The sequence below is a fragment of the Eggerthella hominis genome, from assembly GCF_014287365.1.
Lineage (GTDB): Bacteria > Actinomycetota > Coriobacteriia > Coriobacteriales > Eggerthellaceae > Eggerthella > Eggerthella guodeyinii.
This window is the reverse complement of the sequence record NZ_JACOOA010000005.1, coordinates 1-56,839: the sequence shown is the minus strand read 5'-3', so window position 1 is coordinate 56,839 and position 56,839 is coordinate 1. Positions and strand designations below refer to the sequence as shown.

The 56,839-nt window shown below is 68.5% G+C and carries 50 protein-coding genes, 2 tRNA genes, 1 other RNA gene and 1 riboswitch (1 of these 54 cut by a window edge); of the genes, 40 read left to right on the top strand and 13 right to left on the bottom strand.

Annotation, left to right across the window (positions count from 1 at the left end; all coding sequences use genetic code 11):
* From H8S61_RS11460 to H8S61_RS11450, 3 genes are all read left to right on the top strand, one after another.
* Window positions 1-387, top strand: partial view of a flagellar protein FliS gene (locus tag H8S61_RS11460; protein ID WP_160942795.1) — the 3' portion only. It extends 354 nt beyond the left edge of the window; only the last 387 of its 741 coding nucleotides appear in the window; its start codon lies beyond the left edge, outside the window; it ends in the stop codon at window positions 385-387.
* A 70-nt stretch (window positions 388-457) separates the two neighbouring features.
* Window positions 458-1,033, top strand: coding sequence for a hypothetical protein (locus H8S61_RS11455; RefSeq protein WP_186939085.1), 576 nt, complete (start codon window positions 458-460; stop codon window positions 1,031-1,033).
* Window positions 1,034-1,158: 125 nt separating this feature from the next.
* Complete coding sequence (locus H8S61_RS11450) at window positions 1,159-2,472, top strand: hypothetical protein (protein ID WP_366458394.1); 1,314 nt, start codon at window positions 1,159-1,161, stop codon at window positions 2,470-2,472.
* A gap of 302 nt (window positions 2,473-2,774) precedes the next feature.
* Here H8S61_RS11450 and H8S61_RS11445 read toward each other — a convergent pair whose 3' ends face one another.
* The 4 genes from H8S61_RS11445 to H8S61_RS11430 all read right to left on the bottom strand — a co-directional run bounded on the left by H8S61_RS11445 (window position 2,775) and on the right by H8S61_RS11430 (window position 7,764).
* Window positions 2,775-4,256, bottom strand: a complete 1,482-nt coding sequence (locus H8S61_RS11445; protein ID WP_160942797.1) for a DUF1846 domain-containing protein — start codon at window positions 4,254-4,256, stop codon at window positions 2,775-2,777.
* Window positions 4,257-4,341: 85 nt separating this feature from the next.
* The gene (locus H8S61_RS11440) at window positions 4,342-5,118 is read right to left on the bottom strand and encodes a GltB/FmdC/FwdC-like GXGXG domain-containing protein (protein WP_255466590.1); all 777 of its coding nucleotides are present in this window, start codon (window positions 5,116-5,118) and stop codon (window positions 4,342-4,344) included.
* Window positions 5,119-5,144: 26 nt separating this feature from the next.
* Window positions 5,145-6,650: a glutamate synthase-related protein gene (locus H8S61_RS11435; protein WP_186939083.1), complete on the bottom strand. Its 1,506-nt coding sequence runs from the start codon at window positions 6,648-6,650 to the stop codon at window positions 5,145-5,147.
* A gap of 4 nt (window positions 6,651-6,654) precedes the next feature.
* On the bottom strand, window positions 6,655-7,764 hold the full coding sequence (locus H8S61_RS11430) for a class II glutamine amidotransferase (RefSeq protein WP_186939082.1): 1,110 nt from the start codon (window positions 7,762-7,764) through the stop codon (window positions 6,655-6,657).
* A 340-nt stretch (window positions 7,765-8,104) separates the two neighbouring features.
* Between H8S61_RS11430 and dapF the strand changes: the two genes are divergently transcribed.
* The 28 genes from dapF (at window position 8,105) to H8S61_RS11290 (ending at window position 39,176) form a co-directional block, all read left to right on the top strand.
* On the top strand, window positions 8,105-9,028 hold the full coding sequence (gene dapF, locus H8S61_RS11425; RefSeq protein WP_186939081.1) for a diaminopimelate epimerase: 924 nt from the start codon (window positions 8,105-8,107) through the stop codon (window positions 9,026-9,028).
* The gene (locus H8S61_RS11420) at window positions 9,025-10,182 is read left to right on the top strand and encodes an LL-diaminopimelate aminotransferase (protein ID WP_186939080.1); all 1,158 of its coding nucleotides are present in this window, start codon (window positions 9,025-9,027) and stop codon (window positions 10,180-10,182) included. The genes dapF and H8S61_RS11420 overlap by 4 nt, the downstream gene beginning before the upstream one ends.
* 243 nt (window positions 10,183-10,425) lie before the next feature.
* A complete protein-coding gene (gene pyrG, locus H8S61_RS11415; protein WP_186939079.1) occupies window positions 10,426-12,027 on the top strand; it encodes a CTP synthase in 1,602 nt (533 codons plus the stop codon).
* 132 nt (window positions 12,028-12,159) lie between these two features.
* Window positions 12,160-13,053: a site-specific tyrosine recombinase gene (locus H8S61_RS11410; protein ID WP_154333853.1), complete on the top strand. Its 894-nt coding sequence runs from the start codon at window positions 12,160-12,162 to the stop codon at window positions 13,051-13,053.
* A gap of 549 nt (window positions 13,054-13,602) precedes the next feature.
* A complete protein-coding gene (locus tag H8S61_RS11405) occupies window positions 13,603-14,052 on the top strand; it encodes a division/cell wall cluster transcriptional repressor MraZ (protein WP_154333854.1) in 450 nt (149 codons plus the stop codon).
* Window positions 14,053-14,070: 18 nt separating this feature from the next.
* Window positions 14,071-15,027, top strand: coding sequence for a 16S rRNA (cytosine(1402)-N(4))-methyltransferase RsmH (gene rsmH, locus H8S61_RS11400; protein WP_154333855.1), 957 nt, complete (start codon window positions 14,071-14,073; stop codon window positions 15,025-15,027).
* Between the two features lie 84 nt (window positions 15,028-15,111).
* A complete protein-coding gene (locus tag H8S61_RS11395; RefSeq protein WP_154333856.1) occupies window positions 15,112-15,576 on the top strand; it encodes a cell division protein FtsL in 465 nt (154 codons plus the stop codon).
* A gap of 5 nt (window positions 15,577-15,581) precedes the next feature.
* The gene (locus H8S61_RS11390; RefSeq protein ID WP_186939078.1) at window positions 15,582-17,456 is read left to right on the top strand and encodes a peptidoglycan D,D-transpeptidase FtsI family protein; all 1,875 of its coding nucleotides are present in this window, start codon (window positions 15,582-15,584) and stop codon (window positions 17,454-17,456) included.
* A gap of 7 nt (window positions 17,457-17,463) precedes the next feature.
* The gene (locus tag H8S61_RS11385; protein ID WP_186939077.1) at window positions 17,464-18,960 is read left to right on the top strand and encodes a UDP-N-acetylmuramoyl-L-alanyl-D-glutamate--2,6-diaminopimelate ligase; all 1,497 of its coding nucleotides are present in this window, start codon (window positions 17,464-17,466) and stop codon (window positions 18,958-18,960) included.
* A gap of 9 nt (window positions 18,961-18,969) precedes the next feature.
* Window positions 18,970-20,448 (top strand): UDP-N-acetylmuramoyl-tripeptide--D-alanyl-D-alanine ligase, encoded by a 1,479-nt coding sequence (locus H8S61_RS11380; RefSeq protein WP_186939076.1) that lies wholly within the window; start codon window positions 18,970-18,972, stop codon window positions 20,446-20,448.
* Between the two features lie 2 nt (window positions 20,449-20,450).
* A complete protein-coding gene (mraY, locus tag H8S61_RS11375; protein WP_154333860.1) occupies window positions 20,451-21,497 on the top strand; it encodes a phospho-N-acetylmuramoyl-pentapeptide-transferase in 1,047 nt (348 codons plus the stop codon).
* Between the two features lie 3 nt (window positions 21,498-21,500).
* Window positions 21,501-23,018 (top strand): UDP-N-acetylmuramoyl-L-alanine--D-glutamate ligase, encoded by a 1,518-nt coding sequence (gene murD / locus H8S61_RS11370; RefSeq protein WP_186939075.1) that lies wholly within the window; start codon window positions 21,501-21,503, stop codon window positions 23,016-23,018.
* 9 nt (window positions 23,019-23,027) lie between these two features.
* Window positions 23,028-24,293 carry an FtsW/RodA/SpoVE family cell cycle protein gene (locus H8S61_RS11365; RefSeq protein WP_160942807.1) on the top strand — a complete coding sequence of 422 codons (1,266 nt, stop codon included), beginning with the start codon at window positions 23,028-23,030 and terminating at the stop codon, window positions 24,291-24,293.
* Window positions 24,294-24,297: 4 nt separating this feature from the next.
* Complete coding sequence (gene murG, locus H8S61_RS11360; protein ID WP_186939074.1) at window positions 24,298-25,401, top strand: undecaprenyldiphospho-muramoylpentapeptide beta-N-acetylglucosaminyltransferase; 1,104 nt, start codon at window positions 24,298-24,300, stop codon at window positions 25,399-25,401.
* Between the two features lie 61 nt (window positions 25,402-25,462).
* Window positions 25,463-26,911 carry a UDP-N-acetylmuramate--L-alanine ligase gene (murC, locus tag H8S61_RS11355; protein WP_186939073.1) on the top strand — a complete coding sequence of 483 codons (1,449 nt, stop codon included), beginning with the start codon at window positions 25,463-25,465 and terminating at the stop codon, window positions 26,909-26,911.
* A gap of 7 nt (window positions 26,912-26,918) precedes the next feature.
* A complete protein-coding gene (gene murB, locus H8S61_RS11350; protein ID WP_186939072.1) occupies window positions 26,919-27,845 on the top strand; it encodes a UDP-N-acetylmuramate dehydrogenase in 927 nt (308 codons plus the stop codon).
* Window positions 27,799-28,872: a cell division protein FtsQ/DivIB gene (locus H8S61_RS11345; protein WP_160942811.1), complete on the top strand. Its 1,074-nt coding sequence runs from the start codon at window positions 27,799-27,801 to the stop codon at window positions 28,870-28,872. The genes murB and H8S61_RS11345 overlap by 47 nt, the downstream gene beginning before the upstream one ends.
* 362 nt (window positions 28,873-29,234) lie before the next feature.
* A complete protein-coding gene (gene ftsZ, locus H8S61_RS11340; protein ID WP_160942814.1) occupies window positions 29,235-30,356 on the top strand; it encodes a cell division protein FtsZ in 1,122 nt (373 codons plus the stop codon).
* A 14-nt stretch (window positions 30,357-30,370) separates the two neighbouring features.
* A complete protein-coding gene (locus H8S61_RS11335; protein WP_186939249.1) occupies window positions 30,371-31,219 on the top strand; it encodes a purine nucleoside phosphorylase YfiH/LACC1 family protein in 849 nt (282 codons plus the stop codon).
* 5 nt (window positions 31,220-31,224) lie between these two features.
* Window positions 31,225-31,929: a YggS family pyridoxal phosphate-dependent enzyme gene (locus H8S61_RS11330; RefSeq protein WP_160942815.1), complete on the top strand. Its 705-nt coding sequence runs from the start codon at window positions 31,225-31,227 to the stop codon at window positions 31,927-31,929.
* A 74-nt stretch (window positions 31,930-32,003) separates the two neighbouring features.
* Window positions 32,004-32,948, top strand: a complete 945-nt coding sequence (locus tag H8S61_RS11325; protein WP_160942816.1) for a cell division protein SepF — start codon at window positions 32,004-32,006, stop codon at window positions 32,946-32,948.
* 61 nt (window positions 32,949-33,009) lie between these two features.
* Window positions 33,010-33,270 carry a YggT family protein gene (locus H8S61_RS11320; RefSeq protein WP_154333874.1) on the top strand — a complete coding sequence of 87 codons (261 nt, stop codon included), beginning with the start codon at window positions 33,010-33,012 and terminating at the stop codon, window positions 33,268-33,270.
* A 45-nt stretch (window positions 33,271-33,315) separates the two neighbouring features.
* A complete protein-coding gene (locus H8S61_RS11315) occupies window positions 33,316-34,122 on the top strand; it encodes a DivIVA domain-containing protein (protein ID WP_160942817.1) in 807 nt (268 codons plus the stop codon).
* A gap of 278 nt (window positions 34,123-34,400) precedes the next feature.
* Window positions 34,401-35,171 (top strand): MerR family transcriptional regulator, encoded by a 771-nt coding sequence (locus H8S61_RS11310; RefSeq protein ID WP_160942818.1) that lies wholly within the window; start codon window positions 34,401-34,403, stop codon window positions 35,169-35,171.
* 152 nt (window positions 35,172-35,323) lie between these two features.
* Window positions 35,324-36,322: a putative heme d1 biosynthesis radical SAM protein NirJ2 gene (gene nirJ2 / locus H8S61_RS11305; protein WP_186939071.1), complete on the top strand. Its 999-nt coding sequence runs from the start codon at window positions 35,324-35,326 to the stop codon at window positions 36,320-36,322.
* Between the two features lie 36 nt (window positions 36,323-36,358).
* On the top strand, window positions 36,359-37,366 hold the full coding sequence (locus H8S61_RS11300; RefSeq protein WP_186939070.1) for an ABC transporter substrate-binding protein: 1,008 nt from the start codon (window positions 36,359-36,361) through the stop codon (window positions 37,364-37,366).
* Window positions 37,367-37,381: 15 nt separating this feature from the next.
* Entirely contained in the window at window positions 37,382-38,389 is a 1,008-nt protein-coding gene (locus H8S61_RS11295; RefSeq protein ID WP_186939069.1) for a FecCD family ABC transporter permease, read from the top strand.
* Window positions 38,382-39,176, top strand: coding sequence for an ABC transporter ATP-binding protein (locus tag H8S61_RS11290; RefSeq protein WP_222617687.1), 795 nt, complete (start codon window positions 38,382-38,384; stop codon window positions 39,174-39,176). The genes H8S61_RS11295 and H8S61_RS11290 overlap by 8 nt, the downstream gene beginning before the upstream one ends.
* Before the next feature lie 119 nt (window positions 39,177-39,295).
* Here H8S61_RS11290 and H8S61_RS11285 read toward each other — a convergent pair whose 3' ends face one another.
* The 3 genes from H8S61_RS11285 to rnpB all read right to left on the bottom strand — a co-directional run bounded on the left by H8S61_RS11285 (window position 39,296) and on the right by rnpB (window position 41,291).
* A complete protein-coding gene (locus H8S61_RS11285) occupies window positions 39,296-39,982 on the bottom strand; it encodes a DUF2461 domain-containing protein (protein ID WP_255466589.1) in 687 nt (228 codons plus the stop codon).
* Window positions 39,975-40,847 carry an RNA polymerase sigma factor gene (locus H8S61_RS11280; protein WP_186939068.1) on the bottom strand — a complete coding sequence of 291 codons (873 nt, stop codon included), beginning with the start codon at window positions 40,845-40,847 and terminating at the stop codon, window positions 39,975-39,977. The genes H8S61_RS11285 and H8S61_RS11280 overlap by 8 nt, the downstream gene beginning before the upstream one ends.
* A 98-nt stretch (window positions 40,848-40,945) precedes the next feature.
* An RNA gene (gene rnpB / locus H8S61_RS11275) (RNase P RNA component class A) lies at window positions 40,946-41,291 on the bottom strand.
* Between the two features lie 56 nt (window positions 41,292-41,347).
* Here rnpB and H8S61_RS11270 point away from each other — a divergent pair.
* The 9 genes from H8S61_RS11270 (at window position 41,348) to H8S61_RS11230 (ending at window position 50,988) form a co-directional block, all read left to right on the top strand.
* Window positions 41,348-41,842 carry a GNAT family N-acetyltransferase gene (locus tag H8S61_RS11270; protein WP_186939067.1) on the top strand — a complete coding sequence of 165 codons (495 nt, stop codon included), beginning with the start codon at window positions 41,348-41,350 and terminating at the stop codon, window positions 41,840-41,842.
* Window positions 41,839-42,468 (top strand): thiamine diphosphokinase, encoded by a 630-nt coding sequence (locus H8S61_RS11265; RefSeq protein WP_186939066.1) that lies wholly within the window; start codon window positions 41,839-41,841, stop codon window positions 42,466-42,468. The genes H8S61_RS11270 and H8S61_RS11265 overlap by 4 nt, the downstream gene beginning before the upstream one ends.
* Window positions 42,469-42,864: 396 nt before the next feature.
* Window positions 42,865-42,991: riboswitch (TPP riboswitch) on the top strand.
* Window positions 42,980-44,278 (top strand): phosphomethylpyrimidine synthase ThiC, encoded by a 1,299-nt coding sequence (gene thiC / locus H8S61_RS11260; protein ID WP_255466588.1) that lies wholly within the window; start codon window positions 42,980-42,982, stop codon window positions 44,276-44,278. Its footprint overlaps the riboswitch before it by 12 nt.
* A gap of 3 nt (window positions 44,279-44,281) precedes the next feature.
* Window positions 44,282-45,118, top strand: coding sequence for a hydroxyethylthiazole kinase (thiM, locus tag H8S61_RS11255; protein WP_186939064.1), 837 nt, complete (start codon window positions 44,282-44,284; stop codon window positions 45,116-45,118).
* Window positions 45,119-45,142: 24 nt separating this feature from the next.
* Window positions 45,143-45,793 carry a thiamine phosphate synthase gene (thiE, locus tag H8S61_RS11250; protein ID WP_186939063.1) on the top strand — a complete coding sequence of 217 codons (651 nt, stop codon included), beginning with the start codon at window positions 45,143-45,145 and terminating at the stop codon, window positions 45,791-45,793.
* Between the two features lie 31 nt (window positions 45,794-45,824).
* Window positions 45,825-46,616 (top strand): bifunctional hydroxymethylpyrimidine kinase/phosphomethylpyrimidine kinase, encoded by a 792-nt coding sequence (gene thiD / locus H8S61_RS11245; RefSeq protein WP_186939062.1) that lies wholly within the window; start codon window positions 45,825-45,827, stop codon window positions 46,614-46,616.
* Between the two features lie 46 nt (window positions 46,617-46,662).
* A complete protein-coding gene (locus tag H8S61_RS11240) occupies window positions 46,663-48,459 on the top strand; it encodes a sensor histidine kinase (protein WP_186939061.1) in 1,797 nt (598 codons plus the stop codon).
* Window positions 48,456-49,247, top strand: a complete 792-nt coding sequence (locus H8S61_RS11235; RefSeq protein WP_186939060.1) for a response regulator — start codon at window positions 48,456-48,458, stop codon at window positions 49,245-49,247. Before H8S61_RS11240 ends, H8S61_RS11235 begins: the two co-directional genes overlap by 4 nt.
* Before the next feature lie 46 nt (window positions 49,248-49,293).
* Window positions 49,294-50,988 (top strand): sensor domain-containing diguanylate cyclase, encoded by a 1,695-nt coding sequence (locus H8S61_RS11230; RefSeq protein WP_186939059.1) that lies wholly within the window; start codon window positions 49,294-49,296, stop codon window positions 50,986-50,988.
* Between the two features lie 27 nt (window positions 50,989-51,015).
* Here the strand turns inward: H8S61_RS11230 and H8S61_RS11225 are convergent, their stop codons facing one another.
* The 6 genes from H8S61_RS11225 to H8S61_RS11200 all read right to left on the bottom strand — a co-directional run bounded on the left by H8S61_RS11225 (window position 51,016) and on the right by H8S61_RS11200 (window position 56,476).
* A complete protein-coding gene (locus H8S61_RS11225) occupies window positions 51,016-52,659 on the bottom strand; it encodes an amidohydrolase (RefSeq protein WP_186939058.1) in 1,644 nt (547 codons plus the stop codon).
* 28 nt (window positions 52,660-52,687) lie between these two features.
* Window positions 52,688-53,740, bottom strand: coding sequence for an MBL fold metallo-hydrolase (locus H8S61_RS11220; protein WP_186939057.1), 1,053 nt, complete (start codon window positions 53,738-53,740; stop codon window positions 52,688-52,690).
* Window positions 53,741-53,871: 131 nt separating this feature from the next.
* Window positions 53,872-53,948: transfer RNA gene (locus H8S61_RS11215), tRNA-Glu, on the bottom strand.
* 31 nt (window positions 53,949-53,979) lie between these two features.
* A tRNA-Gln gene (locus H8S61_RS11210) sits at window positions 53,980-54,053 on the bottom strand.
* Between the two features lie 162 nt (window positions 54,054-54,215).
* Window positions 54,216-54,968 (bottom strand): CDGSH iron-sulfur domain-containing protein, encoded by a 753-nt coding sequence (locus H8S61_RS11205; protein WP_186939056.1) that lies wholly within the window; start codon window positions 54,966-54,968, stop codon window positions 54,216-54,218.
* A 110-nt stretch (window positions 54,969-55,078) separates the two neighbouring features.
* Entirely contained in the window at window positions 55,079-56,476 is a 1,398-nt protein-coding gene (locus tag H8S61_RS11200; protein ID WP_186939055.1) for a CCA tRNA nucleotidyltransferase, read from the bottom strand.
* Window positions 56,477-56,839: the final 363 nt, after the last annotated feature.

Genomic DNA, 56,839 nt, shown 5'->3' with positions numbered 1-56,839 from the left:
AACGCCGCGCAAGGCCAGTTCGAGGGCAAGTCGAAGGAAGAGATCCAGGCGGCGCTCAACGAGGAAGTCGCCAAGGGCATGATGAACATCTCCATCGCGGCGTCCATCACGTTCGCCGACGGCTCGTCCGAGGGCGAGGCGCGCATCGAGAACATCGCCGCGAACCCGATGGACCAGAAGGTCGTCATCACGTTGAAAGACTCGGGCGAGACGGTGTACGAATCCGCCGCCATCGCGCCCGATCAGCATATTCAAACGATCAAACTCACGAAGGATCTCGATCCTGGCGAATACGCCGCCGTTGCCACGTTCACCGGCTACGACCGCGAGACGCACAAGCAAACCGGCCAAGCGGCCGCTGAAATTGTTTTGAACGTGGAAGGCTAAGTGGCCTTCAACGAAGAAGATAGGTTGAGCATATCCGGTAACGTAAGGGCACGTTAGAAAGGGAAAGACCATGAGTAAGATGACGAATTTGAAAAAGAGCGTCGTAGGTGTATGCGCAGCAACGATGCTGGCCGGAATGTGCGCCGTGCCGGCGTTCGCAGCGGCGGGAGACGTTGATGCGGATGGTAACGGTACTACGACGGTGAAAGCTACAGTGGATACGCAGTTGTCGGTGACGGTTCCCACTGAGCTGACTGCCTCCGTCGAAAGCGACGGTACGCTTACATATGCAAACAACGCTGCTTTATTGAATAAAAGCCAGCTTGCTCCCGTTCATGTCTCCGCCGTTTCGGTGACTGACAAAGAGGGTGTTTTGGTAGCCAAGACCGCTTTCGATGCCGCGTCGGGTAATAACCAGGCATGGACTGAGGTTACGCCGAATGGCAAAGCCGCTTCAGTGCTAGATTTGAAGGGTTCTTTCGTGGCTTCATCGGATTGGAACATTGCTGCCGCTACAGGCTCTACTGACGATGACGCCGGAAAGCTCCCTGTGACGTTTGCTGGCAAGATTAAGAATCCTTCCGCAACGGGCGAAATCAATATCTACGATATCGTTTGGACTGTTGAGTTTGGCGCGACGGCCTAATATCTTTCTTGTAGAGGAAGGAATGTGGCTTCCACGCTATTATGACGAAGCCGACATCACATAGCATCGCATCGCGGAAAGCCGCACCCCTTACGGGTGCGGCTTTCGCGCTTTGTTTGCTGCTGGTGTTCGGGTTGCTGTGGCCGGTGCCGGTTTCGTTTGCGGCTGAGGAGGCCGAGGCGCCGGCTGGCGACGTCGACAACGTGGTCGTCGAGACCCCTGCGCCGAGCGAGCCTGCCGCCAAGCCCGAGCCTCAACCTCAGCCCGACTCCCAGCCCGAGCCGACCGTCCCGGAGACCCCCGTCGCTCCCGAGCCCGAGTACGAGAACGCGTGGGCCATCGGCGCGGACGAGGCATCGTCGGTGGTGGCGGAGCTGTGGGCCGACGGGACGTTCGTGGTCGACGGGGCGGGGGAGACGGTCGCGTTCGACGACGTCGAGGACGTCCCCTGGCTGGTGGCAGGCGTGGCCGACGACATCGAGCGCGTGATCTTCGCCGACAAGGTGGAAGCGTCGAGCTTGGCGCATTGGTTCGAGGGATGCTCGAACTTGCGCGAGGTCGCGAACGTGCCCGCCGACGTCGAGGATATGACGCGCGCGTTCTACGATTGTCCGAAACTCGTCGAGCTTCCCGACGAATTCGCGTTCGCCGACGAGGCGGTCACCGAGGCGTGCTTCGGGTTCGAGGATCCGGCCGAAACGCTGCTGACCACGGTGTATCGCGGCGCGGACGAGAACGTGCTGGCGTATGCGTGGGAGCTCGACGGGCGCGAGCTCGTGAATCCCGATGCGCCGGAGCCGCCGGCGGCCGAGGAGCCGCAGGACCCCGTCGAATCCGAAACGCCCGAAGACGCCGAGAACGCCGAGGATCCCAACGCCACGAAAGACCCCGATGCTCCCGCAGACGAACCTGCGGAGCAGCCGGCGGACGAACGTGCCGACGAGCTGGCGAACGCGCCCGCCGAAGAGACGCCCGCTCCCGACGCGGCCCCCGAGCCGGAACCCGAACCTGCACCCGCACCCCAAGAGGAAGCCCAGGTCAACATCACCGTCCCCTCGTCGGTGGCCATGATGCTGAACGCCGAAGGCGACAACACCGCCCTCATCCCCGTCGCGGCGGCGAACCGCTCGGAGCGCAGCGTCGCCATCATCGGCGCACGCCTCAAGCGCGCGAGCCAGGACCTGCCGGGCGGCTCGTGGTCGCTCACCACGGAAAGCGGCTCCACGACGTTCGTGGAGGACGCGCGCTTCACGCCGCTGGGCCTGGAAGTGACGTTCGACCGGCCGGTGATCCTCGCGGCGGGCGACGAGAGCACGATGCTCGTCTGGCACGGCACGTTCACCGACTACGGTATGAAGCAGCTGGTGGGCGCCGCGGTGGACGCGGGCGACGAGGGATTCGCCTACGGCTCGATGATCTGGATCGTCGCCGCAGCATAACGATCCGACGTTTGTCGCGTGCGAAGTCCTTGAGTTTTGCACCCTGTTGGCATCGAAAACCCCTTAAAAATGACGAGTCCGCGAGTTATGCACCCTGCGGTGAGGGCGTTTCGACCTATTGGCGCAATCCGACGACGTGTCATCAGGTCTTATGCAAACCTGCTGCGCTCAAGTTCGTCTTTGGATGGCGCACGGACGTGTCAACGGGGTGCATAACTCAAGGACTCGGCCACCTTGGACGCGGGCATGGTAGAGAGCCGCCTTGCGACAAGGCTGCTCTCATAAAACCGGCGGCATCGCCTTTACTTGTGGTAGTACCGGTGCTGCTCGTACTTCGGCTCGCAGCAGACGTTGATGCCGAGCGTGCGGTAGAGCTTCTCGTCGGTGGCCGACAGGATCACGCTGAAGAACGCGTCGCATCCGCGTAGGTCGTTCACGTGGTCGATGAGCTTGGCCGCCAGCGGGTCGGTGGCGGAGCTGATGGACAGCGCGATGAGCGTCTCGTCGGAGTGCAGGCGCGGGTTGCGGCTGTGCAGCTGGTCGGTCTTCAGGCGGCAGATGGGCGTGATGGCCTCGTCGCTGATCACGTCGATGTCGTCGTCCACGCCGGCCACGCCCTTGAGCGCGTTCATCAGCAGCGACGACGCGGCGCCCAGCAGCGTGGACGTCTTGCCCGTCACCACGGTGCCGTCGGGCAGCACCATCGCGCCGGCCGGGCCGCCGGTGGTCTCCTCCTTCAGCAGCGCCGCCGAGCGCGCGGGCGACAGGCTCGCGTTCACGCCGGCCTGGTTCATGAGCAGCTCGAGGCGCTCCATGCGCTCCTGGCCCACGCCGAGGCGCTTCACCTCCACCGCGGTCTGGAAGTAGCGGCGCACGATCTCCATCTTGGCGGCATCGCGCACGGCGTCGTCGTCGACGATGGCGTTGCCGGCCATGTTCACGCCCATGTCGGTGGGCGACTGGTACGGGCTCGTGCCCGAGATGCGCTCCATCATGGCCTTGAGCACAGGGAATATCTCCACGTCGCGGTTGTAGTTGACGGTGGTCTTTCCGTAGGCTTCGAGGTGGAAGGGATCGATGGTGTTCGCGTCGTCGAGGTCGACCGTGGCCGCCTCGTAGGCGATGTTCACGGGGTGCTTGAGCGGCAGGTTCCACACGGGGAACGTCTCGTACTTCGCGTAGCCGGCGGCGATGCCGCGCTCGTGCTCGTGGTACAGCTGCGACAGGCAGGTAGCCATCTTGCCCGATCCGGGGCCGGGCGCCGTCACCACCACGAGGGGGCGCGTCGTTTCCACGTACTCGTTCTTGCCGTAGCCCTCGTCGCTGACGATGTGGTCGATGTCGTAGGGGTAGCCGGCGATGGGGTAGTGCAGGTAGCTCTTGATGCCGAGGCTCTCGAGGCGGCGGCGGAACGCGCCGGCCGAAGGCTGGTTCGCGTAGTGCGTGATCACCACGCCGCTCGTGGCGAAGCCCATGGAGCGGAAGATGTCCATGAGGCGCAGCACGTCCTCGTCGTAGGTGATGCCCAGATCGCCGCGCACCTTGCTCTTCTCGATGTCGTTGGCGTTGATGGCGATGATCACCTCGACGTCGTCCACGAGGCTCTTGAGCATGCGGATCTTGGAGTCGGGCTCGAAGCCGGGCAGCACGCGCGCGGCGTGGTAGTCGTCGAACAGCTTTCCGCCGAATTCCAGGTAGAGCTTGCCGCCGAACTGGTCGATGCGGTTGCGGATATGCTCTGCTTGGAGCGCGATGTACTTGTCGTTGTCGAATCCAGTGCGCATGGAATCCCTCTTCTTCTTCGAACCGTTTTGCTCTAGCACTAATGCGATAGCATACCACGATACCGGGCGAACCCGCCCCAAACCATCAGCTGTACAGAGCGGCGTAGGGACGCGAGGTGAGGGGGCGGATGCGGACGAAGCTGCGGCCGGTCGCGTCCACCTCGCGGCCGAGCTCGCGCGCGAAGCGGCGGTTGTATTCGCCCAGCAGGTCGGCCAGCAGCGCGCGGTCGGCCTCGTCGACGGGCTCCTGCACGAGGCCGGGCTGCACGTCTTCCGGCGCGATGGGGAGCCGGAGGTAGATGATGCCGCCGTGCATGCCCGTGGCCAGGTAGGGCCCGGGGCAGCCGAGCAGCGCGATGACGCCGCCGGCCAGGTACTCGCCGAGGAAGCTGCCCGCATCGCCGCCGACGACGATGGCGGGCCGCTTCCCCTCGAACTGCTTCATGTGGATGCCCACGCGCCAGCCGCAGCCGTCGCGCACGAAGATGCGCCCGCCCCGCATGCCGTAGCCCGCCGCGTCGCCGCAGCGCCCGTGGACGACGATGCGGCCGTCGTTCATCGTGTTGCCGATCTGGTCCTGGGCGTTGCCGAACACCTCGACGTCCCCGCCGTCCAGGTAGCAGGCCATGTCGTTGCCCGGCACGCCGTGGATGGCCAGCCGCTTGCCCCGCGGCAGCGCGCAGCCCAGGTAGCGCTGGGCGAACGCCTCGCGCACCTCCACGGCGTCGGCGCGCTCGAGGGCCGCGCGCACCAGCTCGTTCGCCTCGGTGAAATGCCCGGTGCCCAGCGTCACCGTCTCCGCGGGCTCCGCCGCGCCCGCGGCCATCCGCGCCGTTTGCGCTTCCATCGCCGTTCCTCCCATGCGCGCTCCTTCCGTCGCCATCGCCGTCACGCCCCCGCGTGCTTCACGCCGAGGATGTCCAGCTCGCGATCGGTGAGGCCGATGCCGCGCAGCATGAGGCGGTTGCCGCGCAGGCTGTCGATGGCGTTGATGCCCATGCCGCCCATCATCTCCTGTATCTCGCGGTTCCACGCGCGCACGAGGTTCACCACGCGCCGCGCGCCCTCCTCGGGGTCCAGCCGCTTCGTCAGCTCGGGCCGCTGCGTGGCGATGCCCCAGTTGCACGTGCCGCTGGCGCAGTCCTGGCACTGGTGGCACCCGAGCGCGATGAGGGCCGCCGAGGCGCAGTACACCGCGTCGGCTCCCAGCGCCACGGCGCGCACCACGTCGGCCGAGGAGCGGATGGACCCGCCGGCCACGAGACTCACCCGCGAGCGGATGCCCTCGTCGCGCAGCCGCTGGTCCACCGCCGCCAGCGCCAGCTCGATGGGGATGCCCACGTTGTCGCGGATGCGCGTCGGGGCCGCGCCCGTGCCGCCGCGGAAGCCGTCGATCACGATGACGTCAGCGCCGGCGCGGGCGATGCCCGACGCGATGGCCGCCACGTTGTGCACGGCGGCGATCTTCACGGCCACGGGCTTGGCGTAGCGGGTTGCCTCCTTGAGCGAGAAGACGAGCTGGCGCAGGTCCTCGATAGAATAGATGTCGTGGTGGGGCGCCGGCGAGATGGCGTCGGTGCCCTGCGGGATCATGCGGGTGCGCGACACCTCCTCGTCGATCTTCTCGCCCGGCAGGTGCCCGCCGATGCCGGGCTTGGCGCCCTGGCCGATCTTGATCTCGATCATCGCGCCGACGTTGAGGTAGCGCACGTCCACCCCGAAGCGCCCCGAGGCCACCTGCACGACGGCGTGCGCGCCGAAGCGCTCGAGGTCGCGATGCAGGCCGCCTTCGCCCGTGTTGAAGCACGTGCCCAGCTCCTGCGCGGCCATGGCGAGCGACATCTGGGCGTTCAGCGAGACGGAGCCGAAGCTCATCGCCGAGAACATGAGGGGCACGTCGAGCTTGATCTGGGGCGGCATCTTCGTCAGGACGGTGTGCGAGCGCTCGTCCACCTCGAGCGCCTCAGGGCGGCTTCCCAGGAACACGCGCGTCTCCATGGGCTCGCGCAAGGGGTCGATGGAGGGGTTCGTCACCTGGCTCGCGTTGAGCAGCAGGCGGTCCCAGTAGAGGGGGTAGGGCTGCGGGTTGCCCATGGACGACAGCAGCACCGCGCCCGTCTGGGCCTGTTTGGCGATGTCCTGCATCGCGGAGAGCGTCCAGTTGTTCGAGCCGTTTCCCACCTGGGGCCATGCGGTTATGGCGAGCGCCTGGACGGGGCACGTGACCACGCAGCGTTGGCAGTTCACGCAGCGCGCGTGGTCGGCCCGCAGGCGGCCGCGCTCGTCGTCTGCGCGGTGCACCCCGTTCGCGCACGACCGCTCGCACACGCCGCAGCGCACGCATTGGTCCGGGTCGCGCAGCACTTTATAGCGTGGAAGCAGATAATCGAGCATGGCGTCACGCCTCCTTTCGGTCGTCGAGCCGCACGACGAAGGGCACGCCGCCTTCGATCGAGCGCACGTTCTCCACGTCGGGGCACACGATCTCGATGGCCGCCTGCTCGGAGGCGAGGTAGACCATGCTGCCCTTCTCGCCCGCCATGAGCGCGCGCAGCTTCAGGCGGTCGTTGAGCGCGAGCAGCCCCTCGTCCGAGCCGAGGATCACCGACATGGGGCCGTTGACCAGCGCGCTCGCGTACACGCAGCGCAGCGCCTCCTCGTAGGCGGCGCGCTCGGGCTCCATCCGGTCGATGGCGTCCCAGGCCGGCGCGCACATGATGCGCGCCGCGGTTTCCCGCGAGAAGCCGTGGCGGCGGATGAGCAGGTCGAACAGGTACGTGATGACCTCGGTGTCGGTCTGCAGGGCGCAGTCGTAGCCGAACTGCTCGACGTAGCGGCGGTTCGCGTCGTAGCTGGATATCTCGCCGTTGTGCACGACGGACCAGTTCAGCAGCGTGAACGGATGCGCGCCGCCCCACCAGCCGGGCGTGTTCGTGGGGAAGCGCCCGTGCGCCGTCCACAGCCACGCCCGGTAGTCCTCGATGCGGTAGAACGCGCCGATGTCCTCGGGATAGCCCACGCCCTTGAACGCGCCCATGTCCTTGCCGGAGGAGGCGACGAACGCACCGGGAACGGCAGCGTTGATGTGGAAGACGTGGCGCATGGTGTGCTCGGCCTCGTCGAAGCCGTCCGCTCCGGGCGGGGCCGGCGGCGGCGCGAGGAAGTAGCGCCAGATGTCGGGCGGGTTCTCGATGCCCGGCACGCGCTCGGTGGGGATGCGCTCCTGCTTCTCCACGACGAAGTGCTCGTCGAGGTACGCCTCGGTCCGCGCGCGGGATTCGCGCGCCTCGTACATAATATGGAACGCGTGCAGCTCTCGGTACTCCGGGTAGATGCCGTAGGCGGCGAACCCGCCTCCCAGGCCGTTGCTGCGATCGTGCATGAGCGCGATCGAGGCGAGGATGTCGCTGCCGTCGTGGCGCGCGCCGCTGCGGTCCATGATGCCGGCGATGGCGCATCCCGACGGTATTCTGACGTTCCCCTCGCGCAGGCTGGCGCGCTGCTCCATGGCTCGTACTCCTCGTCTCGGGTGTCTGACCTGCACCAAGGACCCCGCGCGCTCGGAGGTGCGAAGGGCGCGCAAGGATGGAGGTCCGAGTTGGCGCGTCGCCCTTGCCTGCGCGTGGGGCCCTTGGATGGCTCTACGGTACCGCGCGAATGTTTCCGCCGCATGCGCGCCGCGTTTCGGTTGTGTTTCGGGTCGGCACGCGCGGCGCGGCCCGCCCCGCATCGACGTTGCAGGCCTGTTAAATCACGCGTCGGGAGGGCTCCTGCGGGCGCGCGGGGCGGTATGATCGCGACGATGGCGGAAGCGGCGGGAGAACGCCGGAAAGGAACGGGATGCGCTCATGGAACTCGAATTCGCCAAACTGCACGGGTTGGGCAACGACTTCGTGGTCGTGGACGATCGGGCGCGTGCGATCGAGCTGACGGGCGCGCAGGTGCGGCGCCTGTGCGACCGCCATATCGGCGTCGGGGCCGACGGCGTGATCCTCGTGCGCCCCTCCGACGACCCTGCGTGCGCGGCCTACATGCACTACCTCAACGCCGACGGCACGCTCGCGCAGATGTGCGGCAACGGCGTGCGCTGCTTCGCGAAGTACCTCGTGGATCGCGGGATCGTGCCGTCGGATGCGCGCGAGCTCGTGGCCGGCACGCTGTCCGGGCCGAAGCCGATCGGCTTCGAGGCGGACGGCGACGGCAGGCTCGTGCGCGCCACGGTGGACATGGGCGCGCCGACGCTCGACCCGGCGGCGGTGCCGGTGCGCGCGGCCGCCAACGCCGTGAGCGCGCAGGGTGAGGAGTACGTGCGCGACGCGCCGCTCGCCTCGCCCTGGGGGACGTTCCGCTTCACGTGCGTGTCGATGGGCAACCCGCATGCCGTGTGTTTCGTCGACGACTGGGGCGCCCTCGCCGACGAGCTGTTCGCCGACTCGTCCGACAAGCGTCTCGCCACGTTCGACGTGGGCCGGGTAGGCGCGTTCTTCGAGGCGCACGAGCTGTTCCCGGAAAAGGCGAACGTCGAGTTCGCCACGGTCGGCCCGCAGGGCCTCGCGATGCGCGTGCACGAGCGCGGTTGCGGCGAGACGCTGGCCTGCGGCACGGGGGCGTGCGCGGTGCAGGTGGCCGCGTCGCTCACCGGGCGCGCCGGCTGCGAGAACGACGTGGAGCTGCGCGGCGGCGTCCTGCACATCGCCTGGGGCGACGACGGCCGCGTTCGGATGACCGGCCCCGCAGAGGAGAGCTTCGCGGGAAGGACGGTGGTCGCATGAGGACGGCGACCCGCCTCGATCATATGGCCCCGTACCTGTTCGCGCAGATCGACGCGAAGCGCGATGCGCTGCGGGCGCGCGGCGTCGACGTCATCTCGCTCGGCATCGGCGACCCCGACCTGCCCACGCCCGCGCACATCGTGGACGCGATGGAGGCGGCCGTCCGCGACCCGCAGAACCACCGGTACCCCGACTACGCCGGGTCCGACGCCTACCGCGCGGCGTGCGCGTCGTGGATGGAGCGCCGCTTCGGGGTGGAGGTCGACCCGCAGCGCGAGGTGCTCGCGCTCATCGGCAGCAAGGAGGGCATCGCGCACCTTTGCACCGCCTTCCTCGATCCGGGCGACTACGTGCTGGCGCCCTCCATCGGCTATCCCGTGTACGCGGGCGGCGCCACGCTGGCCAGCGCGAACGCCCACTTCATGCCCATGCGCGAAGGGGACGGGTTCCTCGCCGACTTCTCGCAGGTGCCCGACGAGGTGCTGGCGCGCGCGAGGATCATGTTCCTGGGCTACCCGAACAACCCCACGGGCGCCTGCGCCACCGAGGAGTACTTCGACCGCGCCATCGCGTTCTGCCTCGAGCACGACCTGCTGCTCGCGCACGACAACGCCTACTGCGACATCTGCTTCGACGGCTACCGTGCGCCCTCCATCTTGGAGCGCCCGCGCGCGCGGGAGTGCTGCATCGAGTTCTTCAGCCTGTCGAAGTCCTACAACATGACGGGCTGGCGCATCGCCTTCGCCTGCGGCAACGAGCGGGCGGTGGGCGCGCTGGGCACGGTGAAGAACAACCTGGACTCGGGCCCGTTCACGGCCGTGCAGGATGCGGCCGTCGCCGCGCTTGCCGGCAGCCAGGACTGCGTGGCCGAGCTGTGCGCGCTCTACGAGCGTCGGCGCAACCTCGTGGTGGACGCGTTGCGCTCCATCGGGATGGAGTGCGCCGTGCCGAAGGCGACCATTTACGTGTGGGCGAAGGTGCCCGCCGGCGAGACGTCCGCGTCGTTCGCGACGAGGCTGCTGGAGCGGGCGCACGTGATCGTGACCCCCGGCAGCGGTTACGGCCCCGGCGGCGAAGGCTACGTCCGCATCTCGCTGACCACGCCCGACGACCGGTTGCTGGAAGCCGCCCGGCGCATGAAGGCGGCGATGTAGGCCCTCGCCGCCCCGCGTGCCGCGCCGCCCCGCGTGCCGCGCCGCCCCGCGTCCCGCCCGCTGCGGGGGTCGCGCGCCGCCTGCGGCCGCCTAATGTTTCAAGCAGGTGAAATCACCCGATCGGCGCAGCCGCGCGCCGGGCGCTTTCGTACAATAAAACGACGTTGGGACGGAAGGTCGCTCGGCGTGCATCGGGCGTTTCTCCTGCCCGCACCGGAAGAGCATCGCGCGAAAAGGAGAACCATGGCCAAGCACATCTTCGTCACCGGCGGCGTCGTCTCATCGCTCGGGAAGGGCATCACGGCCGCGTCGCTCGGCCACCTGCTCAAGGCGCGCGGGTACAAGGCGACCATGCAGAAGATGGACCCGTACCTCAACGTCGACCCGGGCACCATGTCGCCCTTCCAGCACGGCGAGGTGTTCGTGACCGAAGACGGGCACGAGGGCGATCTCGACCTGGGGCATTACGAGCGCTTCATCGACGAGAACCTCACGCGCGAGTCCAACTTCACGCAGGGCTCCGTCTACCAGAGCCTCATCGCGCGCGAGCGCCGCGGCGACTACCTGGGCGGCACGGTGCAGGTCATCCCGCACGTCACCGAGGCCATCAAGGCGCGCCTGCGCCGCATCGCCGAGACGACCGGCGCCGACATCGTCATCTCGGAGATCGGCGGCACCGTCGGCGACATCGAGTCGCTTCCCTTCATCGAGGCCGCGCGCCAGTTCAAGAAGGAGCTGCCGTACGGCGACGTGCTGTTCGTGCACGTGACGCTTGTGCCCTACATCGCCGCCGCCCACGAGGTGAAGACGAAGCCCACGCAGCATTCGGTGAAGGAGCTGCGTTCCATCGGCGTGCAGCCCGACTTCATCGTGTGCCGTTCGGACCACGAGATAGAGGCCGCGGTGCGCGAGAAGATCGCGCTGTTCTGCGACGTACGGCCCGACGAGGTGCTGGCCTGCACCGACGCACCGTCCATCTACGAGGTGCCGCTCGGCCTGCACGAGCAGCGCTTCGACGAGATGGTGCTCGACCGCTTCGGCCTCGAGCGGCGCGCGATCGACCTCGCGCCCCTGCGCTCGTTCCTCGCCGCGGCGGACGGCTGCGAGGGGGAGGTGGACGTCGCCGTGGTGGGGAAGTACGTGAGCCTGCCCGACGCGTACCTGTCGGTCATCGAGGCGCTCGGGCACGCGGGCGTGCGCCGCGGCCGTCGCGTGAACGTGCACCTCGTGGATGGCGAGGAGCTGTCGGACGGCAACGCGGACGAGGTGCTGGGCGGCATGGACGGCATCCTCGTGCCGGGCGGCTTCGGCCAGCGCGCGTTCGAGGGCAAGATCGCCGCCGCCCGCTACGCGCGCGAGCGGGGCGTTCCCTACCTGGGCATCTGCCTGGGGCTGCAGGCCGCCGTATGCATGTTCGCGCGCGACGCGGCCGGCATGCCCGGCGCCACGTCCGCCGAGTTCGACGCCGAGGCCGCCTATCCCGTCGTCGACCTCATGCCCGAGCAGCAGGACGTGGAGGACAAGGGCGGCACCATGCGCCTGGGGGCGTACCCGTGCAAGGTGACGCCGGGCACCCGGGCGTTCGAGGTCTACGGTGAAGCCGTTATATATGAGCGGCATCGTCATCGTTATGAGGTGAACAACGCGTTTCGCGAGCGCCTCGTCGAGGCGGGGCTCGCGGTGTCGGGCACGTCGCCCGACGGGCGGCTCGTCGAGATGGTGGAGCTGCCCGGCCACCCGTGGTTCGTTGCCAGCCAGGGCCATCCCGAGTTCAAGAGCCGTCCCACGCGCCCGCATCCGCTGTTCTGCGGTTTCGTGAACGCGGCCGCCGACCGTCGCGGGTGAGCGGGTGAGGAAGGCCGAAGGCGTGCTATCCTGTGAACTATATCATGCAGGTGGTTCGGCGGAGGAGCCCCGGATGTTTCACGTGAAACATCCGTTCGGTGCTCCATGGCGGTGCGACGACGAGGGTGGCGGATGGACGAGCTGTATCGAGAGTACCTGGCATATCTGCGCGTCGAGAGGGGTAGCTCCCCGCTGACCGTGTCCGCGTACGCCGCCGACCTCAAGGACTACGCGCTGTTCCTCAAGAAGCGCGGGATCGAATCAGTGGACGACGTCGATCGCGAGGTCATCGTGGCCTACGAGTCCGACCTCTTCGACCGCGCGTACGCGGCCTCGACGGTGGACCGCCACGTGTCGGTGCTCAAGGGCTTCCACCGCTTCCTCGTGCGCGAGGGCTACGCGCGCCGCAACCCGGCCGACACCATCCAGCTTCCCAAAGCGCCCGACCGCCTGCCCGACGTGCTGTCGGTGGCTCAGGTGAACGAGATGCTGTCGAAGCCGTTGGGCAGCGGGCCTTTGGCCCTGCGCAACCAGACCATCCTCGAGGTGCTGTACGGCTGCGGGCTGCGCGTGAGCGAGTGCACGGGGCTCGACTTGGGCGACGCCGTGCTCGAGGACGGCTACCTGCACATCGTGGGCAAGGGGAACAAGGAGCGCATCGCCCCCATCTCGGGCGCCGCCCTGCGCGCGCTGCGCGACTACCTCGAGCGCGGGCGCCCCGAGCTCGTCCGCTCGTACGCGAAGTCCACTCCGGCCGTGTTCCTCAACGCGCGCGGCGGCCGGCTCACGCGCCAGAGCGTGCACGCCCTCGTCGCCGAGGCCGGCCGCACCATCGGCGTGGCGAACCTCCACCCGCACACGCTGCGCCACTCCTTCGCCACCCACATGCTGACCGGCGGCGCCGACCTGCGCGTCATCCAGGAGATCCTCGGCCACTCCGACATCTCGACGACCCAGATCTACACCCACGTCAACCGCGCTCACATCCGGGAAGAGTACCTCCACGCCCACCCCCGCGCGAAGTAGGGGGCGGAAGTCCGGCGCAGCGGTCCCGGCTCCGGTCCCGGCCGTGACGTTTCCACGCGAACGAATGTTTCACGTGAAACATCCCGAACTCCGCGTCCCGCCGCGCGCTGCGGGGAGGCGCGCCCTGCAGCGGGGAGGCGCGGCGCGCTGCGGGAAGGGGCGCCCCGCTGAGGGAGGCGCGCCGCGCGCTGCGGGGGCGCCTGCCGCAGCGCTGCGGGAGGCGCGCGCGGCGCGTCCCGCCGCTCGCCGGGGTTTGGGGATTGAAATTCGGGTTGAGGATCGACCCTGCCACAGATTCCGCATAACTCCCCACATCATCCCACCGCGCAGGGGAGCGATCTATATCTTGTGCCCCGCTTTGCACGTGCGGTCTACATGTGGGCCTGGCTATTTCCTGCAAGGAGGGGGTCAACTTGACGGGAGAGAATACGGTGGGTTTCAGAATGGGGAAAATGGGGGACAAGGAGCATATTTTGTTGCGAAGTGGGGCGAAGTGGGATAGAATTCCAAACATCGAAAGGGCCGTGGAACGGCGGCGGAAAGGAAGGCATGGCGGAAGAGGACAACAAGGTTGTTGATCTCAACAGCGCGTACCGCCATAAGGTGGACGCCAAAGGCCGCATGTCTCTTCCCGCAACGTTCCGCAAGGTGCTTTCGACGGATTTGGTGGTAACCCGCAACCCGAAGGACGAGTGCCTCTACGTGTTCGAGCCCGATGCGTTCAACGCATGGGTGGCCGGCGTGTTCGAGGACAAGTTCGGGAAGTTCGACCGCACCAACGATCTCCACGTGCGCCTGCGCCGCAAGCTGAAGTCGCGTGCAGCCGATGTGTCCATCGACGCAGCCGGCCGCATCATGATCTCGGCTGAGCAGCGCGAAGCCACGGGGATCGACAAGGAGGTCGTGGTCGTAGGCAACACGGGCTACTTCGAAATCTGGGACGCAAAGCGCTACGACGCGGTGGACGACGAGACCGATCTCGGTCTGTTGTTCGACTGATCGTAAGGCGTGAGCGATATGACAAGCGAATATCGGCATACACCCGTTCTGCTCGCCGAGTGCCTCGAATACTCGAACCTCAAACCACAGCACACATTCGTGGACGCAACACTCGGCGGTGCAGGGCATTCCTTCGAAGCGGCCAAGCTCATCGGGAGCACGGGCACGCTCATCGGCATCGATCAAGACGAGGTGGCGCTCGCCGCCGCCCGTCGAAAACTCGGGACGCTGCCTGATGATGTGCGCCCGCGCCTCGAACTGGTGCGCGGCAACTTCGGAGCTATGGACGAAGCACTTCTCAGCACGGAGGTACCCGGCGTCGACGCGGTTCTGTTCGACCTCGGGGTGTCCTCGGTGCAGATCGACACGCCGTCTCGAGGCTTCTCCTTCAAGGAGAACGGCCCTCTTGATATGCGGATGGATCCGGGTAAACAAACCCTTACCGCAGCAGAGATCATCAACACTTACAACGCAGCAGATCTCACTCGGATCATCCGTACGTACTCGGACGAGAAGTGGGCCAGCCGTATCGCGGACTTCGCGGTTCGCGCGCGGCAGACCGCTCCCATCGAGACGAGCGAGCAGCTGGTCGACGTCATCAAAGCCGCCATCCCCGCCTCGGCCCGCCGAGCAGGGGGGCACCCGGCAAAGCGCACGTTCCAAGCGCTGCGCATCGAGGTGAACGGCGAGCTCGACGTGCTGAGGAGCGGCCTCGACGCGGCCATCCGCTGGCTCAACCCCGGCGGCAGGCTCGTGGTGATCAGCTACCACTCGCTCGAGGATCGCATCGTCAAGGAGACGTTCGCGAAGTTCGCGAACCGATGCACCTGCCCGCCCGACCTGCCGGTCTGCGCGTGCGGGAAGCAGCCGATACTCGACATCGTCACCCGCAAGCCGGTTTTGCCGACTGCAGAGGAAATCGAGCGCAACCCTCGCGCGCGCAGCGCCAAGCTCCGCGTCGCGCAGAAGCGCTGACAACCGTCCCGCTGACAGAGGCGGGCGACATACGCACCGCACACGACCTTTACACGCAGCCAAAACACAGAAAGGGGGTCGGATATGGGCGCAGCACCAGCGTATTCGTACTATCCCGAGCGCGCACCCGAGCGTTCGCCGCGCGAGCGCATCAGCGTCGTTCCGGGCCGCGGCACCCGTACCCAAACCCCGACGCTCCCCTCGAGCGTCGTGTTCCTGGCGAAGGTCGCCGCCGTCGTGCTGCTCGTGGTGTCCATCGTGGGGTTCGCGCGCATCGGGCTCATGTCCGCCACGATCTCCACGACGATGCAGTCGAGCGAGCTGACGAGCCAGATCAGCGATGCCCGCTCGTCGGGCGCCGCCCTCGAGGTGTCGCAGAGCACGCTGTCCAACCCGACGAAGGTGAAGCAGCAGGCGAACAAGCTGGGCATGGCGGCTCCCGAGACCACGGGCGTCATCGACCTTGAGAAGGACGTCGTCGCAACCGACGAGTCCGGCGCGCTGTCCCTGTCCAAGAGCGTGGCCATAGCGTCTGGCTCCGAGGCGTAAAACCCATGTCCGATAGATCGCACACGCCGCGAGGCGAGCGCCCTGCTCGCGGTCGCGGAAGCTCCCGTTCGTCCGCGCGTCCTTCCCGTCCGCCGCACGCCGCACGAGGCGGGCGACAAGCGCGCACGCCCGCCCGCTCGACCGCGACGGCGGCATTCAACCCCAACTCGAACCGCGTGTTCCTGCCCATCCTCGTCTTCGCCGCCATCGCGGCGCTGTTCGTGCTGCGCCTGGCGTACCTGCAGGTGATCGCAGCACCCGCCATGGCTTCGGAAGCCGAGAACGCGCGCATGAGCTACGACTGGATCGAGCCGCGCCGCGGCACCATCTACGACCGCAACGGCGTCGTGCTGGCGACCTCCGTGGAATCCACCACCATCTACATCGATCCGGTCGAGGTGGACGACGCGGATGCCACGGCCCAGGTGCTCGTCGACGTGCTGGGCGGCCAGAAGTCGGACTACCTCGAGGCCGTCACCGCCTCGAACACGCGCTACGCGGTGGTCAAGGAGAAGGCCGACGTGGCGGTGGGCGAGAGCCTGCAGGAGCGCACGAGCGAGCTTTCGGACGAGGGCGGGTCGCGCGAGGGCATGGACTTCGGCATCCGCTACAAGACGGTGTGGAAGCGCGAGTACCCGAACGGCCAGGTGGGCGGCCAGGTGATCGGCGTCTGCACGCTGGAGACGGACCAGGATCTCAACCGCGAGTACTACCAGGGCGTGTCGGGCCTCGAGCTGTACTACGACGACATCCTGTCGGGCGAGGCGGGCTACACGCGCGAGGAGCGCAGCCCCGACGGCACGCCCATCCCGGGCGGCACGCGCGATTCCCAGGCCGCCGTGGACGGCCAGGACATCATCATATCCATCGACATCGAGCTGCAGCAGTACGTGGAGGAGCGCCTGACGGCCGACGAGAAGGGCATCACGGCCAACGGCGGCAGCGCCGTCGTGATGGACGGCGGCACGGGCGAGATCTATGCCGCGGCGTCGCTGCCCCTGCTCAACCCGGCGGACCGCACCGAGATGGAGGCCGACGCGCCCCGCCTCAAGTGCGTGACCGACCTGTTCGAGCCGGGCTCCATCTTCAAGTCGGTGTCCACGATGGCCATCCTCGAGACGAACACGATGGCGCCCGACGACGAGCTGTTCTGCCCGGCGACCATCACGGCCGACGGCTACACCATCTCTGACGCCCACGAACGCGGCGACGCCACGTTCTCGCTGCGCGACATCCTCGACCAATCGTCGAACGTCGGCATCTCGCTCGCGTCCGAGAAGATGGGCTTCAGCGAGCTGTACGACCATATCCTCAAGTACAACCTGAACTCGCTCACGGGCGTGGACTACCCCGGCGAGCAGATCGGCTACCTGCTCGACTTCGACCAGTGGAGCAAGGTGCAGGCCTACAACGTGTCGTTCGGCCAGGGCATCTCGCTCACGCCGCTGCAGATCACGCGCTTCTACGGCGCGCTCGTGAACGACGGCGTGGAATGCACCCCGCACTTCCTGCTGTCGAAGCCGCTGAGCGGCGAGACGCCCGAGTACGAAACCGTCGACGTCATCGAGAACAAGGAGGCCATCTCCACGATGACCGACATGCTGAAGACCGTCGTCACCAACGGCACGGGCAAGGCCGCCGCCATCGACGGCTTCAACGTGGCCGGCAAGACGTCCACGGCGGAGATCTACGACGAGGAGAACGGCGGCTATCGAAAAGGGGTGTACAACCTGGCCTTTACCGGGTTCCTGGCCGATTCTTCCAGCCAATTGGTTTGTTTTGTGGGTGCCAACGAGGTTCCCACCGACGGTGTGGTCACGCCGATTTTTAAGGATATAATGACTACAGCCATCGACCGATTCAATATTTACCCGGAGTGAGGAAGCCATGGGCAAGACCTGTACCGAACTGTTCGCAGGTATCGACTGCACCATCCTCGGCAACGCCGACGACGAGGTGAGCGGTATCGCCTACCGCAGCGATCGGGTGCAACCCGGCGACGCGTTCTTCTGCGTGGTGGGCATGACCTCGGACGGGCACTCGTTCGCCCAGGACGCCATCGACCGCGGCGCGAAGGTGCTCGTGGTGCAGCGCAAGGTCTACCTCGCCGACGCCACCGACGTCACCGAGATCGTGGTGAAGGACACCCGCAAGGCCATGGCGGCCGCCGCGGCGAACTTCTACGACCATCCTTCCCAGAACCTCGCGCTCGTGGGCATCACGGGCACGAACGGCAAGACCACCACCACCTACCTCGTGGAGCACATCGCGCGCGTGGCGGGCAAGCGCACGGGCGTCATCGGCACCGTGGGCATCCGCATCGGCGACGCGGCCGAGAAGTCGGCCCACACCACGCCGGAATCGCCCGACCTGCAGCAGCTGTTCGCGCGCATGCGCGACGCACGCTGCGACGTGGTGGCCATGGAGGTGAGCTCGCACGCGCTCGACCTCGACCGCACGTGGGACACCGCGTTCGCCGTCACGGCGTTCTCCAACCTGACGCAGGACCACCTCGACTACCATCACACGTTCGAGGCCTACTTCGAGGCGAAGGCGCGCCTGTTCTCGAAGGACTACCCGGCCAAGCGCGTGATCTGCATCGACGACAAGTGGGGCAAGGAGCTGCTGCGCCGCTGCTCGGTGGCCGAGGACAGCGTGGTCACGACGGGCTTCGACCCGTCCGCCCAGATCCATCCCGTGGACGTGCAGTACGCGCCCACGCACACCACCGTCACGCTCGACGTGCGCGGAAGCCTCCACACGTTCGACTACCCGCTCGTGGGCAGGTTCAACGTCGAGAACATCATGTGCGCGTTCGGCATCGGCCTGCAGCTGGGCTTCCCGGCCGGCGTCATCGTCGAGGCGCTCGAGGAAGCGCCGCAGATCCCCGGCCGCCTGGAGCGCGTGAGCGCGCCGAACACGGGCGGCGTGTCGGTGTTCGTGGACTACGCCCATACCCCCGACGCGCTGGAGAAGGCGCTCGCGTCCATCATGGCGCTCACCCCTGGCCGCACCATCTGCGTGTTCGGCTGCGGCGGCGATCGCGACGCCAGCAAGCGCCCCATCATGGGCCGCGCCGCGCTGGCGGCCGACCATGCCGTGGTGACGTCGGACAACCCGCGCACCGAGGACCCGCAGGCCATCATCGAGGACATCGTGAGCGGCATGGGCTCGGACGCCGACCGCTTCGAGGTGGAGGCCGACCGCCGCGCCGCCATCGCGCGGGCCATCGCGCAGGCGAAGGCGGGCGACTCGATCCTTATCGCGGGCAAGGGCCACGAGGACTACCAGCTGGTGGGCGATCAGGTGCTCAGCTTCGACGACCGCATCGTGGCCGCCGAGGAGCTTGAGTGCGCGTTCGGCTCCGAGCCGGCCGCGGAGTAAGGACGGCCCATGCGTTTGAACGCGAAGCAGATAGCCGCATGCACGGGGGGCGCGTTCGTGGTCGAGCCGCTCGATGCGCGGGCGCTCGTCACCGGCCTCACCTGGGATTCGCGCGACGCGCGCGCGGGCGACGTGTACGTCGCGCTGCCGGGCGAGCGCGTGGACGGCCACGACTTCATCGGCGCGGCCCTGCGCGGCGGCGCCGTCTGCGCGCTCGTCATGCAGCCGCTCGACGAGGCTGTGCGCGTGCTGGCGACCGAGCTGGGCGCGTGCATCATCGAGGTGCCCGACACGGCCCATGCCGTGGCCGATATCGCGGCCGAGTGGCGCGGGCACCTGCACGGACGCGTGATCGCGCTGACGGGCTCGACGGGCAAGACCACCACGAAGAACCTCGTGCGCGACGTGCTGGCCAGCACGCTAACGGTTGTGGCTACGGCCGGCAACCAGAACAACGAGCTGGGCGTTCCCAAGACGCTGCTCGCCGCCGAGCAGGACACGCAGGCGGTGGTGGTGGAGATGGGCATGCGCGGCGCGGGGCAGCTGGCCGACCTGTGCGACTACGTGCGCCCCGACTGGGGCCTCGTGGTGAACGTGGGCGAGAGCCACATCGAGCTGCTGGGCAGCCGCGAGAACATCGCGCGCGCCAAGGCCGAGCTTCTGTGCGCGCTGCCGGAGGGCGCGGGACGGGCGTTCGTGAACGCCGACGACGACTACGCCGATTTCGTGCGCGAGCACGCGCGCCTCGACGCGCGCCGCGTGGAAACCGTGCTGTTCGACGGTTCCGCCGCCGCGGCCGAGCGCCGCGCGGGCGCCGACGCGGCGCGCCCCGCCGTGTGGGCCGAGCAGGTGGAGCTCGACGAGCAGGGCCGTCCGCGCTTCGAGCTGCACGCCGTCGGCTTCGACGGCGCCGACGGCGCGGAGGAGGGGGCGCGCTGCGCGCTCACGCTGCGCGGCCTGCACAACGTGTCGAACGCATGCGCCGCGGCCGCCGTCGGGCGCGCCTGCGGCATCCCGCTCGCCGTCTGCGCCGACGCGCTCGCGCACGCCGAGCCCGAGGCCGGCCGCCAGGAAGTGGTGCGCGCGCGCGGCGGGTTCACCGTGGTGAACGACGCCTACAACGCGAACCCCGACTCGATGCGCGCGTCGCTTGCGACGTTCTGCGCGCTCGACGTGCCGGGCAAGCACGTGGCCGTGCTCGGCGACATGGGGGAGCTGGGCAGCTACGCGCCGGCCTGCCATGCGGGCATCGGCACGTTCGCCGCCACGCTGCCGCTCGATCGGCTCGTGTGCGTGGGCGAGCTGTCCCTGCACATCGCCGACGCGGCAGAGCGCGCCGGCATGGAGCCCGACCGCATCGTGCGCGCGGGCTCGCTTTCTGAAGTGTTCGGCGATTTGGACACCTGCGTCGAGCCCGGCGATGCCGTGCTGGTGAAGGCATCGCATTTCATGGGTCTCGAACGCGTGGTCGAAGGACTGGTCAATTAACTATGTTTACGGTATTCAACCAATATCCGACGTTTCTCGTATTCCTCGCCATCGTGTTCGCCATGGTGGTGACCATGGTGCTCACGCCGCTGTGGATCAAGTTCCTCAAGTCGAGCCACATCGGCCAGCAGGTGCGCGCCGACGGCCCCGAGAGCCACCTCGTGAAGCAGGGCACGCCCACCATGGGCGGCGTCATCATGCTGATCGCGGTCATCGCGGCGGCGCTGTTCATCGGCATGCCCACGCCCGAGACGTTCGTGCTTCTGGCGGCCACCGTGCTCACGGGCCTGCTCGGCCTCATCGACGACGCATCGAAGGTGGTGAAGGAGCGCTCGCTCGGCCTCACCCCGAAGGCGAAGATCGTGGGGCAGGTGGCCATCGCCACCGCGTTCGTGCTCGTGGCCGTGAACTGGCTGGGCATCGAGCCCACCGTGGAGATCCCCTTCGTCGTCACGCTCGACTTCGGCATCCTGACGACGGTGGTTCCCCTCGGCGACGGCATCGCCATCCCCTGGCTGTACCTGCTGTTCATGAACATCCTGCTCGTCGGCATGTGCAACGCCGTGAACCTCACCGACGGCCTCGACGGCCTGGCGGCGGGCACGGTGATGATCGTCATGATCGTCATGGCGGCCATCGCGTACCGCTCCGATTTGCTGGAGCCCGCCATCTTCGCCGCGGCGCTCGCGGGCGCGTGCATCGGCTTTCTGTGGTTCAACTCGTTCCCGGCCGACATCTTCATGGGCGACACCGGGTCGCTCGCGCTCGGCATGGCGCTGGGCTGCCTGGCCGTGCTCACGAAGACCGAGTTCGTGTCGCTCATCATCGGCGGCCTGTTCGTGGCCGAGGCCCTGTCCGTCATGATCCAGGTGTTCTACTACAAGAAGACGAAGAAGCGCATCTTCCTCATGGCGCCTCTGCACCACCACTTCGAGAAGAAGGGCTGGAGCGAGACGAAGGTGGTCGTGCGCTTCTGGATCATCTCCGGCGTGCTGGCCGCGACGGGCTTCTCGCTGTACTTCGCCGAGACCCTCATGGCGGTGGCGTAAGCCATGGCGTCGCGGGAGCTCATAGCGAATCGCAAGCACGCGCCGCACCATCTGGGGCGCGTGCTCGTTTTGGGTCTGGGCAAGAGCGGGCGCGCCGCGACGGCGTACCTGCTGCCGCTCGTGGGCGAGCGCGTGGACGCGCTGGCCATCGCGGCCGGCGCGCGCACCGCGGCCTCCGAGGAGTTCGCGGCCGAGGCGCGCGCGGCCGGCGCGCTCGTGGCGTTCGAGGACGACGCCGTGGGCGTTCTGGCGGACGCGGCGGGCGGGTCGTTCGACCTGTGCATCGCGAGCCCCGGCATCTCGCAGTTCTCGGCGTTCTACGAGGCGGCCGCGGCCGTGTCGGCCGAGGTGATCAGCGAGGTGGAGTTCGCCTGGCGCGAGAGCGCCGCGGACAGCCGCTGGGTGGCCGTGACGGGCACGAACGGCAAGACGACGGCCTGCGCGCTCGCCGCGCACGTGCTGGCGGGGGCGGGGCTCGCCGCCGCGGCCGTGGGCAACATCGGCGACCCGTGCATCGAGGCCGTGGCCGCGGGGCGCACGGACGTCTACGTGGCCGAGGTGTCGTCCTACCAGCTGGCCTCCACGGCGCGCTTCGCGCCGAACGTGGCCGTGCTGCTGAACATCACGCCCGACCACCTGCATTGGCATCGCAGCTTCGAGGCGTACCGCGACGCGAAGCTCAAGCTGCTGGCGAACCTGGACGGCGTGCCGGGGGCCGTGGCGGTGCTCGACGCGACGAACGACGTCGTGCGCGCCGAGGTGCGCCGCCTGCGCGCCCTGGACGCCGACGAGCGCGGCTTCGCGTACGTGCCGATGGGCACGGCGGCGGGCCTCGGCGGCGACATGCGCGCCGCGTGCGGCAGCGACAACGCCGCGTTCCTCGACGCCGACGGCACGCTGCGCGTGGCGCTGGGCGGGACGGAATATACTGCGGGGCGCGCCGCCGAATTGCAGATCAAGGGCGAGCACAACGCCTCGAACGCGCTGGCCGTGACGGCCGCCGCGCTCGCGCTCGGCGTGGACGCCCGCGACGTGGCCGCGCACCTGCGCTCGTTCAAGCCGCTCGAGCACCGCATCGAGCCCTGCGGCACCGTCGGCGGCGTCCGCTGCTACAATGATTCCAAGGCCACGAACGTCGATGCGACGCTCAAGGCCCTCGCCGCGTTTCCCGAGACGCGCCCCGTCGTGCTGCTGGGCGGCGACGACAAGGGCACCGACCTCGCGCCGCTCGTCGCGGCCGCGCACGCGCATGCGCGCGCCGTCGTGTGCTTCGGCGCGGCGGGCCCGCGCTTTGCCGCGGCGTTCGAAGCGGCGCGCGAGCAGGCTCCGGCGGGGTTCGCCGTGGCCCGCGCGGAGCATCTCGCCGACGCGCTCGGCGCGGGCCTCGCGCAGGCCTCGGCGGGCGACGTCGTGCTGCTGTCCCCGGCCTGCGCCTCCTTCGACGAGTTCGGCTCGTTCGAGGAGCGCGGCAGCGCCTTCAAGACGCTCGTGGCCGGCGCGGCCTCCGCGCTCGGCGCGTAGCGGGCTGCCATGGCTACCCAACGCGACAGGCAGGGCGCACCCGCCCACATCATGGGACCGCGGATCATCCTTCTGCTGTCGGTGCTCGCCCTCATGCTCATCGGCTTCGTGATGATCTACTCCACCTCGGCGGTCATCACCCTGGCGAAGGCCGGCAGCGAGGCGGTCGATCCGATGGGCGAAACCCTCAACCAGATCAAGTTCGCCGTGGCGGGCGTCGTCATCGCGGCGATCATCTGGAAGCTCGTGCCGGTGTCGCTGTGGCGCAGCAACGCGGTGTGGGCCATCTGGGCCGTGGCGTTCGCGCTGCTCGTGGTCACGGCCGTGGCGGGCGTGGGCGACGAGGAATGGGGCGCGCGCCGCTGGCTCATGATCGGCTCGGCCAGCCTCCAGGCTTCGGAGTTCGCGAAGATCGCGCTCGTGCTGGTGGCGGCGCGGCTGTTCTCGGACTTCCGCGAGGGGCAGTACTCCGTGTGGGTGTTCTTCGCGCTCGTGGGCCTGCTCGTGCTGGCCCCGGTGCTCATCATCTTGGGTCCCCAGTCCGACCTGGGCACGGCCATGATCTGCGTCGTGGGCATCCTCGCGGTCATGTGGCTGGGCGAGGTGCCGCTGCGCACGATGCTCATCGTGATCGCCGTGGTGGTGGCGCTCGGCCTCGTGGGCATCTTCGGCTCGTCGTACCGCCGCGACCGCCTCATGGTGTTCATGAACCCGTGGAACGACGGCGAGGGCGGCTTCGGCACGGGCTACCAGCTCATCCACTCGCTGTACGCGCTGTCCGGCGGCGGCCTGTTCGGGGTCGGCCTCGGCAACTCGCACGAGAAGTACCTGTACCTCACCCAGGCGGACACCGACTTCATCTTCGCCATCATCGGCGAGGAGCTGGGGCTCGTGGGCGCCGCGGTGGTCATCGCGCTGTTCCTGCTGTTCCTGTACGCGGGCACCCGCATCGCGCAGTCGTCGCCCGACAACTTCGGCACCATGGTGGCGGGCGGCTGCACCATCATGATCGCGTTCCAGGCGTTCCTCAACATCGCCATGGTCATCGGCTGGTTCCCCGTGGTGGGCAAGCCGCTGCCGTTCATCTCGTCGGGCGGCTCGTCGCTCGTGGCCATGCTCATCATGGTGGGCATCATCCTGTCGGTATCGCGCGGCGCCGAGGCGCCGAGCATCTACGATCGCCGACGCGCCGACCTGCGCGTCGTGCGCGCGACGAACGACGCCCCGCCGCCGAGGCGCGGCGAGCGCTCGTCGTCGAGCAGGGGTAGGAGGTAGCACTATGCTGGTCGTTCTTTCCGGCGGCGGGACCGCCGGCCACATCAACCCGGCGCTCGCCTTGGCGGACGTGCTCGAGGAGCGCGGCTGCGAGGTGCGCTTCGCCGGCACGCCCACGGGCGTGGAGGCGCGGCTCGTGCGCGAGGCGGGCATCCCGTTCACGCCGTTCGAGGCCCAGGGCTTCAACCGCAACCATCCGCTGACGCTGCCGAAGGCCGTGCTCACCATCCAGAAGAGCACGGGCCTCGCGCGCCGGTGGTTCGACGATATCGAGCCCGACGTGGTGGTGGGCTTCGGCGGCTACGTGTGCATTCCCGTGGCGCGCGCCGCCGAGCAGCGCGGCATCCCCGTGGTGGTGCACGAGCAGAATTCGGTCATGGGCATGGCGAACAAGTACCTCGCGAAGCGGGCCACCGCCGTGTGCCTCACCTACGAGCACGCCGCCGAGGCGCTGCCCGACAAGAGCCGCGTCCGGGTGACCGGCAACCCCGTGCGCGCGAGCGTGTTCTCCGCCACGCGCGAGCAGGGCCGCGCGCGCTTCGGCGTGCCCGCGGACGCGCGCATGCTGCTGGTGACGGGCGGCAGCCTGGGCGCGCGGCACCTCAACCGGGCCGTCGCGGCGCTCAAGGACGAGCTTCTGGCCTACGACGACCTGCACATCGTGCAGGTGACGGGCCCCAAGGAGCTCGACGCCGTGCGCGCGCAGCTGGCGCTCGCGCCCGAGCAGGAGGCGCGCTGGCAGCTGCTAGGCTACACCGACCACATGGGCGACGCCATGGCCGCGGCCGACGTCGTCGTGTCGCGCGCCGGCGCCACGTCGCTCGCCGAGATCTCGGCCCGCGCGTTGCCCGCGCTGCTCGTGCCGTTCCCCTTCGCCACGGAAGACCACCAGACCACGAACGCGCAGGCGTGCGTGGAGGCGGGGGCCGCCTACCTCGTGGCCGACGCCGACGTGGAGGGGCCCGCGTTCGCGCAGAAGCTGCGCGAGCTCATCGAGGACGAAGGCCTCCGCGCGCGCATGGCCGCCGCGGCGCGCGCGCAGAAGACGCGCGATGCGGCGGGGCTTCTGGCCGACGCGGTCATGGAAGCGGCCCGCGCGCAGCGCTGAGCGCGGGCGCGATAGGGTACAATAGCGGTTCGCAGTACAGGAGAGAGACCGAGGACGCACTATGGACACCATGCACATCGATCAGGTACATTTCATCGGCGTCGGCGGCGTCGGCATGAGCGGCATCGCGCGCGTCGCGTTCGACCAGGGCATGCGCGTGAGCGGCACCGACCTCAAGGAGAGCCGCTACACCAAGCAGCTGCGCGAGGCGGGCATCGACGTGCACATCGGCCACGACCCGGCGAACATCCCCGCCGGCGACCCCGTGATCGTCGTGTCCACCGCCATCCTCGACAACAACCCCGAGCTTGCCGCCGCCAAGGCGCGCGGCCTGACCATCTGGCATCGCGCGCAGATGCTCGCGCATTTGGGCGTGGGCCTCGAGACGCTCGCGGTGGCCGGCACGCACGGCAAGACCACCACGTCATCCATGCTGGCCAGCGTGCTCGACGGCATGGGGGAGGATCCGACGTTCCTCATCGGCGGCATCGTGCGGGCCTACGGCACGAACGCGCACTCGGGCACGGGCGCGCACTACGTGGTGGAGGCCGACGAGAGCGACAAGTCGTTCATGCACCTGGCGCCGCGCGCCGTGCTCGTGACGAACATCGAGGCGGACCACCTCGACCACTACCGCGACCTCGACGAGATCTACGAGAAGTTCGCCTCGTTCATCGGCTCGGTTCCCGACGACGGGGGCGTCGTCGTGGCCTGCGGCGAGGACAAGGAGCTCGTGCGCGTGGCCCGCGCCTCGGGCAAGCGCCTGTTCACCTACGGCTTCAACGACGCGTGCGACCTGCGCATCAGCGCGTACGCGCCGAACGGCGTGGGCAGCGACTTCGCGCTCGCGCTGCCCGACGGGAGCGTCGTGCAGGCGCGCATCAAGCAGAACCCGGGCCGCCACAACGTGCTGAACGCCGCCGGCGTCATCGGTCTTCTGTGGGCGCTCGGCTACGACCCGGCCCAGGCCGCGGCCGCGTTGGCCGACTTCGCCGGCGTGAAGCGCCGCTTCGACCTCGTGGGCGAGGCCGCCGGCGTCACCGTGGTCGACGACTACGCGCACCATCCCACCGAGATCGCCGCCACCATCGAGGCCGCGTCGCATCTGGGCTTCGCGCACGTGCACGTGCTGTTCCAGCCGCATCGCTACTCCCGCGCACCGCTGTTCACCGAGGTGCTCAAGGACGACTTCGGCCGGGCGTTCGACGCGGCCGACGCCGTCACGTTCATGGACGTGTACCCGGCGGGCGAGGCGCCCGTTCCCGGCGTGTCGGGCAAGACGTTCCTCAACGTGGTGCTCGACCATGCGGGCCATCCCGAGGCGGCCTACGTGCCGCGCCGCATCGAGGTGGTGCCGTACCTCGCCGGCAAGCTGGGCGAGGGCGACCTGCTGATCACCATGGGAGCCGGCGACGTGACCGCCATCGGACCGCAGCTCATCGACGCGCTTTCGCAGACGGGTGCCGCCGTGCCCGCCGCCGCATCGGCTGCGACGCGACAGCAGGCGTGATGCGGCGATGACCGCGCGCCATACCTCGCCGCTCGAGGCGCTGCTCGTCGACGACGCGTTCGAGGGCGACGTGTACCCGTCCGAGCCCATGGCCCGGCACACCATGTACCGCATCGGCGGGCCCGCGCGCTTCTACGTGCAGGTGGCCTCCGTCGGCGCGCTCAAACGGCTCGTCACGGTGTGCGAGACGGGCGGCGTGCCGTGGGTGGCCATCGGCCGGGGCAGCAACCTGCTCGTCGCCGACGAGGGATTCCCCGGCGTCGTCATCACGCTCGGGCGCGATTTCCGCACGTGCCGCTACGACGAGGACACGCACAGCTTCTGCGTGGGAGCGGGCGTGCCGCTGTCGTCGGTGGTGCAGGAGGCGTTCCGCCGCTCGTTGGCGGGCTTCGAGTTCGCCGTGGGCACGCCGGGCACCGTGGGCGGCGCGCTGCGCATGAACGCGGGCTCGCGCGACGAGTGGATTGGCTCGCGCGTGGTGTCGGTGACCACGCTGTCGCCCGAAGCGGGGCTCGTGCGCCGCGACGGCGACCGGATCGCGTGGGGCTACCGTTCCAGCTCGTTCGCCGAGGACGAAGTGATCGTCGAATGCGAACTTTCCGTAGAGCCTGCCGACCCGTTCTTCATCCGCGGTAAGATGGAGGCCTCGCACGCGCGGCGCAAGAAGACGCAACCGCTGTCGCTGCCGTCGTGCGGAAGCGTGTTCCGCAACCCCGAGGGCGCCCAGGTGGGCGCGCTCATAGAAGAAGCCGGGCTCAAGGGCCTGGCCATCGGCGGCGCAAGCGTGTCGGACGTGCATGCGAACTTCATCGTGAACACGGGCAACGCCACCGCGCGCGACGTGATAGAACTGATCAACCTGGTCAAGGCAAAGGTGTACGAGACGTATGGCATCGAATTACAACCGGAAGTCCGCTTCCTCGGGTTCGCGTAAAGCGACCTCCCGCAGCAGCCGCGCTTCCGGCTCGGCCGGCAGGAGCGCACGGCCCGCGAGCGCCGCGCCGCGCTCGTCCGCGCGCGGCGGCATGCCGCGCAGCTCCACGCCGCGCTCGTCGACGCCCGGCACCTACCGCGCCATGCCCGGCGGCCAGCTGCCGCAGCGCCGCGCGAGCCAGGGCCGCCCGTCGCTGTCGTCGGTGCGCGTGGGCGACCTCGACCGCGCCGAGCGCTCGTCGCGGGCGCAGAAAACCTACCGGCGCTACCTCGTGCGCATCGGCATCATCGCGGCGTGCGTGCTCGCGGTGGTCGTCGGCGGCTTCGCCGTGTACTATTCCAGCCTGTTCACCATCGAGAACGTCTCGGTCACGGGCGTGGAGCACCTCACGGCCACCGACATGTCGGAGCTGGCCAGCGTGCCCGCCGGCACCACGCTGCTGCGCGTGGACGCCGCCGGCATCCGCGACCGGCTGCTCCAGGACGCCTGGGTGGAGGACGTGTCGGTGAACCGCGTGTTCCCGAACACGCTCGAGCTGGCCGTCACCGAGCGCACCATCGCGGCGGTGGTGGACGTGCCCACCGAGAACGCCGAGTCGACGCAGGCGTGGGCCATCGCGTCGGACGGCATGTGGCTCATGCCCATCCCCGATCAGAACTCCGAGGCCGGCAAGCGGACGAGCCCGAAGGTGTACGAGGACGCCGCCACCGTGCTGCATATCACCGACGTGCCCTACGGCACGCGGCCCGAGGTGGGCGCGTACTGCTCGGACGCCAGCGTGAGCAACGCGCTGGACATCGTGGCCGGCATGACCACCGAGCTGGCGGGGCAGGTGAAGAAGGTCGCGGCCACCGAGACCGAGTCCACCACGCTCACGCTGGAAAGCGGCGTGGAGATCGTGTTCGGCACGGCGGAGAACATCCGCGACAAGGAGCGCGTCTGCCTCGAGATCATGGAAGAGCATCCCGACGGCCTCGCCTACATCAACGTGCGCGTGGTGGACCGTCCCACCTGGAGGGCGCTCTAGGCACCCTCCAGGTGGCCGCGGGTGCCTCCTTGCGCACGTCTCAAAAGGACTGGGCCTTCGGGGCGGTGTGGATCCTGTAATGGCGAGACGCTTGCGTATAGGGTCGGTTCCGTCCGTTTCGCCAACGGTCGCCCGCCAACGACGAGCGGCGGGAAGGCGCCCAAGGCGGCTTCCCGCGCGTGCGGCGACGGCTTCCCGGCCTTTCCGCTTACCCGATTCATTCGCTATATCTGTGGATGTACGCATTTCATTACCGCAGCGTAATTTGCAAATGGTTACGCATCGTGTACAATAACCGCACGTGAACTGTGCCCACGAAGGGAAACGCAGCATTTGAAAACGCAGCAGGTGTGGAGGATACAATGCCAAACAAGATAGGTTCCGAGCATTTGGCGGTCATCAAGGTCGTCGGCGTCGGTGGCGGCGGCACGAATGCCGTGAACCGCATGGTCGAAGCGGGCGTGCGAGGAGTCGAGTTCATAGCCGTCAACACGGACCGGCAGGCTCTGCTCATGTCGGATGCCGACAAGACGATCCACATCGGCGAAGAGCTGACGCGCGGCCTCGGCGCCGGCGCGAACCCCGAAGTGGGCTGCCAGGCGGCCGAAGAGAGCCGCGCGGAGATCCGCGAGGCTCTCGCCGAGGCGGACATGGTGTTCGTCACGGCCGGCGAGGGCGGCGGAACCGGCACGGGCGCGGCGCCCATCATCGCGGAGATCGCCCGCGAGGAAATCGGCGCGCTGACGGTGGGCATCGTCACCAAGCCGTTCTCCTTCGAGGGGCGCACCCGCCGCAACCAGGCCGATCAGGGCATCGATCTGCTGTCTCAGAAGGTCGACACGCTCATCGTCATCCCGAACGACCGCCTGCTCGAGATCGTCGACAAGAAGACGAGCATGCTCGACGCGTTCCGCATCGCCGACGACACGCTGCGCCAGGGCATCCAGGGCGTGACGGACCTCATCACCATCCCGGGCCTCATCAACCTCGACTTCGCCGACATCCGCACCGTCATGAAGGACGCCGGTACCGCCATGATGGGCATCGGCCTGTCCTCCGGCGAGAACCGCGCCCTCGACGCGGCGCAGCAAGCCACGAACTCCAACCTGCTCGAGGCGTCCATCGCGGGCGCGTCGCGCGTGCTATTCTCCATCGCCGGCGGCCCCGACCTCACGCTCACCGAGGTGGACGCGGCCGCGCGCACGGTGGAAGCCTGCGCCGACGAGAGCGCCAACATCATCTACGGCCAGATCATCGACGAGTCGATGCAGGACCAGGTGCGCATCACGGTGATCGCCACGGGTTTTAAGATGGGTTCTTCGCAACAGTCCTCCATGGACTTCTCGCGCAAGGACCTGTTCGCCTCCACGACGGCGCCCGAGCCGATGCCCTCCGCTCCTCCCGTGACGTTCTCCACGACGTCGCGCGACGGCCGCTTCGCCGACGAGGACTACATCCCCGACTTCCTGAAGCGCCAGCGGTAAGGAGCGGTCGCTTGATGGTCGCGACCCGACAACTGCCCATCCCGAAGATGACCGCGCGCCGATTCGGCGCGCGTTGTCTTCCTGCGCTCACCGACGACGCCCTGTACGAGCGCACGGGCGTGCGCATCGCGTTCACCGGGCGCGAAGGCGGGGTGAGCGAGGGCCCGTACGCCGCGCTCAACCTGGGAAACCATGTGGGCGACGACGCCGAAGCCGTCGAGCGCAACCGCGCGCTCGTGCTGGAGGCGCTCGACGCGGCCGACGTGCCGCTCGTGGTGCCGAGCCAGGTGCACGGCGACGAGGTGGTGGAGCTCGACGACGCGTCGCCGGAGGCGCTGGCCGCCGCGCGCGATGCGGCGCGCGCCGGGGCGGACGCTCTCGTCGCGCACGTGGCGAACGTGGCGGCGCTGCTGTGCTTCGCCGACTGCGTGCCCGTGATCGTCGTGTCGCCCACGGGCCGCTTCGCGGTGGCGCACGCCGGATGGCGCGGCGTGGTGAACGGCGTGGCCGCGAAGGCCGTCCGCGCGCTCGCGCGCGCCGACGCCGCCGAGCTGGGGCCGGATGCCGCAGGCGGCTGCAACGTGTACGTGGGCCCGCATATCCACGCATCCTGCTTCGAGACGGGCGCCGACGTGCGCAAGCGCTTCGAGGACCGCTTCGGGTCCTCCTGCATCCCCGACGAGCGCCATGTCGACCTGCTCGAGGCGCTGACGATCGGCCTCGAGGAGGCCGGCGTCGACCGCGCGCGCGTGGCCGACGCGGGGGCGTGCACGGTGTGTTCGAGCGACGAGTACTTCTCGTACCGCGCCTCGGGCGGCACGTGCGGCCGCCATGGCGCGGTGGCGTTTCGGAAGGTGAGGTGATCGACATGGGATTCAAGGAGCGCTACGAGCGCACGATCGCCGAGGCGGCCGCCTGCTGCGAGGCGTGCGGGCGCGATCCGCGCGACGTGGTCGTGGTGGCGGTGTCGAAGACGGTGGGACCCGACGAGGTGGCCGAGGCCATCGACGCCGGCGCGCACGACTTCGGCGAGAACCGCCCGGACTCCCTCGAGGAGAAGCGTGCGCGTTTCCCTCAGCAGACCTGGCATTTCATCGGCAACATCCAATCGCGCCGCATCCCCGACATCGTGCGCGACGCGACGCTCGTGCATTCGCTGCACCAGCAGCGCCACGTGCCGAAGTTCGACGCCGCGGCCGCGGCTGCAGGCAAGGTCCAGGACGTGCTGCTCGAGGTGAACGTGTCGGGCGAAGAGAGCAAGAGCGGCCTTGCGCCGAGCGAGGTCGCCGACATGCTGGCGTACTGCGCGGGCTTTCCGCACGTGCGCGTGCGTGGCCTCATGACGATGGCGCCGCAGGGCGACGCGCAGCGCGCCCGCGCGTGCTTCGCGGACCTGGCCCGTTTGCGGGACGACCTGCGGCGCGGCCTCGACGCCGACCGAGCCGCGGTATTCGATGAGCTTTCTATGGGTATGAGCGAAGACTGGCATGAGGCGATAGCCGAGGGCGCTACCATAGTGCGCATCGGGCGAGCCCTGTTCGACGACGCTTTCGAGGGCATCGCGCGCGCGTGAGAGCGCGGCGCGGCCATGACGCTGAACGCAGCGGCGGCTGGACCGCCGGATAAGAAACGAAGCAGGTGAACGGTATGGAGCTGCCAAAGATCAAGAAATCGGAGCACGGAATGCTCGAGGGAATCAAATCGAAACTCGGTTTCGCCGACGCCAACCAGCAGTACGACGACGGCTACTACGACGAGGGATTCGACGACTACAACGAGGAGTACGGCGAGTACGGCCCCGACTACAACGAGGACGATTTCCCCGCCGACGACGCGCCCGGCTCGCGCTACGAGCCCTACGCACCCGTGACGTCGCGCCCCGCACGCGCCTCGCACGGGCGCTCTTCGGCGCGCGGCTCGTCCGTGACGCCGCCGAAGCTCGTGTCCATCGACGACGTGCGCGCGCACACCCAGGTGCCCGAGAGCCTCAACCGCGATCCGCTGCCGCCGCGCCGCGTGACCGCGGCTTCGAGCGGCTCCTACCGCGGCGACCGCACCATGGTGGACGCGGCGCAGCCCGCGCCGGCGAACACGCCCATCGCGCGCGCGACCGCCGCGGCGAACCGCGAGCGCTCGGAGAGCCTGAACTCGCTGTTCACCTCCACGTCTGACGACACGCTGGGCTCGATGCCCCCCATCTCGGGCGGCTCCGTGCAAACGACCACCACCGCCTCCGGCGCCACCGTGGCCACCGCCACGGCCACGACCACCGCGTTCGACCCGTTCGACGCCTACGCGGGCACGGGCGCCGCGAAGCACAACCCCTCCCGCTCGGTCACCGTGCTCAAGCCGGCCAGCTACAGCGAGGTGGAGCGCATCGCGAAGGCGCTCAAGGCGGGCGACGTCGTGGTGCTCGCGCTGCGCAACACGCCCGACAACCTGTCGAAGCGCATCCTCGACTTCTCGTTCGGCGTGTCGAGCGCCCTCGACGCCAGCGTGGACTGCGTGGCCGACAAGGTGTTCGCCATCTCGCGCGGAGCGGCGCTCACCGACGCCGAGCGCATGAGCCTGCGCGGGCAGGGCGTGCTGTGATTCCTCATTCGATTGTCGCCGGCGCGGCCGCGGCCGTCCGACGTTCTAAGGAGCAAAACGCATGTTGAGCATCAAATACCTTATCGTGTCGCTTGCCGACGCGTACAGTATGGTGCTGTTCGTCTACGTGCTCATGTCGTGGTTTCCCACGGATCGGGGCATCTTGGCGGACATCAACCGGGTACTGGGCAAAGTGTGCGACCCGTACCTCAACCTATTCAGGAAGCTGATACCCCCGCTTGGAGGTATGGTGGACGTTACGCCCATCATTGCGCTGCTTGTATTACAATTAGGAGTACGTTTACTGATAAACTTGTTTTAATGCGTAGAATCATGTTCGCACGCGAACAAGACGAAGGGACTACAGATGGCTATCACCTCGGCTGAGATACACAACCAGAGCTTCTCGATCGACCGGAAGGGCTACGACGTCGACGAAGTCGACGTGTTCCTCGAGCATGTCGCCGACGAGATCGACGGCATGAACGCCCAGATCTCCCAGCTCGAGAACCAGCTGGACGACCGCAAGTTCGACGGCTTCGATACGCCGGCTCGCGTCGAGGCTCCCGCCGTCGTGGTGGACGACGCCGCGCTGGCCGAGAAGGACGAGCGCATCGCCGACCTCGAGCGCCAGCTCGAGGCGAAGAAGGCCGACGACAACGCCATCGCCCAGGCCCTCATCATCGCGCAGCGCTCTGCCGACGAGATCATCGCGAACGCGAACGCCCAGGCCGCGGCCACCATCAAGGACGCCGAGGACGAGGGCACGCGCATTGTCGACAAGGCCGAGGCCGAGCGCCAGAAGGTGCTCGACGCCATCAAGAAGCTCGAGGACGACCGCGAGGACGTGCGCGAGGACTACAAGGACCTGCTCACCGACTTCATCGGCGACGCCACGCGCAAGCTGGCCGAGATCGGCGGCTCGGTATCCGCCCCCGCGCCGGTCAGCGCCCATGCGCGCACGATCGACGTGGTGGAGGCCAGCGCCACGGGCCGCGTGACGGCTCCGGCCCAGGCTCCCATCAACCGCGACGGCGCCGGCGCGTACTCCGTGCCCCAGGCGACGGGCGCCGTGGTGGCCGCCCCGGCCACGCCGATGCCCTCGGGCGTCGAGAAGGACCTGTCCGGCTTCGGCGATGCCGACGATGCCTTCGAGTTCGAGGAAATCGACTAACGCAGCCGCAGGCTCGAGCGTCGCGTGCTCGGCAACGACGAACGCGCCCCCTCCCGGGGGGCGCGTTTTTTTGCGCGCATGAGGGGGTGCCGGCGCGCGCGATCGCCCTCCCGCGCGTAGAGATTTCCCCGATTTTTGTCGCTATCTTCTGTAGACCGTTGACGGTGACGTAGCGTCATCGCGTATGCTCGGTTGCAGTTCGAGCGCGCGGGGGCGCGCGGCAAGACGAGAGACGAGCGTGCGGCGGCCGTGTTCGCGGAGGTCGCAGAGGAGCATCCATGACCGATCGGAACTACCTGACTATCGGCGAGTTGGCGCGGCGCGTCGGCGTGACGGTGCGCACCATCCAGTACTACGACCAGCAGGGCCTGCTGTCGCCGTCGGCGAAGGGCCCGCAGAACCAGCGTCTGTACACCGACGACAACGTGAAAGACCTGTATCGCATTCTGACCTTGAAGTACCTCGGGCTGTCGCTGGCCCAGATCAAATCCGATGCAGCTCTTTACCGGGAGTCGGCCGCGTTGCAGGAGCTGGCCGGCGAGCAGATGGACGCCATCGAGGAGCAGTTCCAATCGCTGTTCAAGCGCATGACCACGCTGCGCTCCCTGCACGACGAATCGCTTGCCGAGTCGTCCGTGAACTGGGAAGCCATGGCAGACACCATCGAGCGCTGCCAGGGCGAGAGCCAGTTCTTCTGGCGCCTCACCTGCATCCGCGACGACGCGCCGGCCGCCGAGGAGGCCGTCGAGGAGCAGGTGGCGCGCGGCGAGTCCGTGTCGAAGTGGCACGAGCTGATCGCCGATACCATCCGCCTCATGCCCGCCGGCGAGCCCGTGGACAGCGAGCGCAACCGCGAGCTGGCCAAACGCTACCTCGACCTGGACATGGAGCAGGACACGGCGCGCACCGAGCAGAACTTCATCCTCATGGAGAACATCGCCCCGCACGCGGGCGGCGACGGATCGTTCGACGAGCTGCGCCAAGCGGTGTTCGACCACCTGGAGGCCATCGTCGCCTCGTACCGTTCCCACCCCGATCCGGCCGACTAAGCCGCGATCTCGGCGCCGTGCGGGCGCCGCAAACCTCATCTCTCCTCCCTCCCTTTGCGGCTCCCGCACGGCACGTCATACCCTCGTTCGGCTTCAGCAACCACGGCAGCGCCGCCGACCAAGGCCTGCCGCACCGAAGAAAGGATACGCCCATGCTCGTGTCGTGGATGACGACGAACAAGTGCAACCTCAAATGCGTTCACTGCTACCAGGACGCCGAGGAGGCCACCGACCGGGAGCTCTCGACCGACGAGGGCAAGAAGATGATCGACGAGATCGCCTGCGCCGGCTTCAAGGTGATGATCTTCTCGGGGGGCGAGCCGCTCATGCGCCCCGATATCTACGAGCTCGTGGCGCATGCCGCGCGCGCCGGGCTGCGTCCCGTGTTCGGCTCGAACGGCACGCTCATCACGCCCGAGGTCGCGCTGCGGCTGAAGGAGGCCGGGGCCTGCGCCATGGGCATCTCGGTGGACAGCCTCGACGCGGCCAAGCACGACCGCTTCCGCGGGCTCGAGCGCGCCTACGATCTCACGATGGCGGGCATCGAGGCCTGCAAGCAGGCCGGCCTGCCGTTCCAGCTGCACACCACCGTGGTGGATTGGAACCGCGACGAGGTGTGCGCCATCACCGACTTCGCCGTCGAGATCGGCGCGATGGCCCACTACGTGTTCTTCCTCATCCCCGTGGGCCGCGGCAAGTTCATCCAGGAGACGTCGCTCGAGGTGCTGGAGAACGAGAAGCTGCTGAACGACATCATGCGCAAGGCCGCCGAGGTGCCGATCGACGTGAAGCCCACGTGCGCGCCCCAGTTCACGCGCGTGGCGAAGCAGCTCGGCGTGGACACGCGCTTCGAGCGCGGCTGCCTGGCGGGCCTCACGTACTGCGTCATCGGCAGCGAGGGTATCGTGCGCCCCTGCGCCTACATGACCGAGGAGGCGGGTGACGTGCGCGCACAGCCCTTCGACGAGATCTGGAAGACGAGCCCCGTGTTCGAGAAGCTGCGCACCCAGGCGTATTCCGGTTCGTGCGGCACGTGCGACTACGCGCAAGGCTGCGGCGGCTGCCGCGCCCGCGCCGCCTACTACCACGAAGGCGACATCCTCGCCCAGGACGACTACTGCGCGCACGGCAACGCCTTGGTACGCGCGTAAGCGCCGTCTGACCACCGCTATCGAAAGGACGCTCCCATGACCATCATCTCCCAACGCATCGTGCCCACCGCCGTCGCCGCTTCCCTCGCTGCGACGATGATCCTCGCCGGCTGCTCGACCTCCCAGCCCGAAACGGGCGGCGCTGCGAGCGCCTCGCAGGCGGAGGCCGGGCAGGCTCCGCAGGCCGGCGCGGTCACGTTCACCGACGACACGGGCGCCGAGGTGACCGTGGAGAACCCGCAGCGCGTGGTAGCGTGCATGGGCAGCTTCGCCAGCATGTGGGAGCTTGCGGGCGGCACGCTCGTGGGCGCCTCTGACGACGCGTTCACGCTGTCCGGCTACGACCTCGTATCCCCGAACGTGCAGAAGGTGGGCGACTTCGCCAGCCCGAACCTCGAGTCCATCATCGCGCTCGAACCCGACTTCGTCATCATGACGAGCGGGTCGGGCGGCCGCGGCGGCGACTCGAACCAAGCCGACCTCAAGGCGGCGCTCGCCGCGTCGGACATCCCGGTGGCGTGCTTCCAGGTGACGACGTTCGAGGACTACGAGCGCATGCTGCGCACCTGCTGCGACATCACGGGCCGCGACGACCTGTACGAGCAGAACGCGCAGGCCACGGCGGACAGCATCGGCGCGATCACGGCCCAGGTGCCCGCGGGCGAGGCGCCGACGGCCCTCGTGCTGACCACGTACTCGGGCGGCACCCGCGTGCAGGCGTCCTCCACGATGACGGGCGCCATGCTGGCCGACCTCGGCGTGAAGAACCTGGCCGACGAGAACCCCAGCCTGCTCAAGGACTTCAGCCTGGAATCGATCATCGAGATGAACCCCGACTTCATCTTCGTGGTGCCCATGGGCAACGACGACGCGGCGGCCATGAAGGCGCTCGAAGACCAGACGGCGGCGAACCCCGCCTGGGCGACCCTCGATGCGGTGCAGAACGGGCGCTACGTCGCGCTCGACCCGCACCTGTTCCAGTACAAGCCGAACGAGCGCTGGGACGAGAGCTACCAGGTGCTGTTCGACGCCCTGTACGCGTAGGCGGAAGGCCGTCCGGTGACCTCGTTCAACCGTGAGAAAGCCGCGCCGCTCGCCATCGTCGTCTCCGCCGCCGTCCTCGTGGGCGTGACGGCGGCGGCGTTCCTCGTGGGCTCGTCGTCGGTGAGCCTGGGCGATCTCGTCGCCTGGGCGACCGGCGGCGACGTGAGCGCGTCGGCGAAGAGCATCCTCGTGAACGTGCGCCTGCCGCGCGTGCTGGCGGCGCTGCTGGCGGGAGGGGCGCTGGCCGTGGCGGGCGCCATCATCCAGGCCGTTCTAGACAACCCGCTGGCCAGCCCCAACATCATCGGCATCAACTCGGGCGCCGGGCTGTTCGTGCTGATCGCGGCCAGCGTGTTCCCCAGCGCGCTGTGGCTGCCGCCGCTCGCGGCGTTCCTCGGGGCGCTCGTCACGGCGCTCATCATCTTCGGCATCTCGCTGGGCGCCAGCACGTCGAGGCTCACCGTGGTGCTGGCCGGCATCGCCATCACGTCGGTGTTCGGCGCGGGTATGAACACCATCCTCATCGTGAACCCCGACGCCTACGTCGGCTCGTCGGCGTTCCTCGTGGGAGGCCTGGCCGGCGTGCTCATGGACGACCTGCTGTGGCCGGCGGCCTACATCGTGGCAGGCCTGGCCGCAGCGCTGCTCTGCGCGGGCAAGCTCAACATCATGGCGCTCGGCGACGACACGGCGCACGCGCTCGGCATGAACGTGGGCGCGTGCCGCCTCGCCATGCTCGGCCTTGCCGCCGTGCTGGCGGGCGCCGCCGTGAGCTTCGCGGGGCTGCTCGGGTTCGTGGGGCTCATCATCCCGCACCTCGTGCGGTTCTTCGTCGGGCACGACAACCGCTTGGTGATGCCGCTGTCGGCCGTGGCGGGCGCGGCGTTCGTCGTCGTGTGCGATCTGCTGTCGCGCGTGCTGTTCGCGCCGTACGAGGTGCCGGTGGGCATCCTCATGGCGTTCCTCGGCGGCCCCTTCTTCATCTACCTCATCATGAAGAACAGGAGGGGTTCCCTTGACTAGCGCCGACGCAGGGCGCGCCGCGGCCATCGAGGTGCGCGACGTGTCGTTCTCGTACGGCAAGGAGCCGTTCATCGAAGGGCTGAGCGCCGCGTTCCCCCACGGCGCGGTGACGAGCGTCGTGGGGCCGAACGGCTGCGGGAAGTCCACGATGATCAAGCTCGTCGACGGGCTCTTGCGCCCGCAGGCGGGGGAGGTGCGCATCGGCGGCGTGGCCACCCTCTCGCTGAAAGCCAAGGAGCGCGCGCGGCGCGTGGCCGTGCTGGCCCAGGCCAGCCGCCCGCCGGCGATGACGGTGGAGGCGCTCGTGGCGTGCGGGCGCTACCCGTACCAGGCGCGCCAGGGGAGGCTCTCGCGCGAGGATCGCGAGCAGGTGGAGCGCGCGCTCGAGCTGGCCGGCATCGCGCGGTTCCGCGGCTGCGAGCTGCGCCGGCTGTCGGGCGGCGAGCGCCAGCGCGCGTTCATCGCCATGACGCTGGCGCAGGACACCGACCTCATCGTGCTCGACGAGCCCACCACCTACCTCGATATCCGCGCCTGCCACGAGACGATGGAGCTCGTGCGCCGCCTGAACAAGGAGGCGGAGAAGACCATCGTCATGGTCATCCACGACCTCGACCTGGCGCTGCGCTACTCCGACCGCCTGCTCGTCATGGAGCGCGGTCGCGCCACCGCGGCCGGGACGGTGGCGGACGTGCTCGGGACCGGCGCCATCGAGCGCGCCTTCGGCGTGAGCATCCGCCCGCACGCCGCTCCCGAGGGCACGGCGTACACGCTGTTCCCCGCGTGAGCGCAGGGCCTCCCGTTGCGTCTTCTTGGGCGAGCCCCGGCATCCTTCGACTCCGGCGGCTTCGCCGCCTGCGCTTAGGATGACCGGGACCTCGCTTGCATGCGGCGCGGTGGGGCGTCCTACCGCGCCGGCATCTCGAAGCCGGCCAGCGCCTCGTTCACGTAGCCGTTGAACGCCCGCATGGCCTCGAAGCTTTTCCGCAGGGCGCGCCGGCAGGCCTCGTCGTCGGCTGCCGTGGCATCGTCGAGGTGCTGCTCGATCGACCAGCACTTGCACTTCAGGTACGCCGCGGCGGGGCTTTCCGGGTCGTAGCCCTTCGGCACGTTCTTGAGCGGCATGCCGAGGAACTGGAAGCGCTCGGCGAACGCGGGCGCTTCCACGAGGGCGAGAAACGCCTGCGGATCGGCCGCGATCCGGTCGCGCACCAGGCGCGTGGCGTCCTTGAAGTGCGGCGCGAACAGCCCGCCGCCGGCGAACGACCCGCCCGGCGCGAGGTGGAGGTAGTACCCCACGGGGACGGGCGCGCGCCCGGCAGGGGAGATGTGCGCGCGAAACGAGGGGTTGTACGGCGACTTGTCGTCGCTGAACCGCGTGTCGCGGTTGATGCGGAACACGAGGCTCTTGGGGTCGAGGGCCGCCAGCCCCGGCTCCGTTTCGGCGAGGTCGTCGATGCAGCCCTGCACGAGTGCCAGGAAGGCCGCCTGGGCCTGCTTCTTCCGCTTCTCGTTGGCGTGCATCCAGTCGAGGGAGTTGTTTTCGCGCAGGTCGGCCAAGAACTCCAGCATGCACGCGTTCGCGCTAGACATGGGCGGCCCCCTCGCCCGCGTTCGTCACCGCGGCGAAGCTCGCCGTGCCCATGCAGGCCTCCAGCAGCTGCTTCGCGCGCGGGGTGGGGCGGTAGGCCGGCAGCTGGTCGAACAGGCTGGCGTAGCCGTCCAGCTCGTCCATCGCGTCGACGAAGGCGTCCTGCGCGCGCTCCTCCTCGGTGAGCTCGAGGTATTCCAGGTTGCTCGGCGCCAGCCGGTGCGTCGCGATGGCGAAGTCCACGCGGCGCGCGCACGAGCACGTCTCGGACCCGCCGTGCTGGCAGTACGCGCCCAGGAACTCGGCCACGGTCTTGCGGGCGCGCGACAGGCGCTGGCGGTACGCCTCGGGCGTGATGCCCAGCACGTCGGCCGCCGTGCGGCTGTCCACCTTGAACATGGTGCCCAGCACGTAGGCGCAGCGGCTGTCGGCGTCGAGGCACTGCAGCATCACGTTCGTGCACGACAGCTTCAACTCGCGGGCCAGCATGCCGCGATCCACGCCCTCGGACAGGTCGGGCACGTCGTGCGCGCGCTCGTCGACGATGTCGGCCCCGTACATCTCGAAGCTGAAGGGAGCGTGCGCGAACTGGTGCGTGCGGCAGTCCTTGAGGTGGTTCACGGCGATGCGGTACACCCAGGTGGAAAACGCGCTTTCCTTGCGGAACGTCGAGAGGCGGGTCATGATCTTGACCGCGATCTCCTGGGTGGCGTCCTCGGCGTCGTGCACGGTGCCCAAGAACCTCAGCGCGAGGTTGAACACGAGGCCGCTCGTGGAGGCAAGCAGCTCTTCGAGCGCCTGGCTATCGCCGGCGATAGCCTTGTCCACCAGGTCGAACGTGGGTTGGTCGGGAGTTCCAGATTGCATGTATCCGCCTTTCGTCGGGGAAGGAGCGCCTGCGCGTTCCTCGTACACCTTGTTAGACGGCCGTATGCCGGAAGTGTGACGGAAGACGTGGGAAAAACAAGGCGAGCGGGCCGGTAAGCCGGGTTCTGTCGTTGGACGACCATTTATCTCGAACGCCTGTCGCCAGACGCCTCAAGCACGCAACCCGAACGTACGGCGGGCAACCGTGTCGCGTTCCTATTTGCGCTTGCTCCAGATGGGGTTTTCCAAGCCGCGCCGTTGCCGACGCGCTGGTGCGCTCTTACCGCACCGTTTCAGCTTTTCTCCCGCCGCCGAAGCGCCGGGGGAGTCTTCTTTTCTGTGGCACTGTCCGTCGGGTCGCCCCGCCCAGCCGTTAGCTGGCATCTTGCCCTGTGGAGCCCGGACTTTCCTCACACCGAAGTGCGCGATCGTCTGGCCCGCTCGCGTATGGTATTCTAGCAAACCGAACACCTTGCAGGCACGAGAAAGCGCAGGATCGCATGGATACCATCATCACCTTCCGCATGGCCTCGCGCGACGACGCGCCGGACATCCTGCGGCTCACGCGCGGGCTCGCCGCGTTCATGGGCCGCGAAGCCGACGTGACCGCCACGGCCGAGGACCTCGCGCGCACCATGTTCGACGAGGGGGCGGGCGAGGCGCTGCTGGCGGTGCACGCCGACGACGGGGTGGTGGGGTGCGCGGTCTTCTTCACCACGTTCTCCACGTGGAACGGGCTGCGCAACCTCTACCTCGAGGACCTGTTCGTCGACGAGGCGCACCGCGCGGGCGGCGTCGGACGCGCGCTCGTGCGCCGTCTGGCCGCGCTCGCCGAGGAGCGGGGCTGCGGGAAGCTGTCGTGGCATTGCCGCGACACGAACCCGTCGGGCCTCGCGTTCTACGAGCGCCTCGGCGCCGCGCGCATCGACGCGCTTATCGTTCACCGGCTTGAAGGCGAGGCCCTTGCGGCCTGCGCGAAGGAGGTTCGTTCATGACGACGTGCGCGCTCGTGGGAGCGGTCGATTTCAATGCGGAGGATTTCCAGGCCCGTCAGGCGGCCGGGGAGTTCGACTTCGTCATCGCGGTGGACGCGGGCTTCGCCCATCTCGAGGCCATCGGCGCGGTGCCCGACATGGCCGTGGGCGACTTCGACTCGCTCGGCTACGTGCCGAAGTGCCGCCGCGTGTCGCGTCACCCCGTCAAGAAGGACAAGAGCGACATGGAGCTGGCCATCGAGAAGGCGCTGGCCTGGGATCACGACGAGCTGATCGTCTACGGCGCGCTGGGAGGGCGGCTCGACCACACGTTGGCGAACCTGCAGCTGTTCGCGAAGTTCTCGGAGCGCGACGCGTACGTGACGGCCATCGCCGACACCTACGCCGTGCGCCTGCTCACCGGCCCCGACGTGTTCGAGCTGCCGCCGCTTGCCGAGGGCACCGTGTCGGTGTTCTCGGCCAACGACACGGCGCGCGGCGTCATCGAGCGCGGCCTGGCGTACTCGATCGACGACGAGCCGCTGTCGAACCGCACCTCGCGCGGCCTGTCGAACGAGCTGACCGGCGAGGAGGCGACGGTAGCCGTCGAGGAGGGCACGCTGTACGTGTTCTACCCGCTGGCGTAACGCGCGGTCGCTGCGGGTGCGTCTGCAAGGCGCCGGCAGCAGGATGCCGGGCTGTGTTCCCGAGTTATGCACCCCTCTGGCACGGAAGGGCCCCGAAAAACGTCCGGTTCCCGAGTTATGCACCTTTTCGCGAACGTCTTCGGCGAAAGGGTGAGATGTTGCACGCTTCCCACCTGCTCTTTTGGAAACATGCGCGGAGGAGGCCATGCCCGAAGCCTCCCAAAAGCCTGCCGTGAGGGTGCATAACTCGGGAACTCGGCCGCGGACTCCCCCGACCGCGCTCCACGCGCCCGCTCCTCGGCCCGCTCCACGCGCCCCTCCATCGCGCACGCCCTCGCGGCCCCTCGCCGATTGCGCTCCGCATCCGCGCGCGCGTCGGGTATACTGCCCTCGTACCTTTTCATACCGGGGAGCTTGCAGCCGCATCGCGGCCGGGCAGGCTGAGAGGAAGCGCCGAATCACGCTTCGACCCGAGGAACCTGACATGGGTAATGCCAACGAAGGGAGTTCTATGACGCAGATCGATGCGGCGCGCGCGGGCACGGTCACCCGCGAAATGGCCATCGTGGCCGAGAAGGAAGGCCGCGACCCTGAGTTCGTCCGCGAGGGCGTGGCGGCGGGACGCATCGCCATCCCCGCGAACGTCCACCATGCGAGCCTGTCGCCCGAGGGCGTGGGCGGCGGCCTGCGCACGAAGGTGAACGTGAACCTGGGCATCTCGGGCGACGTCGCCGACGAGGCCGAGGAGTGGAAGAAGGTGGACGTGGCGCTGGAGCTGGGCGCCGAGGCCATCATGGATCTGTCGAACACCGGCAAGACGCACGCGTTCCGCAGCGCGCTCATCGAGAAGTCGCCGGCGATGATCGGCACCGTGCCCCTGTACGATGCGATCGGCTACCTGGAGAAGCCGCTCGTAACCATCACGGTGGAGGACTTCCTCGACGTGGTGCGCGCGCACGCCGAGGACGGCGTGGACTTCGTCACCATCCACGCCGGCATGAACCGGCGCACCATCGAGTCGTTTCGCGAGACGGGCCGCCTCACGAACATCGTGAGCCGCGGCGGGTCGCTCATCTTTGCGTGGATGGAGGCCACCGGCAACGAGAACCCCTTCTACGAGTTCTACGACGAGGTGCTGGCCATCCTGCACGAGCACGACGTGACCATCAGCCTGGGCGACGCCATGCGGCCCGGCTCCACCTACGACGCGTCGGACGCGGGGCAGATCGCCGAGCTCATCGAGATCGGCAAGCTCACGAAGCGCGCATGGGATGCGGGCGTGCAGGTGATGGTGGAAGGGCCGGGGCACATGGCCCTCGACGAGATCGCCGCCAACATGAAGCTGGAGAAGCGCCTGTGCCACGACGCCCCCTTCTACGTGCTGGGGCCGCTCGTCACCGACATCGCGCCGGGCTACGACCACATCACGGCCGCCATCGGCGGCGCGGTGGCTGCGGCTTCGGGTGCCGACTTCCTGTGCTACGTCACGCCGGCCGAGCACCTGCGCCTGCCCGACGCCGCCGACGTGCGCGAGGGCCTCGTGGCCACGAAGATCGCCGCGCACGCGGCCGACATCGCGCGCGGGCTGCCCGGCGCGCGCGACCGCGACAACCGCATGAGCGACGCGCGCCGCCGCGTGGACTGGGAGGGCATGTTCGCCGAGGCGCTCGACCCCGTCAAGGCGCGCCGCTACTTCGAGAGCGCCCCGCCCTCGACCGACGGCACCTGCACCATGTGCGGCGAGATGTGCGCCATGCGCACGGTGAACAACATCATGGACGGCCTGACGGTCGACCTCGGGAAGGAGTAACCTATGGAACCGTTCGCTTTGCAGCGCGCGCTCGACAACGTGCGCGCGACGGCGCCGCTCGTGCACAACATCACGAACTACGTGACGGTGAACGACTGCGCGAACGCGCTGTTGGCCATCGGCGCGAGCCCTATCATGAGCGACGAGCCCGCCGACGTGGAGGACATCGCGTCCATCTGCGGCGGCCTCACGCTCAACATCGGCACGCTGAACGAGCGCTCCATCCAGGGCATGTTCGCGGCCGGCGAGCGCGCGAGCGAGCTGGGCCACCCCATCGTGCTCGACCCGGTGGGCGCGGGCGCATCGGTCTTGCGCACGCGCACGGCGGGCGACCTGCTGGACAAGCTGGCCGTGTCCGTCATCCGCGGCAACATGTCGGAGGTGAAGGCGCTCGCCGGCGGGTCGGCGGCCACGCGCGGCGTGGACGTGTGCCCCGACGATGCGGTGTGCGAGGACAACCTGGCGGCCGGCGCGGCATTCGCACGCGCCTTCGCGGCGAAGACGGGCGCGGTGGTGGCCATCACGGGCGCCATCGACATCGTGGCCGACGCCGAGCGCGCCTACGCCGTCCGCAACGGCAGCCCCCTCATGGGCCGCATCACGGGCGCCGGCTGCATGCTGTCGTGCGTGTGCACGGCGTTCGCGGTGGCGAACCCGGGCGCGACGCTCGACGCCATGGCCGCCGCCGTCGCCGGCATGGGGCTGGCGGGCCAGGTCGCCCAGAACCGCATGAGCGGCTACGACGGCAACGGGTCGTTCCGCACTTACCTGCTCGACGCGCTGTACAACCTCGACGGCGCCGCGCTCGAAGCGGGCGCGAAGGTGGAGCAGCTGGCGTAGCCGGCGGAAGCGAAGGGAGAGCCGATGTACCCACGGGAGAACCTGCGCCGCGCGATGGCGCTGTACGCGGTCACCGACCGCACGTGGCTGGGGGAGCGCACGCTGTCCGCCTGCGTCGAGGAGGCGCTGGCGGGCGGTGCGACGTTCCTGCAGCTGCGCGAGAAGGACGCGCCCCAGGCCGAGGTGGTGCTGCGGGCCCGCGCGCTGGCCCCGCTCGCCCGCGCGGCGGGCGTGCCGTTCGTCGTGAACGACGACGTGGAGGCCGCGGCGCGAGCGGGCGCCGACGGCGTGCATGTGGGCCAGGACGACGCCGCGTGCGCCGACGCACGCGCGAAGCTCGGGCCGGACGCCATCGTGGGCGTGTCGGTGCAGACCGTGGAGCGGGCGCTGGCCGCCCAGGCCGCCGGGGCCGACTACCTGGGCGTGGGGGCCGTGTTCGGCACGCCGACGAAGCCGGACGCCGCCGACGTGGGAACGGACGGCTTGCGCGCCATCTGCGCGGCGGTCGACGTTCCCGTGGTGGCCATCGGCGGCCTGAACGAGCAGACTGTCCCCGCGCTCGCGGGCACGGGCGCCGACGGGGCGGCCGTGGTGTCGGCCATCTTCGCGGCCGACGATATCGAAGCCCGAACGCGCCGGTTGCGTGCGGCGGTGCAGGCGGCGCTCGGCGCGTAGCCGCGCCGCCGCCCGAGGAAAGGACAACGACATGGAAGCAGTGCTCAGCATCGCCGGATCGGATTCCAGCGGCGGCGCGGGAATCCAGGCCGACATCAAGACCATCGCCGCGCATCGCCTGTTCGCCGAAACGGCCCTCACGGCCCTCACGGCTCAGAACACCCTCGGCGTGACCGGCGTGCTCGACGTCGACCCTGCGTTCGTGACGGCTCAGATCGATGCCGTGTTCGAGGACATCCGCCCCGCCGCCGTGAAGGTGGGCATGGTGTCGTCGGCCGCCATCATCGAGGCCATCGCCGACGCGCTCGAGCGCCACGGGGCGACCAACATCGTGGTCGACCCCGTCATGGTGGCCACGAGCGGCGCGCGCCTCATCAGCGAGGACGCCGTCGAGGCCCTGAAGGCGCGCCTGCTGCCGCTCGCGGACGTGGTCACACCGAACATGCCCGAGGCGGAGGTGCTGTGCGGGTTCGCCGTGAACGACGACGCGTCCATGGAGCGCGCCGCCGACGAGCTGGCCGAGCGGGTGCGGGGCGCCGCGCTCGTGAAGGGCGGCCACGGCGTCGAGCGCGCCGACGACGTACTGGTGTCCGACGCGGACGCCCCGGCCTTCTGGCTGCGCGCCCCGCGCATCGACACCGAGAACACCCACGGCACGGGCTGCACGCTCTCGTCCGCCATCGCCTGCGGGCTCGCGCAGGGCCTGCCGATGGAGGCGGCGGTGCGCGCCGCGAAGGACTACGTCCACGGCGCCCTCGCCTCGGGCCTCGACCTGGGACGGGGCAACGGCCCCCTGGACCATATGTGGGAGCGCTGCGACTGAGCGTCGTTCGCCGGTGCAAGCGGGAGGGCAGGGGGTGGCATGCCGCATGGGACGCGATAAGGCTGTTCGCGCATACGGGGGAAGGGTGGCGGCGGGCGTGCTCGTCGCCTGCTTCGCGCTGGTCGCGGCCGTGGTGCTCGCGCAGGTTCTCCCGTTCGGCAACGCGCAGGAGACGCAGGTCGAGCCGGTCCGGTTCTCGATCGTGTCGGGCGACGAGGGTGCCTTGGACGCGAACCCGAACACGGTGGGCTCCATCGCGGTCGAGGGGCGTTTCGACTCCCCGTTGCGTGCCGGCGACCAGCTGTTCTTCTTCGTGGAGAACCTCGAGGTCCGGTTTCTTCTCAACGGATCCGAGGTCTACGCGTTCGGCGCGCCCGAAGACCACCCCGCGACGTTCTTCTCGTCGGGGTCGGGTTGGGGCCGCTTCGTCGTGCCGCGCGACGTGTCGGGCGACGACGTGTGGACCGTCGAGCTGTCGAATGCGTATTCGAACAACTACCTGCAGGCCTACCGGGACTTCTTCGACACCGTGGTGGTGGGCGACAGCGGCGCCCTGGCCCGATCGGTGTTCTTCGAGCACTGGCTCCCCATCGTGGCGAGCCTGTTCATGCTCTTCGCCAGCATGCTGCTGCTGGCGGCGTCCCTCATGCTGACGATGCGCGGCATCGGGGTTCATGCGTCGGTGTTCTTTCTGGCGGGCTTCACCGTCAGCGTCGGCGTCATGTTCCTGCTGACCCCTCGGTTCAGCACGCTGCTCGTCGGCAACAGCGTGCTGGTCATGTTCCTGGAGATCGTCACGGCGATCGCCTCGCTCGTGTTCGCCGTGCTCTACCTCGGCTCCTTCATGGAGGGCAGGCCGCGACGCGTGAACGATGCGCTGCTGGCAGTCGTGGCCCTGTTCTCGCTCGCCTACGCGATCGCCCAGGCGGCGGGGCTCACGGACGCCTACGCGTTCCGAACGCCGCTGATGGTCCTCGTGGGCGCCTCGTCGGTGGTCGCGGCCCTGAACGTGGGGTACGCGATACGGACGTCGCACGGGGGCCCGATGGGCTTTCTCGTGGTGCCCGGCCTGCTCTTCCTCGGGTTTCTGGGCGCGGAGATAGCGAATTACCAGTTCGAGTTCTTCGAGGAGAAGGCCCTGCTGCTCTGCGGGCTCGCGCTGATACTGGTTTCCCAGTTCGTCCACGCCATCCGCTACATCGAGGCCGCGCTCCTGCAGGCGCGCCGGGTGATCGAGCTCGAGCAGGAGCTCACCCAGGGCAGGATATCCCTCATGCTGTCCCAGATCCAGCCGCACTTCCTCTTCAACTCGCTCGCCGTCATCAAGAGCCTGTGCCAGACGGATGCGAAACGGGCGGAGCGCGCGGTTGATTGCTTCTCCGAGTTCTTGCGCGGCGATCTGAACTCGTTGACGAACGCGGGGACCATCCCGTTCGAGCAGGAGCTTTCGCACGTGCGCAGCTACGTCGAGCTCGAGCGCATGCGATTCGGCGACAGGCTCCGCATCGTGTGGGATACGCCCGTCGTCGATTTCCGCGTGCCGCCGCTCACCGTCCAGCCTATCGTGGAGAACGCGGTTCGCCACGGCGTGATGGGGCGGCGGGAGGGCGGAACCGTGCGCATCGGCACGCGGGAGGAGGGCGCGGCGTATGTGATCACGGTGGAGGACGACGGGCTCGGGTTCGATCCCGACGCGGTGCCCCATGATGGACGTGCGCATGTGGGCATCGGCAACGTTCGCCTGCGGCTTGAAGGCCAGTGCGGCGGACGCGTGGCGGTGACGAGCGTCGTCGGCGGCGGGACGGCGGTGGCGATGACGATTCCGAAACGGGGCGATGGATGAAATGCTTTGCGGTCGATGACGAGCCGATCGTGCTCGCGCTGCTCGAAAGGACCATTCGGGAAGCGGCGCCCGGCTGCGAGGTGCGCTCGTTCGGAAGCGCTCGCGACGCGCTCGACGCCGCTGCGGCCGGCGAGCGTCCCGACGTGGCGTTCCTCGACATCGCGATGTTCGACATGACGGGGCTCGAGCTGGCGAAGGCGCTGCGAGAGCACGCTCCCGACACGAAGGTCGTGTTCGTGACGGGCTACTCCGACTACGCTCTGGAAGCCTTCAACGTGCACGCGCGGGGCTACGTCCTCAAGCCGGTGACCGTGGAGAAGGTGCGGGTCGAGCTGGAGGGCATCGGGGAGCGGGGCTTGCCGTGCGATCCGGTGCTGCGCGTGCAGACGTTCGGCCATTTCGACGTGTTCGCGAACGGGGAGCCGGTGCGCTTCTCGCACGCGAAAACCAAGGAGCTGTTCGCGTTCCTCGTGGACCGTCGGGGCTCGTCGGTGAACACGGGCGAGCTTTGCGCGACGCTGTGGGAGGATCGTCCGGACGGCCCGTCGGTGCGCAGCTACGCGCGCACGGTGGTCTCCGACCTGGCCCGCGCGCTGCGCGACGCGGGCGCCGAAGACGTGCTGGTCAAGCGGCGCAACAGCTTCTCGATCGACTGCGCGCTCGTCGACTGCGACCTGTACCGGTTCCTCGAGGGGGAGCGTGCGGCCGTGCGCTCCTACCGGGGCCAGTACATGGCCCAGTACAGCTGGGCGGAGCTGACCTTGGGGGAGCTGGAGCGGCTTTCGTAGGTTTGCGGTTCCTTTGCGCTCGCTCCGCTACGATGTGCCTTCCCGATTGCGGGAGGACGCATCGTGCGGAAGGAAGCTTACGAAATCAATTCAGACGAAGTTCATCGCGCTCATACTGGGCTGCACGCTCCTGTGCGCCGCGGTGATCGGCGGTGCCGGCATCCTCAACGCGAACGGCGTGGTGGATGCCGATTCCTCCCGCATCATGAACCTGATGTGCGAGGAGAAGGCCGAGAGCATCGACGCGATCCTCTCGCGCATCGAGCAATCGGTCGAAACGCTGGCCCTGTACGCGACGGACGAGCTGGACGACGTCTCGCGCTTGCGGACCGATCCCGCATACGTGGAGGACCTCACCGCGCGCATCCAGGCGGTGGCCGTAAACGCCGGGCGCAGCACCGACGGTTCCCTGGCGGTGTACGTGCGCTTCAACCCGAATCTCGCAGGGCCGACGGCGGGCCTGTTCTGGAGCAGGGCGACCCAGGACGGGAGCTTCCAGCCGCAGGCGCCCACCGACCTGTCTCGGTACGGCTCCGACGATCTCGAGCACGTCGGCTGGTACTACCTGCCGGTGCAGAGCGGCAAGCCGATCTGGCTCGCCCCGTACTTCAACAAGAACCTCGGCGTCGAGATGCTGTCGTACGTCATCCCCCTCTACGCGGACGGCGAGACGGTGGGCGTCGTGGGGATGGACGTGGATTTCAGCGTCATCGAGGACATGGTGACGAGCACCCACGTGTACGAGAGCGGCTACGCGTTCCTCACCGACGGTGAGGCGAACGTCATCTTCCATCGGGAGCTCCAGGAGGGCACGCCCATGGGCGATCTGGAGGAAAGCCTCGTTCCGGTTGCCGAGGAGCTGCAGCGTGGCGGGAACGGGTCGTACCTGTTCCCCTATACCTGGCGCGGCGTCGAGAAGCGCATGGCGCTGTGCAGCCTGAGCAACGGGATGAGGCTCGCCATCACGGCTCCGACGGCGGAGATCGATGCGGCCAAGAACAACCTGATCGCGCAAATCGTCTTCTTCACGACGGCGAACGCGGCGCTCTCGGTCGTCCTCGCCGTGGCGCTGTCGCGCAGGATCGTCAGGCCGTTGAAGGAGCTCAACGTGGCCGCCCGGCAGGTGGCGGAGGGCGATTTGTCCGTCGAGCTGTCCAGCAGGACGAACGACGAGGTGGGCACGCTGGCGCTGAGCTTCCAGCAGACGGTGAACCATCTGCGCACCTACATCGACTACATCAACGGGCTCGCCTACCGCGACGGCCTCACCGGGGTGAAGAACAAGACCGCCTACCAGGATGCCGTGAAGCGCCTCGAGGAGGCCATCAAGGCCGGGAAGCCGGAATTCGGGGTCATCGTGTTCGACATCAACGGGTTGAAGCAGGTGAACGACACGTTCGGGCACGATTTCGGCGATATGCTGATCATCGACGCCTGCAGGGTCATCTGCAAGGTGTTCAAGCGAAGCCCCGTGTACCGCATCGGGGGAGACGAGTTCACGGTGATCCTCGAGCATGCGGACTTGGAGCATTGCATCGATCTCCTCGAGGGATTCGAGCGCGAGCTGGAGGAGAGCAACCGGTACGCCCATCCCGAGCGCAGGGTTTCGATCGCGCGGGGCATCGCCGTGTACGAAGAGCAGGTGGACCTCGCCTTCGTCGGCGTGTTCAAGCGCGCCGACGAGGCGATGTACCGCAACAAGGCCGCGATGAAGCGGCGCGAGGACGGGGGAGGCGCCTGATGCGCGCCGCATCGGGCGGTTGCGCGCCTAGCGCTCGAACACGCACGTCCCGCCCATGAACGTGGCCAGCACCTTCGTCTTCTGGATGTCGTCGGCGTCGCATGCCAGCAGGTTGCGGTCGAGCACGGCGAGGTCGGCCAGCTTGCCCACCTCGAGCGTGCCCAGCTCGCGCCGGCGGCCCGCCGCCGCGGCGCTGCCCTGCGTGTAGGCGCGCAGGGCCTCCGCCATACGCACGCGCTCGTCGGGCAGCCACCCGCCCGCGGGCTCGTGGGTGCCGGGATCCCGGCGGCTCACGGCGCTGTACAGCACGTCCATCGAGTTCACGTCCACCACGGGCGAGTCCGTTCCGAACGCGAGCACCGTGGAGCGGTCGAGCAGCGTGCGGAACGGCCACATGAAGCGGACGCGCTCGGGGCCGAGGTCGCGCTCGGGGCCGCCCGGGTCGAGCGTCATGTGCGGCGGCTGCACGGCGGCCACCACCTGCAGCTCGGCGAGGCGGTCGAGGTCTTCGGGCAGGAAGTTCTCGAGGTGTTCGAGGCAGTTGCGGCGCCCCTCGGGCAGCGGCCCGAACTTCGCGCGCGCCTCCTCGAAGATGTCGAGCGCGGCGTGGATGGCCGCGTCGCCGATGGTGTGGATGCGCACGGGATAGCCTTGCTCGGCGGCGGCCAGCACGTAGGAGCGCATGACGGCGGCGTCCACCGTGGGGCGGCCGCAGTCGCCTTCGACGCGCGCGTTCGCGTAGGGCTCGGTCACCCAGGCCGTGTGCTGGCTCGACACGCCGTCGAAGAACTGCTTGAAGCCGGGCGCTTGCAGGTACGGCCCCGTGTACCGCGCGCGCATCGTCTCGAAGCGGCACATGTCGTCGAGCAGCGTGGGGAAGAGGTGCACGCGCGCGGTCAGCTCGCCGCGCTCGAGCAGGGCGGCATGCACGTCGTCGCGGATGAAGTCGAGCCCCGGATGCGCCATGAGCGACATGTCGCACACGCTCGTCACGCCGTTCTCGGCCAGGCGGGCGAAGAACCCGCGGTACGCGGATGCCACCTCGTCGTCGGTGAACGATCCCATGATCTGCGGCATCAGCTCCATGGCGGCCGCTTCGCGCACGATGCCGGTCAGCTCGCCCGCTTCGTCGCGGTCGTACGATCCGCCCGCGGGCGGGACGCTGTCGCGCGTGAGTCCCAGCTCGGCCAGCGCCGCGGAGTTGAGCCACAGCGTGTGGGCGTCGCCCGAGTACAGCGCCACGGGGCGGGTGGGGAAGGCCTCGTCGAGCGAGTGCTTCGAGGGCAGCACGGGCGGGTCCCAGCGGTACTCGCGCCATCCCTGCGCCAGCAGCCAGCCGCTCGGGCGCCGCTCGGCGAACGCCTGCATGCGCGCGACGCAGTCGGCCTCGTTCTCGCCGAGGAACATGGTGGCCAGCGGCGAGGCGTACACGGCCGAGTGGAAGAAGTGCAGGTGGGAATCGTGGAAGCCGGGAACCACGAGCGCGTCGCCGAAGTCGCGCACCTCAGGCGCGGGGCCGCCGGCGTTCGTCTCCCGCGCGAAGGCGCGCACGTCCTCGCGCGGCCCGACGGCTGCGATGCGGTCGTCGGCGATGGCGACGGCGGCGGGACGGGCCGTGCCGTCGGTGCCGGTGAACACGTTCCGGCTTTCGATGATCAGGTCGATGCGCATGATGCTCCCTTCCGATGCGGATGCAGGCTTACGGCAGTTCGAAGCGGTACTCGTCGCCGCAGATGGTTTGCTTGATCTTGCCCTCGCACACGAGGTGCACGAGGTGGGCCATCGTCTCGCCCATCGAGAAGAACTTCTGGTCGAGCGGCCATTCGTTCCAGTTCTCGTAGCGCCACTTCGCGTGCGACGATATGGACACGATGTCGTCGTGCCCGGCGGCCACGAGGTCGTAGAGCTCCTGCAGGCGCTCGCCGTGATGCGCGATGAGGAACATGACGCGGTCGCGCAGCTCGGTGTAGGGGGTCCCGTGCGCGGGGAGCACGAGGTCGACGTCGTAGGAGTACATCTTCCCGAGGCTTTCCAGGAACTCCTCCAGGGCGTTGTAGGCGGGGAACCACGACGACACCGACGGCGTGATGCGCTCCAGCACGTGGTCGCCGATGATCATGAGCTTGCGGTCGGGCTCGTACAGGCAGATGTGCCACGGGTCGTGCCCCGGCGTCTCGATCACCTCGAACGTGAAGTCCCCGGCGCGCAGCACGTCGCCTTCGTGCAGGTAGATGAGGTCGGGCTTGCACGTCAGCGGGAGCAGCTCGGCGGACACGTGCAGCCGGTGCTTGCCCTTGCGGAACACGAGCCCGCTTTGCTGGGGCGTCGCCGCCTTCCGCAGCAGCGGGCCGAACACGTTCGCCTGCATCTCCATGAGGTTCTCCACTTCCTTGAACGAGTGGAGGTTCGCGTACACGCGCATGCCGTCGCGGTAGATGCGGTCGAGGTTGCCCGTGTGGTCGGGGTGCGAGTGCGTCAGCACGATCTCGACGCTGTCCCAGGTGCGCCCGAGGGCTTCGAGCGCCTTGTCGAGGGCCTCCTCGCACGCGGGGTGGTTGAAGCCCACGTCGATGATCGTGGTCGTCTCGTCGCCCAGGACGATGTAGGAGTTGAGCGCCTGCAGCGGGTTGTGGGGAAGCGGCACGCGCACGCGGTACAGGCCGGGGCAGATGAGGAGCGGCTCGCCGAACGGCAGCTCGACGGATGCGGCGGCTGTCGGGATGCGGGATGTGCGGTCTTGTTCGTTCTCCATGGGGTTCCTTTTCTCTTCGTTCGCCGCCATTGTACGACAGCGTGCTGGGCGAAGGGGAGAAAGGCGTTGGCGGAGAGGGAGGAAACACAAAGAAAAAGGCCAGCGGATACATCCGCTGGCCTGTCATTTCTTGGTAGCTCCGACCGGATTCGAACCGGCGACCTCCGCCTTGAGAGGGCGGCGTCCTAAACCGCTAGACGACGGAGCCACATAGTGCGCTGTGCAGTATACCGCAAAAATGGCTGGGGTGGAAGGAGTCGAACCCTCACATACGGTACCAGAAACCGCTGTCCTGCCATTAGACGACACCCCATCGGCTAACCGATGTGCTCCTGCTGCTTTCGCAACAGTCGCAAGCGCGAGTTGGTATATTACGGGGTACGCGCCGCTTCGTCAAGCCTTATCGCCAAATTTTTCTGGAAAAGTTGACGGATTCGATGGGAGGGCGGCGGATCGTCGTGCTGGTTTCCGTAGTTTACCAGGTGCTATCGTCATCCAAACCGTCTTCGAAGCCCACGGTTACGTGCATGGCGTCGCAGAAAGGCTTGTTGCGCGACGCGCCGCAGCGGCAGAGCGCATAGCGGTTGCGCAGCTCGTACTCGACGCCGTCGACGCCGACGAGCGGGATGCCGCCGCGCACGTACAACGGCCCGCTCACGCCTTCCTCCGGGTCTTCGAGCAGGGCGATGGAGGGCTCGAACTCCGGCTCGTATATCGCGCCGGTCTCCGAGTCGACGTGCACGAGCCTTCCGGCGGGGCAGTCGGTGGATTCCTTGACGGCCTCTTGCTTCAGGCGCTCGTCGCCCGACAGCTCGGTGAGCGTCCATACGTCGCCGTCCTCGCGATGGCAGAACCGGGCGAACGCGCAGCGGTTGTCGTCGTACAGCGTCACGCCGGGGCCGGGGAAGATGTCGGCGCGCTCCTCGAACGACGCGCGCGAGGCGGTTTCCGTGCCGTGGAAGTTCGCGGCCACGTGCGAGCCGTCGCAGAACGGCGGCGTGCTCGTCTGCCCGCAGCGGCACAGCGCGTACGTTTCCTGCAGCGGGAAGGTGAGCGCCGTGCGGTACTCGCGATGGCCGCCGACGGGCGTGATGACCTCCTGGGTCAGGGGGATGCCGCCGTGCACGAGATACGGCCCGTTGTGGGAGATCGTGATGCTCATGCGCTCGTCGGGGGATTCGACGGCGGCTTCCGGCTGCGCCTGGGCGGTTGCGGAGGGTGGGGTCATGAGGTGCCTCGCTTTCCTGAGGTGGTCGTAGTGCGCGCATCTCAGTATAGGAAGCGAGCCCGCGCTGCGCTGCGCGGGCGGGAAGCCGTCACCGTGCGGTGGCGCGGCCGTCACCCAGCGGCGCGGTCGAGATGCTCGTCGCGCCATCCTTCGACGAAGGCGCGCAGCGCGTCGGGCTCGTTCTCGATGCGCTCGTCGATGACAGCATCGAGCGTTTCTGCCAGCACCTGTCCGACGAGGGGGCCTTGCGGCACGCCGAGCGCGATGACGTCGCGCCCGTCGAGCGCCAGCTTCCCGAGCGAGAACGCCTCGTCGGCCGCCAGCACGTCGGCCAGGATGCGTTCGAGCTCGTCGGCGTCGGCCACGCGGCCGATGCACTGCGGCGCCTGCCCGCGCGCATCCCCGCGCTTGAGGTCGCACAGCGCGGCGAACAGGTCGGTGTCGCCTCCGAGGCGCGTGCACGCGCGCTTCACGGCCTTCGGCGTGAGGTCGATCACGTCGTCGTGGCGTTCGACCAGCACGAGCACGCGCGTCATGAAGGCCGACGACAGCGCGAGGCGCTCCATGACGCCGCGCGCCAGCATGACGCTGATGGCGGCGTGCCCGTAGAAGTGCCCCGTGCCGTCCTCGTCGGTGAAGAACGCCGCCGGCTTGCCCATGTCGTGGAACAGCGCGGCCCAGCGGGCGAGCGGGTAGGGCGGGACACCGTCCACCACGTGCGCCGTGTGCTCGAGCACGTCGTATATATGGTACGGCGTGCGCTGCTCGAGTCCCTTCATGGCCACGAGCTCGGGCAGCACGGCCGCCAGCACGTCGACGGTGGCGACGAGCGCGCTTCCCGCGTGCGCCCCCAGCAGCAGACGCTGCAGCTCGTGGGTGATGCGCTCGGTGGAGATGCGGGGGAGCAGCCCCTTGTTCGCCAGCATGCCTTCGAAGGTGGCTGGGTCGATGGCGAACCCCAGCTCCGCGGCGAACCGGCAGGCGCGCAGCATGCGCAGGGCGTCTTCCGAGAAGCGGCGCTCGGGGTCGCCCACGGCGCGGATTACGCGCGCTTCGAGGTCGGCGTGGCCGCCGTAGGGGTCGAACAGGCCGCGCGCGGGGTGGTAGGCCAGGGCGTTCATGGTGAAGTCGCGCCGTGCGAGATCCTCGGCGATGGTGCGCACGAAGGACACCTGCTTCGGGTGGCGCGCGTCGGCGTAGGCGCCGTCGCTGCGAAACGTCGTGATCTCGAGTGCCTGCTCGTCCACGATCACCGTGAGCGTGCCGTGCGCCGTCCCCGTCTCGTGCGTGCGATGGCCCCGCGCCTCGAACACCCGCTGCACGTCCTGCCATGGCGCCAGCGTGGCGATGTCGATGTCGGCCGAAGGGCGGTCGAGCAGCGCGTCGCGCACGTAGCCGCCCACCACCCACGATTCGAAGCCGGCCGCCTCGAGCGCGTCGAGGGCCTCGAGGGCGTACGGCGGCAGGGGGATGGTGACGGTCGGGTCGAGGTCGGGCTCGTTCGGCATGGCGCATGCTCCTTTCGTTCGCTCCCTATACTAATATATGCACGCGTTCGCCGCCCCCGCGAAAACAGGACGGTCACGACATCGTCGGCTCAGCGGCACCTGCCGCCTTTCTGCGGCGTGAAACGCCCGCGGAAAAAATTCTCGAGAAACTGGAAAATAGTTCTTGACGGCGGGGTGACGGGCGCGTAATATATCTCCTTGCGCTTCGGGTGGAACCGAAAGCGACGGGGCCCCGGGAGGGGCGCCGCAGAACCTTGAAAACCGGATACTGAGTAGCGAAAGAAGAACAAGCCAAGCAAACGATTCTTGCGAACGGAAACCCGGCCCGAGCGCGCATCCCCGAGACGGGGGGCGGGCGAGGGC

Coding starts and splice junctions, on each gene's coding strand:
- H8S61_RS11455 (WP_186939085.1), top strand. CDS start 458: ATGAGTAAGATGACGAATTTGAAAAAGAGCGTCGTAGGTGTATGCGCA.
- H8S61_RS11445 (WP_160942797.1), bottom strand. CDS start 4,256: ATGCGCACTGGATTCGACAACGACAAGTACATCGCGCTCCAAGCAGAG.
- H8S61_RS11440 (WP_255466590.1), bottom strand. CDS start 5,118: ATGGGAGGAACGGCGATGGAAGCGCAAACGGCGCGGATGGCCGCGGGC.
- H8S61_RS11435 (WP_186939083.1), bottom strand. CDS start 6,650: ATGCTCGATTATCTGCTTCCACGCTATAAAGTGCTGCGCGACCCGGAC.
- H8S61_RS11430 (WP_186939082.1), bottom strand. CDS start 7,764: ATGGAGCAGCGCGCCAGCCTGCGCGAGGGGAACGTCAGAATACCGTCG.
- dapF (WP_186939081.1), top strand. CDS start 8,105: ATGGAACTCGAATTCGCCAAACTGCACGGGTTGGGCAACGACTTCGTG.
- H8S61_RS11420 (WP_186939080.1), top strand. CDS start 9,025: ATGAGGACGGCGACCCGCCTCGATCATATGGCCCCGTACCTGTTCGCG.
- pyrG (WP_186939079.1), top strand. CDS start 10,426: ATGGCCAAGCACATCTTCGTCACCGGCGGCGTCGTCTCATCGCTCGGG.
- H8S61_RS11410 (WP_154333853.1), top strand. CDS start 12,160: ATGGACGAGCTGTATCGAGAGTACCTGGCATATCTGCGCGTCGAGAGG.
- H8S61_RS11405 (WP_154333854.1), top strand. CDS start 13,603: ATGGCGGAAGAGGACAACAAGGTTGTTGATCTCAACAGCGCGTACCGC.
- rsmH (WP_154333855.1), top strand. CDS start 14,071: ATGACAAGCGAATATCGGCATACACCCGTTCTGCTCGCCGAGTGCCTC.
- H8S61_RS11395 (WP_154333856.1), top strand. CDS start 15,112: ATGGGCGCAGCACCAGCGTATTCGTACTATCCCGAGCGCGCACCCGAG.
- H8S61_RS11390 (WP_186939078.1), top strand. CDS start 15,582: ATGTCCGATAGATCGCACACGCCGCGAGGCGAGCGCCCTGCTCGCGGT.
- H8S61_RS11385 (WP_186939077.1), top strand. CDS start 17,464: ATGGGCAAGACCTGTACCGAACTGTTCGCAGGTATCGACTGCACCATC.
- H8S61_RS11380 (WP_186939076.1), top strand. CDS start 18,970: ATGCGTTTGAACGCGAAGCAGATAGCCGCATGCACGGGGGGCGCGTTC.
- mraY (WP_154333860.1), top strand. CDS start 20,451: ATGTTTACGGTATTCAACCAATATCCGACGTTTCTCGTATTCCTCGCC.
- murD (WP_186939075.1), top strand. CDS start 21,501: ATGGCGTCGCGGGAGCTCATAGCGAATCGCAAGCACGCGCCGCACCAT.
- H8S61_RS11365 (WP_160942807.1), top strand. CDS start 23,028: ATGGCTACCCAACGCGACAGGCAGGGCGCACCCGCCCACATCATGGGA.
- murG (WP_186939074.1), top strand. CDS start 24,298: ATGCTGGTCGTTCTTTCCGGCGGCGGGACCGCCGGCCACATCAACCCG.
- murC (WP_186939073.1), top strand. CDS start 25,463: ATGGACACCATGCACATCGATCAGGTACATTTCATCGGCGTCGGCGGC.
- murB (WP_186939072.1), top strand. CDS start 26,919: ATGACCGCGCGCCATACCTCGCCGCTCGAGGCGCTGCTCGTCGACGAC.
- H8S61_RS11345 (WP_160942811.1), top strand. CDS start 27,799: ATGGCATCGAATTACAACCGGAAGTCCGCTTCCTCGGGTTCGCGTAAA.
- ftsZ (WP_160942814.1), top strand. CDS start 29,235: ATGCCAAACAAGATAGGTTCCGAGCATTTGGCGGTCATCAAGGTCGTC.
- H8S61_RS11335 (WP_186939249.1), top strand. CDS start 30,371: ATGGTCGCGACCCGACAACTGCCCATCCCGAAGATGACCGCGCGCCGA.
- H8S61_RS11330 (WP_160942815.1), top strand. CDS start 31,225: ATGGGATTCAAGGAGCGCTACGAGCGCACGATCGCCGAGGCGGCCGCC.
- H8S61_RS11325 (WP_160942816.1), top strand. CDS start 32,004: ATGGAGCTGCCAAAGATCAAGAAATCGGAGCACGGAATGCTCGAGGGA.
- H8S61_RS11320 (WP_154333874.1), top strand. CDS start 33,010: ATGTTGAGCATCAAATACCTTATCGTGTCGCTTGCCGACGCGTACAGT.
- H8S61_RS11315 (WP_160942817.1), top strand. CDS start 33,316: ATGGCTATCACCTCGGCTGAGATACACAACCAGAGCTTCTCGATCGAC.
- H8S61_RS11310 (WP_160942818.1), top strand. CDS start 34,401: ATGACCGATCGGAACTACCTGACTATCGGCGAGTTGGCGCGGCGCGTC.
- nirJ2 (WP_186939071.1), top strand. CDS start 35,324: ATGCTCGTGTCGTGGATGACGACGAACAAGTGCAACCTCAAATGCGTT.
- H8S61_RS11300 (WP_186939070.1), top strand. CDS start 36,359: ATGACCATCATCTCCCAACGCATCGTGCCCACCGCCGTCGCCGCTTCC.
- H8S61_RS11285 (WP_255466589.1), bottom strand. CDS start 39,982: ATGTCTAGCGCGAACGCGTGCATGCTGGAGTTCTTGGCCGACCTGCGC.
- H8S61_RS11280 (WP_186939068.1), bottom strand. CDS start 40,847: ATGCAATCTGGAACTCCCGACCAACCCACGTTCGACCTGGTGGACAAG.
- H8S61_RS11270 (WP_186939067.1), top strand. CDS start 41,348: ATGGATACCATCATCACCTTCCGCATGGCCTCGCGCGACGACGCGCCG.
- H8S61_RS11265 (WP_186939066.1), top strand. CDS start 41,839: ATGACGACGTGCGCGCTCGTGGGAGCGGTCGATTTCAATGCGGAGGAT.
- thiC (WP_255466588.1), top strand. CDS start 42,980: ATGACGCAGATCGATGCGGCGCGCGCGGGCACGGTCACCCGCGAAATG.
- thiM (WP_186939064.1), top strand. CDS start 44,282: ATGGAACCGTTCGCTTTGCAGCGCGCGCTCGACAACGTGCGCGCGACG.
- thiE (WP_186939063.1), top strand. CDS start 45,143: ATGTACCCACGGGAGAACCTGCGCCGCGCGATGGCGCTGTACGCGGTC.
- thiD (WP_186939062.1), top strand. CDS start 45,825: ATGGAAGCAGTGCTCAGCATCGCCGGATCGGATTCCAGCGGCGGCGCG.
- H8S61_RS11240 (WP_186939061.1), top strand. CDS start 46,663: ATGGGACGCGATAAGGCTGTTCGCGCATACGGGGGAAGGGTGGCGGCG.
- H8S61_RS11235 (WP_186939060.1), top strand. CDS start 48,456: ATGAAATGCTTTGCGGTCGATGACGAGCCGATCGTGCTCGCGCTGCTC.
- H8S61_RS11225 (WP_186939058.1), bottom strand. CDS start 52,659: ATGCGCATCGACCTGATCATCGAAAGCCGGAACGTGTTCACCGGCACC.
- H8S61_RS11220 (WP_186939057.1), bottom strand. CDS start 53,740: ATGGAGAACGAACAAGACCGCACATCCCGCATCCCGACAGCCGCCGCA.
- H8S61_RS11205 (WP_186939056.1), bottom strand. CDS start 54,968: ATGACCCCACCCTCCGCAACCGCCCAGGCGCAGCCGGAAGCCGCCGTC.
- H8S61_RS11200 (WP_186939055.1), bottom strand. CDS start 56,476: ATGCCGAACGAGCCCGACCTCGACCCGACCGTCACCATCCCCCTGCCG.